Source organism: Bacteroides sp. AF25-38AC (genome assembly GCF_003602995.1).
GTDB classification, from domain to species: domain Bacteria; phylum Bacteroidota; class Bacteroidia; order Bacteroidales; family Bacteroidaceae; genus Bacteroides; species Bacteroides uniformis.
Genome location: NZ_QTMD01000014.1, coordinates 57,672 through 115,342 on the forward strand (window position 1 = coordinate 57,672; position 57,671 = coordinate 115,342).

General features: G+C 46.3%; 55 protein-coding genes and 2 riboswitches (2 of these 57 cut by a window edge). Of the genes, 39 read left to right on the top strand and 16 right to left on the bottom strand.

Annotated elements, in window-relative coordinates:
* Positions 1–1,016, bottom strand: partial view of a hypothetical protein gene (locus DWY55_RS11185; RefSeq protein WP_117599539.1) — the 5' portion only. It extends 289 nt beyond the left edge of the window; the window shows 1,016 of its 1,305 coding nt (coding positions 1–1,016); it begins with the start codon at positions 1,014–1,016; its stop codon lies beyond the left edge, outside the window.
* A 21-nt stretch (positions 1,017–1,037) separates the two neighbouring features.
* Complete coding sequence (locus DWY55_RS11190) at positions 1,038–3,398, bottom strand: TonB-dependent receptor (RefSeq protein WP_117887246.1); 2,361 nt, start codon at positions 3,396–3,398, stop codon at positions 1,038–1,040.
* Between the two features lie 123 nt (positions 3,399–3,521).
* Positions 3,522–3,730, bottom strand: a riboswitch (cobalamin riboswitch).
* A gap of 42 nt (positions 3,731–3,772) precedes the next feature.
* A riboswitch (cobalamin riboswitch) is annotated at positions 3,773–3,978 on the top strand.
* Positions 3,979–4,112: 134 nt separating this feature from the next.
* On the opposite strand from DWY55_RS11190, the gene accC reads away from it, so the two are divergent.
* The 4 genes from accC (at position 4,113) to DWY55_RS11210 (ending at position 9,571) form a co-directional block, all read left to right on the top strand.
* Entirely contained in the window at positions 4,113–5,624 is a 1,512-nt protein-coding gene (gene accC / locus DWY55_RS11195; RefSeq protein WP_120178089.1) for an acetyl-CoA carboxylase biotin carboxylase subunit, read from the top strand.
* A gap of 31 nt (positions 5,625–5,655) precedes the next feature.
* Complete coding sequence (locus DWY55_RS11200) at positions 5,656–6,171, top strand: acetyl-CoA carboxylase biotin carboxyl carrier protein subunit (protein ID WP_120178090.1); 516 nt, start codon at positions 5,656–5,658, stop codon at positions 6,169–6,171.
* Between the two features lie 54 nt (positions 6,172–6,225).
* Entirely contained in the window at positions 6,226–7,758 is a 1,533-nt protein-coding gene (locus tag DWY55_RS11205) for an acyl-CoA carboxylase subunit beta (protein WP_120178091.1), read from the top strand.
* Positions 7,759–7,885: 127 nt separating this feature from the next.
* Positions 7,886–9,571, top strand: coding sequence for a putative transporter (locus DWY55_RS11210; RefSeq protein ID WP_044467460.1), 1,686 nt, complete (start codon positions 7,886–7,888; stop codon positions 9,569–9,571).
* Positions 9,572–9,666: 95 nt separating this feature from the next.
* Here DWY55_RS11210 and DWY55_RS11215 read toward each other — a convergent pair whose 3' ends face one another.
* Together DWY55_RS11215 and DWY55_RS11220 are read right to left on the bottom strand one after the other, a co-directional pair.
* On the bottom strand, positions 9,667–10,407 hold the full coding sequence (locus tag DWY55_RS11215) for a nucleotidyltransferase family protein (protein WP_022401004.1): 741 nt from the start codon (positions 10,405–10,407) through the stop codon (positions 9,667–9,669).
* A 25-nt stretch (positions 10,408–10,432) separates the two neighbouring features.
* Complete coding sequence (locus DWY55_RS11220; protein WP_117599544.1) at positions 10,433–11,863, bottom strand: phosphotransferase; 1,431 nt, start codon at positions 11,861–11,863, stop codon at positions 10,433–10,435.
* Between the two features lie 185 nt (positions 11,864–12,048).
* On the opposite strand from DWY55_RS11220, the gene DWY55_RS11225 reads away from it, so the two are divergent.
* The 29 genes from DWY55_RS11225 to DWY55_RS11365 all read left to right on the top strand — a co-directional run bounded on the left by DWY55_RS11225 (position 12,049) and on the right by DWY55_RS11365 (position 39,516).
* Positions 12,049–13,437: a cobyrinate a,c-diamide synthase gene (locus DWY55_RS11225; RefSeq protein ID WP_005829348.1), complete on the top strand. Its 1,389-nt coding sequence runs from the start codon at positions 12,049–12,051 to the stop codon at positions 13,435–13,437.
* 168 nt (positions 13,438–13,605) lie between these two features.
* Positions 13,606–14,652, top strand: coding sequence for a tyrosine-type recombinase/integrase (locus DWY55_RS11230; protein WP_117878136.1), 1,047 nt, complete (start codon positions 13,606–13,608; stop codon positions 14,650–14,652).
* A gap of 268 nt (positions 14,653–14,920) precedes the next feature.
* Positions 14,921–16,051, top strand: a complete 1,131-nt coding sequence (locus DWY55_RS11235) for a site-specific integrase (protein ID WP_009292754.1) — start codon at positions 14,921–14,923, stop codon at positions 16,049–16,051.
* 137 nt (positions 16,052–16,188) lie between these two features.
* Positions 16,189–16,962: a hypothetical protein gene (locus DWY55_RS11240; RefSeq protein WP_117795304.1), complete on the top strand. Its 774-nt coding sequence runs from the start codon at positions 16,189–16,191 to the stop codon at positions 16,960–16,962.
* A gap of 177 nt (positions 16,963–17,139) precedes the next feature.
* The gene (locus DWY55_RS11245; RefSeq protein ID WP_004322056.1) at positions 17,140–17,538 is read left to right on the top strand and encodes a helix-turn-helix domain-containing protein; all 399 of its coding nucleotides are present in this window, start codon (positions 17,140–17,142) and stop codon (positions 17,536–17,538) included.
* Positions 17,516–18,622, top strand: coding sequence for an AAA family ATPase (locus DWY55_RS11250; RefSeq protein ID WP_007218162.1), 1,107 nt, complete (start codon positions 17,516–17,518; stop codon positions 18,620–18,622). The genes DWY55_RS11245 and DWY55_RS11250 overlap by 23 nt, the downstream gene beginning before the upstream one ends.
* 106 nt (positions 18,623–18,728) lie before the next feature.
* Positions 18,729–19,616, top strand: a complete 888-nt coding sequence (locus DWY55_RS11255) for a toprim domain-containing protein (protein ID WP_117795302.1) — start codon at positions 18,729–18,731, stop codon at positions 19,614–19,616.
* 232 nt (positions 19,617–19,848) lie between these two features.
* Positions 19,849–20,301, top strand: a complete 453-nt coding sequence (locus DWY55_RS11260) for a hypothetical protein (protein ID WP_117795300.1) — start codon at positions 19,849–19,851, stop codon at positions 20,299–20,301.
* 1 nt (position 20,302) lies between these two features.
* Positions 20,303–20,626, top strand: coding sequence for a DUF4134 domain-containing protein (locus tag DWY55_RS11265; RefSeq protein WP_005836917.1), 324 nt, complete (start codon positions 20,303–20,305; stop codon positions 20,624–20,626).
* A gap of 61 nt (positions 20,627–20,687) precedes the next feature.
* Positions 20,688–21,065 carry a DUF4134 domain-containing protein gene (locus DWY55_RS11270; protein WP_005836915.1) on the top strand — a complete coding sequence of 126 codons (378 nt, stop codon included), beginning with the start codon at positions 20,688–20,690 and terminating at the stop codon, positions 21,063–21,065.
* Positions 21,066–21,078: 13 nt separating this feature from the next.
* Positions 21,079–21,372, top strand: a complete 294-nt coding sequence (locus tag DWY55_RS11275) for a DUF4133 domain-containing protein (RefSeq protein ID WP_117795297.1) — start codon at positions 21,079–21,081, stop codon at positions 21,370–21,372.
* A gap of 110 nt (positions 21,373–21,482) precedes the next feature.
* On the top strand, positions 21,483–24,194 hold the full coding sequence (locus tag DWY55_RS11280; protein WP_008669193.1) for a helicase HerA domain-containing protein: 2,712 nt from the start codon (positions 21,483–21,485) through the stop codon (positions 24,192–24,194).
* On the top strand, positions 24,194–24,832 hold the full coding sequence (locus tag DWY55_RS11285) for a hypothetical protein (protein ID WP_007761274.1): 639 nt from the start codon (positions 24,194–24,196) through the stop codon (positions 24,830–24,832). The genes DWY55_RS11280 and DWY55_RS11285 overlap by 1 nt, the downstream gene beginning before the upstream one ends.
* Positions 24,833–24,836: 4 nt before the next feature.
* Positions 24,837–27,368 (top strand): hypothetical protein, encoded by a 2,532-nt coding sequence (locus tag DWY55_RS11290; protein ID WP_009292745.1) that lies wholly within the window; start codon positions 24,837–24,839, stop codon positions 27,366–27,368.
* A complete protein-coding gene (locus tag DWY55_RS11295) occupies positions 27,365–28,090 on the top strand; it encodes a hypothetical protein (RefSeq protein WP_005836908.1) in 726 nt (241 codons plus the stop codon). The genes DWY55_RS11290 and DWY55_RS11295 overlap by 4 nt, the downstream gene beginning before the upstream one ends.
* Before the next feature lie 210 nt (positions 28,091–28,300).
* On the top strand, positions 28,301–29,071 hold the full coding sequence (locus DWY55_RS11300; protein ID WP_007761280.1) for a DNA-methyltransferase: 771 nt from the start codon (positions 28,301–28,303) through the stop codon (positions 29,069–29,071).
* Positions 29,072–29,140: 69 nt separating this feature from the next.
* Complete coding sequence (locus tag DWY55_RS11305; RefSeq protein ID WP_117795295.1) at positions 29,141–29,911, top strand: DUF5045 domain-containing protein; 771 nt, start codon at positions 29,141–29,143, stop codon at positions 29,909–29,911.
* A 14-nt stretch (positions 29,912–29,925) separates the two neighbouring features.
* Entirely contained in the window at positions 29,926–31,059 is a 1,134-nt protein-coding gene (locus tag DWY55_RS11310) for a hypothetical protein (RefSeq protein WP_004310177.1), read from the top strand.
* A 29-nt stretch (positions 31,060–31,088) separates the two neighbouring features.
* A complete protein-coding gene (locus DWY55_RS11315; RefSeq protein ID WP_005836879.1) occupies positions 31,089–31,478 on the top strand; it encodes a hypothetical protein in 390 nt (129 codons plus the stop codon).
* A 6-nt stretch (positions 31,479–31,484) separates the two neighbouring features.
* Positions 31,485–32,099, top strand: a complete 615-nt coding sequence (traK, locus tag DWY55_RS11320) for a conjugative transposon protein TraK (RefSeq protein WP_007761289.1) — start codon at positions 31,485–31,487, stop codon at positions 32,097–32,099.
* Positions 32,100–32,111: 12 nt separating this feature from the next.
* A complete protein-coding gene (locus DWY55_RS11325) occupies positions 32,112–32,486 on the top strand; it encodes a hypothetical protein (protein WP_005836877.1) in 375 nt (124 codons plus the stop codon).
* A 10-nt stretch (positions 32,487–32,496) separates the two neighbouring features.
* Complete coding sequence (locus DWY55_RS11330) at positions 32,497–32,979, top strand: DNA N-6-adenine-methyltransferase (protein ID WP_005836876.1); 483 nt, start codon at positions 32,497–32,499, stop codon at positions 32,977–32,979.
* Between the two features lie 10 nt (positions 32,980–32,989).
* Positions 32,990–34,132: a conjugative transposon protein TraM gene (gene traM / locus DWY55_RS11335; protein ID WP_032558021.1), complete on the top strand. Its 1,143-nt coding sequence runs from the start codon at positions 32,990–32,992 to the stop codon at positions 34,130–34,132.
* Positions 34,133–34,144: 12 nt separating this feature from the next.
* Positions 34,145–34,489, top strand: a complete 345-nt coding sequence (locus DWY55_RS11340; RefSeq protein ID WP_009275914.1) for a hypothetical protein — start codon at positions 34,145–34,147, stop codon at positions 34,487–34,489.
* A gap of 67 nt (positions 34,490–34,556) precedes the next feature.
* On the top strand, positions 34,557–35,387 hold the full coding sequence (gene traN / locus DWY55_RS11345) for a conjugative transposon protein TraN (protein ID WP_369867642.1): 831 nt from the start codon (positions 34,557–34,559) through the stop codon (positions 35,385–35,387).
* Complete coding sequence (locus tag DWY55_RS11350; protein WP_007761299.1) at positions 35,384–35,896, top strand: hypothetical protein; 513 nt, start codon at positions 35,384–35,386, stop codon at positions 35,894–35,896. The genes traN and DWY55_RS11350 overlap by 4 nt, the downstream gene beginning before the upstream one ends.
* 22 nt (positions 35,897–35,918) lie before the next feature.
* Positions 35,919–36,575, top strand: coding sequence for a DUF1566 domain-containing protein (locus DWY55_RS11355; RefSeq protein WP_117795293.1), 657 nt, complete (start codon positions 35,919–35,921; stop codon positions 36,573–36,575).
* A gap of 13 nt (positions 36,576–36,588) precedes the next feature.
* Positions 36,589–37,326, top strand: a complete 738-nt coding sequence (locus DWY55_RS11360) for a DNA-directed RNA polymerase subunit alpha C-terminal domain-containing protein (RefSeq protein WP_117795291.1) — start codon at positions 36,589–36,591, stop codon at positions 37,324–37,326.
* Positions 37,327–37,329: 3 nt separating this feature from the next.
* Positions 37,330–39,516 carry a type IV secretory system conjugative DNA transfer family protein gene (locus DWY55_RS11365; RefSeq protein WP_007761305.1) on the top strand — a complete coding sequence of 729 codons (2,187 nt, stop codon included), beginning with the start codon at positions 37,330–37,332 and terminating at the stop codon, positions 39,514–39,516.
* 83 nt (positions 39,517–39,599) lie between these two features.
* On the opposite strand, the gene DWY55_RS11370 is transcribed toward DWY55_RS11365, so the two are convergent.
* The 4 genes from DWY55_RS11370 to DWY55_RS11395 all read right to left on the bottom strand — a co-directional run bounded on the left by DWY55_RS11370 (position 39,600) and on the right by DWY55_RS11395 (position 42,804).
* Positions 39,600–39,974, bottom strand: coding sequence for a hypothetical protein (locus DWY55_RS11370; RefSeq protein ID WP_007761306.1), 375 nt, complete (start codon positions 39,972–39,974; stop codon positions 39,600–39,602).
* A gap of 34 nt (positions 39,975–40,008) precedes the next feature.
* Positions 40,009–40,281 (bottom strand): hypothetical protein, encoded by a 273-nt coding sequence (locus DWY55_RS11375; RefSeq protein ID WP_005836862.1) that lies wholly within the window; start codon positions 40,279–40,281, stop codon positions 40,009–40,011.
* Between the two features lie 15 nt (positions 40,282–40,296).
* Entirely contained in the window at positions 40,297–40,572 is a 276-nt protein-coding gene (locus DWY55_RS11380; protein WP_048316583.1) for a hypothetical protein, read from the bottom strand.
* 492 nt (positions 40,573–41,064) lie between these two features.
* The gene (locus tag DWY55_RS11395) at positions 41,065–42,804 is read right to left on the bottom strand and encodes a ParB/RepB/Spo0J family partition protein (RefSeq protein ID WP_165859514.1); all 1,740 of its coding nucleotides are present in this window, start codon (positions 42,802–42,804) and stop codon (positions 41,065–41,067) included.
* Positions 42,805–43,356: 552 nt separating this feature from the next.
* On the opposite strand from DWY55_RS11395, the gene DWY55_RS11405 reads away from it, so the two are divergent.
* Positions 43,357–44,676: an ATP-binding protein gene (locus DWY55_RS11405; protein WP_055300613.1), complete on the top strand. Its 1,320-nt coding sequence runs from the start codon at positions 43,357–43,359 to the stop codon at positions 44,674–44,676.
* A 69-nt stretch (positions 44,677–44,745) separates the two neighbouring features.
* Here the strand turns inward: DWY55_RS11405 and DWY55_RS11410 are convergent, their stop codons facing one another.
* From DWY55_RS11410 to DWY55_RS11455, 8 genes are all read right to left on the bottom strand, one after another.
* Positions 44,746–45,000, bottom strand: a complete 255-nt coding sequence (locus tag DWY55_RS11410; RefSeq protein ID WP_008669217.1) for a hypothetical protein — start codon at positions 44,998–45,000, stop codon at positions 44,746–44,748.
* Positions 45,001–45,006: 6 nt separating this feature from the next.
* The gene (locus DWY55_RS11415; RefSeq protein WP_117795285.1) at positions 45,007–45,762 is read right to left on the bottom strand and encodes a ParA family protein; all 756 of its coding nucleotides are present in this window, start codon (positions 45,760–45,762) and stop codon (positions 45,007–45,009) included.
* A gap of 238 nt (positions 45,763–46,000) precedes the next feature.
* The gene (locus tag DWY55_RS11420; RefSeq protein ID WP_009293441.1) at positions 46,001–46,414 is read right to left on the bottom strand and encodes a single-stranded DNA-binding protein; all 414 of its coding nucleotides are present in this window, start codon (positions 46,412–46,414) and stop codon (positions 46,001–46,003) included.
* A 686-nt stretch (positions 46,415–47,100) separates the two neighbouring features.
* Complete coding sequence (locus DWY55_RS11430) at positions 47,101–47,841, bottom strand: TetR/AcrR family transcriptional regulator (protein WP_117795283.1); 741 nt, start codon at positions 47,839–47,841, stop codon at positions 47,101–47,103.
* A 443-nt stretch (positions 47,842–48,284) separates the two neighbouring features.
* Positions 48,285–48,743 (bottom strand): hypothetical protein, encoded by a 459-nt coding sequence (locus tag DWY55_RS11440; protein ID WP_005836846.1) that lies wholly within the window; start codon positions 48,741–48,743, stop codon positions 48,285–48,287.
* Positions 48,744–48,755: 12 nt separating this feature from the next.
* The gene (locus DWY55_RS11445) at positions 48,756–49,475 is read right to left on the bottom strand and encodes a hypothetical protein (RefSeq protein ID WP_005836844.1); all 720 of its coding nucleotides are present in this window, start codon (positions 49,473–49,475) and stop codon (positions 48,756–48,758) included.
* A gap of 400 nt (positions 49,476–49,875) precedes the next feature.
* Positions 49,876–51,255 (bottom strand): DUF5458 family protein, encoded by a 1,380-nt coding sequence (locus DWY55_RS11450; RefSeq protein ID WP_005836842.1) that lies wholly within the window; start codon positions 51,253–51,255, stop codon positions 49,876–49,878.
* Between the two features lie 12 nt (positions 51,256–51,267).
* Positions 51,268–51,735 (bottom strand): hypothetical protein, encoded by a 468-nt coding sequence (locus DWY55_RS11455; RefSeq protein WP_005836840.1) that lies wholly within the window; start codon positions 51,733–51,735, stop codon positions 51,268–51,270.
* 166 nt (positions 51,736–51,901) lie between these two features.
* On the opposite strand from DWY55_RS11455, the gene DWY55_RS11460 reads away from it, so the two are divergent.
* The 5 genes in view from DWY55_RS11460 to DWY55_RS11480 are tightly spaced (at most 13 nt apart) and all read left to right on the top strand, a layout consistent with a single transcriptional unit that may run on beyond the window.
* Positions 51,902–52,324, top strand: coding sequence for a GPW/gp25 family protein (locus DWY55_RS11460; RefSeq protein WP_005836838.1), 423 nt, complete (start codon positions 51,902–51,904; stop codon positions 52,322–52,324).
* A gap of 7 nt (positions 52,325–52,331) precedes the next feature.
* Positions 52,332–54,107 carry a type VI secretion system baseplate subunit TssF gene (locus DWY55_RS11465; RefSeq protein ID WP_117795279.1) on the top strand — a complete coding sequence of 592 codons (1,776 nt, stop codon included), beginning with the start codon at positions 52,332–52,334 and terminating at the stop codon, positions 54,105–54,107.
* On the top strand, positions 54,104–56,542 hold the full coding sequence (locus tag DWY55_RS11470) for an AAA family ATPase (protein WP_008669230.1): 2,439 nt from the start codon (positions 54,104–54,106) through the stop codon (positions 56,540–56,542). The genes DWY55_RS11465 and DWY55_RS11470 overlap by 4 nt, the downstream gene beginning before the upstream one ends.
* Positions 56,527–57,462 (top strand): hypothetical protein, encoded by a 936-nt coding sequence (locus DWY55_RS11475; RefSeq protein ID WP_005836832.1) that lies wholly within the window; start codon positions 56,527–56,529, stop codon positions 57,460–57,462. The genes DWY55_RS11470 and DWY55_RS11475 overlap by 16 nt, the downstream gene beginning before the upstream one ends.
* A 13-nt stretch (positions 57,463–57,475) precedes the next feature.
* On the top strand, positions 57,476–57,671 hold the start of the coding sequence (locus DWY55_RS11480) for a TssN family type VI secretion system protein (protein ID WP_117795277.1). The gene runs 683 nt beyond the window's last position; the window shows 196 of its 879 coding nt (coding positions 1–196); its start codon is at positions 57,476–57,478; its stop codon lies off the right edge, out of view.

A 57,671-nucleotide genomic window follows, 5' to 3' on the forward strand; every position in this document is an offset into this window, starting at 1 on the left:
TCTGCAGCGGGTCTATCGGCATTGTCATTACGTGCATACACTAAGGCTTTGTTCCCTTCCAGATATTGAACGGTCAGCAATTTGCCGTCGGCATTGGGATAGCCGTTGTAGGAAGCGTCGAATTCTGTTTCGCCTTTGTTGATACGTAGCAGGATGCCTTTGAAAAAAGCGTTATCTTCTTCGTGGAAACAAGCTAGGTAGAGATTGTCTGCTTCGTCGTACATTACGCAGTTTTGCATCAGTTCTCCGTAAGCGCTTCCTGCCATTTCGCATTCGATGGGAGAGAGCACATCTTTTTCTACTTCCATGGTAGAGGGGTTGATAATGGCTGTATGGAAGTTAGGCTCTTGCTGGTCTATATTCGTCAAACCGTCTGTCTCTTTCCAATAGTAGAAGTAGTACAATCTGTTGTCTGATTTGCGGTAGGTGAGGATACCGGAGCTTGTCAGTTTGAGCCAGTTGGTGGGGGCTGGTATGTTGAGTTCACCTTCAGCAAGGATAGTCAAGTCCTCTGCGTTCAGTTTCGTATAAAGAATCTTGTCCTTCTTACCATTGGTAGACATGATGACGAGTGTGTTGTCATCAATCCAGGCATGTGTGTAGGAACGTACCTTATAGCTGTTGGCCTTGAAAGGACGTTCTGCAATAACCTGAACTGCATTGTTCTTGATTTGATATTTTACGAAACGGTCGTTGGTTGCGGGTATTTGGTAGTAATATTTTCCTTTTGAGATAGTCTCCATGGAATAATCTCCCAGTTCCGAACCTTCTCTTTTCACAGTGATGACACCCTGCTCTGCGGCCAATGAGTTGACGCTATGGACAATAGTGGTATTCTTGCTACTCATCCCACCGTGTTTGTCTACGGTGACAAATAGGTCGAAGTGATAGTTATCCTCATTGACTTCCGGGTCGGGATTAGGATTAGGTTCCGGGTCATCATCGGAACACGCTGTGAATGACAGTGCCATCATGGCAGCCATAAAGGCAATCAGTGTAAATTTGAATTTTCTCATTTTGAATGAATTATTAAATGATTAGTTAATGAATAGTCTGAATTTAGCAAAAAAAGCACGTCCGGGCTTCTGCAGCTTGTAGTTGTCATAGGCTGTCTTGTCGAGGAAGTTGGTACACTCCAAAGCCAGATTATAGCGTCCGCGTCTCCATGAGTAAGTGATGTCGGCATTACAGATGTGCTGGGCGGGAATGCGTGCCTTGTTATCATATGCGCCGTAAGCTTCCCAGGTCAGGAAGTACCAGTGTACCCATTGATAGGTACAACCCAGGCGCAATCTGCTTTCGGGCAGGGCAATGTTGCGGAAGGTATAATAAGCCTCTACGCTACCGAATAGCCACGGGCGGTTGGGCACACGGTTGTTATAGGTGGCAGAGGGCTTTCCGTCACCCTTGTACTTCTGCTGGTCGCGAGTGTCCTGGTAGCTGACGTTTGTGGCGAGTTGCAGTCTGCCTTGCCAGTCGTAGCGCATTTCCCCTTCCGCACCTTTTACATGGACAGCCGGGACGTTGGTATATTGCATTGTACCCTCTTTCTCGGCAATGCTGGTCTGAATGTAGTTGTCTACCTTACGGAAAAATCCGCTCATCTCATAATAGAATGTATGTCCATTGCCCGGGTGCCATGTGCCGAACAGAGAGGCATTGAAGTTGTTGCTGTTTTCCGGTTTCAGTGCCACGTTGGCATAGATGGTGGTACCGTTTCCCAACAGCTCGCGGGCGATGGGCAGTCTTACGCTATGCTCGTAGGATACTTTGATGGATAAAGGTTCCACGATGATATACCGGAGTCCGGCACCGTAACCCAGGTAGTTCTTGGTGGTGGAGCCTTGCACATCCTTCGAGCCGGTCACGCTGGATTGGTCGGTCTGCCGGATATTGGGATGGTTGATGTAGTCTTTTATGAAGAATACGTTTTCCATCTTGCCATCCAACAGAGACTGGTTGTAGGAGAGTCCCAGGATATGTTTGGTAACCACATCTTTTGACGGCTCGAAGCTGGTATCAAGGTCATCGAAGCGGTCGTTTCCGGTACGGCTCAAATGGTAGTTCAGATTAAAGCTGTGATGGGTATTCAGCTGATAGTCCAGGTTGGTGCGCATGATGGTGAGCGGACGCTTGTAGTGGCGCATGGATGGTTCTTTGCCCATAATCTCGTTGCGCTGGCTCACGATGTATCCTCCGTCCCAATAGTACTTCCGATAGGCAGTGTCCACGGTCAAGGAATGGTCCCAGGTGTGGGAGAGGGAGGCATTCAGTTGCATGTTCTTCAGGATGAAGTTGTACTTCTGATAGCGGGCAGAGATGTTCCAGGAATCGGAATTCCTTTCTGCCATTCCGTATACTTTGTTTTGAACAGACCCCGTCTGCAGTTCCTTGTCTGTTTTTGAATAGGAGGCGGAAACAAAGAAAGCATCAGCCCAGGATTTGTTGACAAATCCGGCTTCCACCTGTGCCAGTAGCGAGAAGTAGCCGTCATGAAAACGCTTGGGATTGCCATATATGAAGTTGTCCCCGCTTTCGTCGCGCATCTGTACATTCTTCATTCTATAATCGTTTTTGGAGTAGTTGATGCCAACGGTGGGCCGGACTATTAGTCCGTTTTTCTTTTCTACGAACTGTGCATTCAAGTCTGCCTTGTGGGTATGGAAGGAGCCGATGCCGTAAGATACATCCAGATAATCCTTTTTTTCCTGCTTTGTAATGATATTGATGGCGCCGCCCAGTGCATCTGTTCCCAAGCTGGCAGGGACTACTCCTTTGTATATCTCAATCCGGTCTATGATGTTAATGGGTAAGTTGGCGAGGGAAACACCGCTTCCTTTGGTGTCCAGTGGCATTCCGTCCAAAAAGTAGCGGACTGAATTACCAGACATTCCATTGATGGAGAGGTCGAAGTCCGAGCCAACTCCGCCTTCCTCTCTCACCTTAATGCCCGTTGTACGGTTCACCAGGTCGTTGAGGTTATTCAGTGAGTTTACTATCGGCTTGATGTCGAGTGCATTGACGGCAAAGGCTCCTTCCTTCACTTTCTGCGTTTGGGTCTTTCCGTAGACCTCGACAGAACTCAGTGTTACGGCACTTTCCTGCAATGTAAAGTTCTGTTTTTTATCCTGCCGGATGTCGAGGGATTGTTTCACGGTTTGGTAGCCCAGGAAGGAGACGACGAAGGTATGTTTACCCGGGGCGACTTGCAGTGAATACTTCCCCCGGTCGTCCGTATAGGTGCCGGAGGTGGTGTTTTCCACAGCGATGGTGGCTTGGGCTATCGGTGTCCCGTGCTGGTCTATGACTTTTCCGGATAAGGTGACCTTATTCTGTGCCATACTACCTGCAGGAAGCAGGCAGATAAATGTAAATAGCAGTCCTGTGATGAATCTCATTTCAGTTCCTTATAAGCGTTCGTAACTTGCCCTCAAGGAAAAAAATGAACAAAGAGAAAGATTCCTTTATATGGATAAAGAATGCCTCGACTCAATGTTTTGTTGCTTTATTCCCCGAAAGCACTAAAACTATGTTGTCTTGGCAGGTCTTCTGACTTATCCCTCTTTGAATGCCTTCCCATCCGCCGGGCGGACAGTGGCTTGTAGAATATTCAAAGATTTTGGAAGGACTTACAGCAGCGGGTCTGTTCAGGATTTGCACCTGATTCCCTTTTTCATCACTCATCTCCAACAGAACCGGGAGAGGTGAAACCAAAACTGGGACAAAGATAACAAAAACTATTAGGTTTGCGAATACTCCTGATAATTTTTGTTATCTTTGCCCGCGAATTGGTTCCGGATGCATGTTTCCATCATCTGGATTAAAAGGGAATCGGGTGTAAATCCCGGACAGTCCCGCTGCTGTGAAGCTCCGTTTATATCATGAAAAACACCCTTGCCACTGATATGCATTGAAATATCGGGAAGGCTTCAGGATTAGGAGTCAGTCAGAAGACCTGCCATTCATTAAAGGCTGCCTTTGCTCGTGGGTTAGGAAGACAGTACGAAGATATTAGTTGAACATTTAAACAAGAAATGGAATGCCTTTGTTAAAGGTATGTCCGCATTGTGGTGTGACTATATATATCCTTTATATATTAAAGAAAAAGTAAAATGATTAAGAAAGTATTGATTGCCAACAGAGGTGAGATTGCCTTGCGCGTCATGCGTTCGTGCCGGGAGATGGGACTGCTTACGGTTGCGGTCTTCTCCGAGGCCGACCGCACCTCTCATCATGTGGCATATGCCGATGAGGCTTATCCGATAGGACCGGCCGTGGCAAAAGAGAGTTATCTGAATATTGAAAAAGTGATTGCCACGGCAAAGCGATGCGGTGCCGATGCCATCCATCCGGGTTACGGCTTTTTGTCGGAGAACTCGGAGTTTGCACGCCGTTGCAAGGAGGAAGGGATTATCTTTATCGGTCCCGCCGCCGAGACGATGGAGGCGATGGGCGACAAGATAGCTGCCCGCAAGCGAATGATTGCGGCAGGCGTACCCGTGGTTCCCGGAACGGAACAACCTTTGCAGAGTGCCGAAGAAGCCGTGCGCATCTGCAACGAGATAGGTTATCCCGTGATGCTGAAGGCGTCTATGGGTGGCGGTGGTAAAGGTATGCGCCTTATCCATAGCGAGAGCGAAGTGGTGGAAGCCTACAACACGGCACGCTCCGAGTCCATGTCCTCCTTTGGAGACGACACGGTCTATCTGGAAAAGTTCGTGGAAGAACCCCACCACATCGAGTTCCAGATATTGGGCGACAACCACGGCAACGTCATCCACCTCTTCGACCGCGAATGCTCCGTGCAGCGTCGCAATCAGAAGGTGGTAGAAGAAAGCCCGTCACCCTTCCTTACGCCGGAATTGCGCCGGGAGATGGGGGAGAAGGCGGTTGCCGCAGCCAAGGCAGTGAACTACTCCGGTGCAGGTACCATCGAGTTTTTGGTAGACAAGAACCGTCGGTTCTACTTCCTCGAAATGAATACGCGCTTGCAAGTGGAGCACCCCATCACGGAAGAAGTGGTAGGCGTGGACCTGGTGAAAGAGCAAATCCGCATTGCCAACGACGAGGTGCTGCACCTCAAGCAGGAGGAACTGTTCCAGCGCGGCCATGCTATAGAGTGCCGCATCTGTGCCGAAGATACGGAAAACAACTTCATGCCGTCTCCCGGTGTCATCAAGCAACTGACGGAACCGAACGGAATCGGTGTCCGCATTGACAGCTACGTGTACGACGGCTATGAGATTCCCATCTACTACGACCCCATGATAGGTAAGCTCATCGTATGGGCAACCACCCGCCAGTATGCCATCGAGCGTATGCGCCGTGTGCTCTACGAGTACAAGATTACGGGCGTAAAGACCAACCTTGCCTATCTGAAGCGCATCATGCACGTGCCCGACTTTGTGAAGGGAGAGTACAACACCCTCTTTATCGAGAAGAACGCCCGCATGCTGGTACGCACCAACACTGCCAACGAAGAGTTGGAGAACATAGCCATGATAGCTGCCTATATGGACTATCTGGTTAATCTGGAGGAGAATGTTTCGGCACAGCTACCCGATGCCCGCCCCATTAGCCGTTGGAGGGAATTTGGCTTGCAGAAGGGAGTGCTCAGGATTTAAGGAATGGAAAATTGATAATGGAGATTTAATAATGGAAATACATATAGGAGACCGTATAGCAGACATTACCCTGGTGGGTAAGGAAGGAAATAAGGTTCAGCTTACCATTGACGGAAAGCCTTACGAAGTGGACATTGTGATGGCGGAGAACGGAAGTTGCTCCATCCTGCACAACGGAAACTCGTTCAACGCAGGCCTTGTGCGCGGCGAGGGAGGAAAGAGCTATGACATCAGCATGCTCCAGCGTTCCTTCCACGTAGACATTGTAGACACGCAAGCCAAGTATCTGCACATGAAGAAAGGAGCCGACGAGAAGCAGGGCAACAAGATTTTGGCTCCGATGCCGGGCAAGGTGGTAAGCATCCCCGTCAAGGTGGGCGACCGACTGGCTGCCGGCGACATTGCCGTGGTGCTGGAAGCCATGAAGATGCAGAGTAACTATAAGGTAAATGCCGACTGCATCGTCCGCAACATCCTCGTGAGCGAGGGCGAACCGGTAAATGCCAACCAAGTATTGATTGAATTGGAGTTGATAAAGGGGGAATAATCCCGAGTCGCATTCAGTCCGTATATTATAAATCACTAAATTGTAAATGCAAATATGAACAGAGAAGAAATATACCGCCAGTTTGAGGAACTGGACAAACGTGCCTCGCTGGGTGGGGGCGTAGACAAGATAGAGAAACAACACGCCTCCGGCCGCATGACTGCCCGCGAACGTATTGACATGCTGCTGGACAAAGGCTCGTTCAATGAGCTGGACAAGTTCGTGAACCACCGTTGCACCAACTTCGGCATGGAGAAGAAACAGATTGCCGGAGACGGCATGGTGTCCGGTTACGGAAAGATAGACGGCCGCCTTGTATTTGTCTATGCCTACGACTTCACGGCGCATGGCGGTTCGCTCAGCGAGACGAATGCCGCAAAGATTGTAAAGGTGCAGCAGCTTGCCCTGAAGAACGGTGCTCCCGTCATTGCCCTCAACGATTCGGGCGGCGCACGCATCCAGGAAGGTGTGAACAGCTTGGCAGGCTATGCCTCCATCTTCTATCAGAACACCATTGCGTCGGGTGTCATTCCGCAGATATCCGCCATTCTGGGTCCGTGTGCCGGTGGGGCATGCTACTCTCCGGCGCTTACCGACTTTATCTTCATGGTAAAGGAGCAGAGCCACATGTTTATCACCGGTCCGGACGTGGTAAAGACCGTGACCCACGAGGAGGTGGACAAGGAGGAACTGGGCGGTGCCTATACGCATAGCAGCAAGAGCGGCGTTACCCACTTCATGTGCAATACGGAGGAGGAGACACTGATGAGCATCCGCGAGCTGCTGAGTTTCCTGCCGTCCAACAATATGGAGGATGCTCCCTTCACTCCCTGCTCCGACGATATCCATCGCCGGGTAGAGGCGCTTCAGACCGTCATCCCCGAAGACCCGAACATGCCTTATGACATCAAGGACATTATAGAACCGGTGCTGGACAACCAGTACTTCTTCGAAGTGATGCCTCACTTTGCCAAGAATGTCGTTATCGGTTTCGGCCGCCTGAACGGGCGTTCGATAGGTATCGTGGCAAACCAGCCAGCCTATCTGGCGGGTGTGCTCGACATTGATGCCAGCGACAAGGCTGCCCGTTTCATCCGTTTCTGCGACTGCTTCAACATCCCGCTGATAACCTTCGAAGATGTCCCCGGCTTCTTGCCCGGAACGATGCAGGAGCACAACGGCATCATCCGCCACGGCGCCAAGATTGTCTATGCCTATGCCGAGGCTACCGTGCCCAAGATAACGCTGATTACCCGCAAGGCATACGGCGGAGCCTACATCGTGATGTCCAGCAAACCGACGGGTGCCGACGTGAACCTGGCTTATCCGCAGGCGGAAATCGCCGTGATGGGTGCCGAGGGTGCGGTGAACATCCTCTACCGTAAGTCCTCTGCCGAAGAGAAGCAGGAGATTATCAAGGAGTACGAAAGCAAGTTCTCCAACCCTTACCGCGCTGCCGAGCGTGGCCTCATAGACGAGGTCATCATGCCGCGCGATACCCGCTACAAGCTAGTGCAGGCATTGGAGATGGCGCACAACAAGAATCAGAGCAATCCACCGAAAAAGCACGGCAACATGCCTTTATAATAGTAGTTATTTTTTATGTGTGAAATGCGTATCCCCGGAGAAGTGATTTCTGTGGGGATACACTTTTTAAATAGAGAATTAAGAATTAAACAATAAGGCTGAAAAGTAAAAACTAAAGATAGAAACTATGGAACTATTAAGAAACCTCTTTGAGGGTTATCCCAATCTTTGGGGCGGAGGAGTGGCACACTCTGTCCTGATTCTGTCCCTGGTCATCACCTTCGGTATCATGCTGGGCAAGTTGAAGGTGGCAGGCATCTCGCTGGGTGTCACCTGGATTTTGTTTGTGGGCATTGTCTTCGGACATTTCGACATGAACCTCGACGAACATCTGCTGCACTTCCTGAAGGAGTTCGGCTTGATACTGTTTGTCTATTCCATCGGTCTGCAAGTGGGACCGGGATTCTTCTCCGCTTTCAAGAAGGGCGGACTTACGCTGAACATGGTAGCAATGCTTTCCGTCTTCCTCAGCGTGGTTATCACCATTGTGTTGCACTTTGCCACCGGAATTCCCATTACTACGATGGTGGGTATCTTGTCCGGAGCCGTGACCAATACCCCCGGTCTGGGTGCTGCCCAGCAGGCAAACAGTGACCTCAACGGGGTGGATGCTCCGGAAATCGCACTCGGATATGCCGTTGCCTATCCGCTGGGTGTGGTGGGCTGCATCTTGGCGCTGCTTGCCTTGAAGTTCTTCATGCGGATTAACACCAAAAAAGAAGAGGAGGATGCCGAGCACGGGCTGGGCCATCTGCAGGAGCTGACCGTGCGTCCCATATCGGTAGAGATACGCAATGAGGCAATAGACGGCAAGCGGATCAGAGATGTGAAACCATTGTTGAACCGTGCGTTTGTCATCTCCCGCATCCGGCACACCGGCAGTCAGGAAACAGAACTGGCGAATGCCGATACAGTGCTGCACATGCAGGATGAAATTCTGTTCATTGCCAACCCGAAAGATGTGGAGGCCATTGTTGCCTTCTTCGGAAGAAAAATTTCGGTGGAGTGGGAACGGGAGGACAAGAACTTGATTTCACGCCGCATCCTCATCACCAAGCCGGAACTGAACGGCAAGTCTCTGTCTCAGCTCAAGATACGTAACAACTTCGGTGCCTGCATCACCCGTATCAACCGTTCGGGCGTGGATCTGGTGGCAACTCCCCACTTGCAGTTGCAGATGGGAGACCGTGTGACGATTGTAGGCAGTGAGCTTGCCGTGAGCCATGCGGAGAAGGTATTGGGAAACTCGCTGAAGCGTCTCAACCATCCAAACTTGATTCCTATCTTCCTGGGTATTGCCCTGGGATGTATCTTGGGCAGTCTGCCGTTCATGTTCCCCGGCATTCCCCAACCCGTGAAACTGGGACTGGCCGGTGGACCGTTGGTGGTTTCCATCCTCATCAGCCGTTTCGGGCCTCAATATAAGCTGATAACCTACACGACGATGAGTGCCAATCTGATGATACGCGAAATCGGTATCGCCTTGTTCCTGGCCTGCGTGGGGTTGGGTGCAGGAAAGGGATTCATCGATACCATTATCTACGAAGGCGGCTATGTGTGGATTGGCTATGGGGCCATCATCACGGTCGTTCCGTTGCTGGTGACAGGATTCATGGGGCGCTATTTCTGGAAGCTGAACTACTATACGCTGATAGGTGTGCTGTCCGGAGCTAACACCAATCCACCTGCATTGGCCTATTCCTCGGACTTGACATCCTGCGATGCCCCTGCGGTGGGATATGCCACGGTCTATCCGCTGGCTATGTTCCTGCGGGTGCTGACGGCTCAGTTGCTGATACTGGCACTGGCGTAGTTTCACCATAGATAATCTATGGTACATAGGTTGATTTGATAACAAGTAATGTAAAGAGAGCTAACAAGTAATGTTAGGCTGCTTTACATTACTTGTTATTTTTGTTTGTAGTATTCCTCCGCTTGTGCCAGTGTCTCCGGTTTGCCGATGTCGAACCAGCGGAATCCTTGCAGCGGATAGCCTTGTATGTGCACCTTTGTGCAGGCGGACAAGTAGAAAGGAATGATGGAGAACTTGCCGTCCCACTGCCCATCGTCCATCAGGCGGAAGAGGGAGGGGGAGATGACATGGATTCCTCCGAAGGCGAGTTCCCGGTACTTCGTTTCCCGGTAGTCGAAGCCTGCCGGTTTCACCTCTCCGGTGGACTTGTTTATCCAGCCGTGCAGGTGGTAGTCGTCGTCAAAAAGGAGATAGCGGGAAGTCTTGCGCTCGCTCACAAGCAGGGTAGACTCCGCATCGCTCTCCAGATGGTGGCGATAGAGACCTGCAAGGTCAATATCCGTCAGAATATCCGCGTTGTGCACCAGAAAAGGTTCTTGTCCGTCCAGAAAGGGGCGTGCCTTTTTGATGCCTCCTCCGGTGTCGAGCAGCATGCCGCGTTCGTCGCTGATGTGAATCTCCGTGCCGAAGTTGTCGTGGGCACGGAGGAAGTCGATAATCTGCTCCCCGAAGTGGTGGATATTGACCGTTATCTCGTTGAATCCTGCTTCCTTCAACCGCAGTATCACCCGTTCCAGCATGGGCTTTCCTGCTACGGGAACGAGGGCCTTGGGCATGTGGTCCGTCAAGGGGCGCAACCGGGTGCCCAGGCCGGCGGCGAAAATCATGGCTTTCATATTGGCATATTCTCACATTAGCACATTAAACTTTGGCCTTAAACGTCTGTTCAATATTCTGTTCTCTATGTATCAGGTTCACTTGCACGCCGAACTTCTTGTGCAGATGTTCCGCCAGGTGTTGTGCCGAGTACACGGAGCGGTGCTGTCCGCCGGTGCAGCCGAAGCAGACAGACAGATTGGTGAAGCCGCGTTCCATGTAGCGCTTCACGGAAGCGTCGACAAGGGCGTAGGCATGCTCCAGGAATACGGCTATCTCGCCGTCGTCTTCCAGGAAGCGGATAACGGGTTCGTCCAGTCCCGTGAAGGGTTTGTAACGCTCGTACTTGCCGGGGTTGTTCACAGCGCGGCAGTCAAAGACGAAACCTCCTCCGTTGCCCGTGGAATCTTCGGGGATACCTTTTTTGTAGGCAAAGCTGGTGACTTTCACCACGAGGCGACGCTTTTGCAGGTCGTCTGTAAACTGTTTCAGTTCGGTGAGCTCGCGCAGAATCCGGCAGAGGTAAGGATATTCGGGGTAAGGCTCCTGGAGCAGCTGGCGCAGGTTCTCGATGGCGAAGGGGACACTTTGTATGAAGTGGGGCTTCTTCTCGAAGTAACCGCGGAAACCGTAGGCACCCAGCACCTGCATGGTGCGGAACAATACGAAGTGGCGAAGCTGGGCATAGAAATAAGCCTCGTCCACGGGCTGGTACTTGCGCAGGGCGTCGATGTATTCCTTCAGCAACTCTTTGCGCAGGCTGTCGGGATAGTTTGCTTTGGCTTGCCACAAGAAGGAGGCAACGTCGTAGTAGACCGGACCTTTGCGTCCGCCCTGGAAGTCGATGAGCCACGGCTCGTCGTCCTTTATCATGACGTTACGGCTCTGGAAGTCGCGGTACATGAAGGTGGCGGAGCTGCTACGGAGCAACACGTCTGCCATCTTCTGGAAGTCGTCTTCCAGCCGGTCTTCCTGAAAGTCCATCCCCGTAGCCTTGAGGAAGCAGTATTTAAAGTAGTTCAGGTCCCACAGAATGCTGCGGCTGTTGAACTCTGCCTGCGGGTAGCAGTAGGAGAAGTCCATGCCGTCGGCTCCGGCAAACTGCACGGCGGGCAGCAGACGGATGGTCTTGCGCAGTAACTGCTTCTCATCCTCGCCGAATACGCTGGTCTTGCGGCCTTTCTCGATGGCATTGAATAGGAGCGAGTCGCCCAGGTCTTCTTGCAGATAATAGATATCATCTTCGGAGCGGATGAACACTTGCGGTACGGGCAGTCCTTTCTGGCGGAAATGTTCTGCCATGTAGAGGAAGGCGCGGTTCTCCTCCACAGACTCTCCGCTGACGCCGATAAGTGTAGGACTTCCGATGAGGCGGAAGTAACGGCGGTTGGAGCCGGAGGAGGGGAGTTCGTCAATCTGTTCCGGTTCGTGTCCGGTATGTGCGATGTAGAGTTTCTTAAGTTCTTCGGTTATCATGGTGGTATGTTTTATTTTGGCAGCTAAGATAAAACTTTTGTCGGAGATATGCTTATCTTTGCACGTTGAAAATGTGCTAATGTGCCAATATGCCAATGTGCCAATGACCTGCGGCATGGGGAAGTAGCGCAAGTATAGCGCAGCCGATTAGCACATTGGTACATTAAATCATTAGCACATTAATTATGCGTTCCATCCCTCAGTTTCTCATAGCCGCCCCTACATCGGGCAGTGGAAAGACCACCGTCAGTCGTGGACTGATGGCATTGTTTATGAAGAAAGGTCTGAAGGTGCAGCCTTTCAAGTGCGGTCCCGATTATATAGATACTAAGTATCACGAGGCGGTATGCGGCCGTCCTTCCGTCAATCTGGATACTTTCATGGCATCTCAGGAGCACGTAAGCAGTCTGTATGCACGCTATTCGGCGGATGCGGATGTTGCCGTGGTCGAGGGGATGATGGGGATGTACGACGGGTACGACCGCGACCGGGGCTCGTCGGCAGAAGTGGCTCGGCTCTTGGGTATTCCTGTGGTGCTGGTGGCCGATGCCAAGTCGGCTGCCTATTCCATGGCTCCTTTGTTGTCGGGGTTCATCAATTTCCGTCCGGATATACGTATTGCGGGGGTTATCTTCAATCGTGTCGGCTCGCCCCGCCACTACCGGATGCTGCAGGAGGTCTGTGAAGACTTGAACGTGACTTGTCTGGGCTATCTGCCCAAGCAGAAGGAACTGGAGCAGGAGTCGCGCCATCTGGGGCTGGATTTCAGCCGTTCTAAGGAGACGGAGGGACTGGATATGCTGGCAGGCTTGCTGGAGGAACATGTGGACTGGGAACTGCTGCTCTCGACAACCGGGCTTCCATTGCCTGCGGCGGCAGTGAAGGAGAAGCCGGTACTATCAGAGCCGGGGAAGCTGCATGTCTCGGTAGCGCGCAACGAAGAGTCCTTTTCCTTCCTCTATGCGGAGCATCTGGATATTCTGCGCCGTATGGGCACGGTCACTTTCTTCAATCCGGAGCATGACCGGCCTATTCCGCAAGAGACGGATTTGCTCTATCTGCCCGGCGGCTATCCCGAGAACCGTCTGGAGGAACTTGCCGGGGCAAGGCTTGCCAGGGAGTCTATCCGCAGCTATATAGAGGCCGGTGGCAGGACGCTGGCAGAATGCGGGGGGATGATATATCTTTCGCAGTCCGTTCTTTCTGATGGGGATACGGACGGGGGAAGCGCCGGGAGCTGTGTAGGCAATATTGGAAATGAGATGGTAGGAGTATTGCCTTTCAGCATTACGAACGAGCGTAAACGCAGGAAATTGACATTGGGATACCGCCGGTTCGACTATAACGGATGGCGGCTTAAAGGACACGAATTCCATTATACGCAGTTTGCCGTGCCCGAAACCGATGGAAAAGAAGGTGGTGCGTGCAGTCTTCCTCTTTCGATAGCGCAGGTCTACAATGCCAAAGGAGGGAAGGTAACCACTCCCGTCTTTCGCTATAAGAACCTGATAGCCAGTTATACGCATCTGTATTGGGGCGAGGTGGATGTGATGGCTTTGTTCGGTGAACTCTAATCTTGCAGAACCTCCTTTGAACCGGTTTGTTTTAGTGAACAAATTTATTTATCCTTATATATTCTTTATAATTTTCTTATATAATTTACTTTGTACTCATAAATTTTTCCCATCAACGTGGCCTTTTTAGGATATGCGTAGGGTGCGGATTTGAAAATCAGATTTATTATGAGTAAAAAAGAAAAGAATGTAGAAATGGGGAGCCCCATGAAGATGCCGGATTTGGCATCTTATATGCAGACGGTGATTGAGCAGTTGGAAGCGGATAAGAAGCGCTCGGCGGCACATACCTATACGTATGCGTTGAAATCTATCGCGGAGTTTTACGGTGGGGCAGGAATGCCGATGCCGGTGGATGAGGTCTTTACGCCAGGCAGGTTGAAGGAGTATGAAGAATGGATGAGACGGGAAGGAATGAGGAAGCGGAAAAGAGAGCCTAAAGGGTTGAGCTTGAATACCATTTCCACCTATATGCGGAACTTGAAGGCGGTATATCACCGGATGGTCGGCGAAAAGGTGCTGCCCTATAACCCGAAATTGTTTGATGACGTGTACACAAAAGTGGAATCACAGACTAAACGGGCGTTGGAACTGGAACAGATGAATACGTTGCTGTGTACAGACTTAAGAAAATTGCCTTCGGATCTGCGGTGTGTGCTGGCTTATTTTTTATTGATGTTCCTATTCCGAGGAATGCCGTTCATTGACCTCGCTTATTTGCGTAAACAAGATGTGAAAGGGAACCGCATTGTATATAGCCGCCACAAAACAGGACGGCAGATGACGGTGCGTATTCCCAAAGAAGCGATGGAACTGATGAAAGAGTTTAAAAGCAAGAATCCGGATTCCATCTATCTCTTTCCGATTCTACACAGACAAGAGAGCAAGAAGAAACGGGCCGGGAAGGTGAAAAAGGATAAAGAACTGTATATGGATTATCTTCGGGCTCTTCGTGGCTTCAATCTGAAACTGGAAAAAATAGCGTCTCTGTTGCTGCCAGGTGTGAAGCTCAGCTCATATGTGGCGCGCCATACATGGGCTACGTTGGCTTTTCATGCAGGAATGAGTATCGGCATCATCAGCAAGGCATTGGGCCATTTCTCTATCAAGGTGACGGAAACATACCTGAAACCTTTTGAGAATGAAAAGGTGGATGCGGCCAATGAAGAACTGATAATCTCGGTCGCAGGATACAATGAAAAGAAAGTTGCATGAAAAATGCCGTCTGACAATGGCTCTGGTAAGGGAAGTGTTACTTACCAATAATCATAAAGACATATATAAAATGAAAACAAGCTCCAAATAAATATAGATAAAATAGCTATATATCAATAATTTACATACAATTTTTTATTTTCAGTTGTTTTCTACGTTTTCAGTTGTTTTGCTCTTTTTAGGTGCATTTTTGTTTCTTATTTGTTTCTTGATTCCGCTTTTTATTTGTACCTTTGTGATAGAAAATAACAAATGAAAGGACACAAATATGCCAAGGACCAGAAAACCAATAAAAGTGAAAGAGCCGATTCGTCTTCGAACGAAGGAATTGGCCAATGGCAGCAAGAGTTTGTATCTGGATATATACCGTAATGGTAAGCGGACATACGAGTATCTGAAAATGTATCTTATTCCGGAAACGGATCGTAATGCCCGCCAACAGAATGAAACGACAATGGCTGCCGCAAATGCAATCAAATCGAAGCGTATCATAGAGTTGACAAGTGGTGAAGCCGGTATCATGAATCACAAGGATAAGGTTTATCTGCTGGACTGGATGCAGCTCTATAAGGAGGAACAGAAGAAACGTGGCAAGAAAAACACAGGTCAGATAAAATCTGTTACCGATATCTTGAAAGAGTATGCAGGAGAAAGGTTCACATTAAATCAGATTGACCTCACTTTTTGCCACGGCTATATCGACTATATGTTGACAAGCTACCGTCCCAAAGGAAAGCCCCTCTCGGCTTCTACGCGTAATACCTATTACCAGATATTCAACGGTGCGTTAAATGCCGCTGTCCGCGCGAAACGCATCTTAAAGAATCCATTCAACGAAATGGAAAAATCGGAGAAGCCCAAGATGCCGGAAAGTGTGCGTTCTTATATGACTATTGAAGAAGTGAGATTATTAATCGCTACACCAATGCAGAACGAGGGGGTAAAAAGTGCCTACCTGTTCTCCTGCTTCTGTGGACTACGTATCAGTGATATTATCGGATTGCAATGGAAGGACGTGTTTATTGACAACGGCCAATACCGCTTGGCAGTAGCCATGCAGAAGACAAAGGAGCCGATTTACCTTCCGCTCTCCAATGAAGCGTTGAAGTGGATGCCGGAACGTGGGGACAAGACAGCAGACGACCATGTGTTCGATTTGCCTTCAGGTATCAACCAGCTTATCAAACCATGGGCCAAAGCCGCCGGAATTTCCAAGCGATTCACCTTTCACACGGCCCGCCACACGTTCGCCACAATGATGCTGACATTGGGAGCAGATTTATACACTGTATCTAAATTGCTCGGTCATACATCTGTAAAGATGACCCAAGTGTATGCCAAAATCGTCAATAAGAAAAAAGACGATGCAGTAAATCTGACTAACGGTTTATTCGATTGACAATGCGATGAGCATCAGACCAGATATCTAAACACTTATTTAGGGTGTTGTTCCGGCAGGATTTTCTTTCGGGAGCAACACCCTTATAATATATTATAAATCCAATTTAAAGTATTTCATCATGAAAAGACCTAACAATGGCCCTCTCTCTTTTTGGAGGGAAGAAACATCTGCACCATTTTGTTGAAGAACAGGATGTAGCGAAAGAATTTTTCGCATTGCTCGTTGAAGCAAAAACAATGTATCTCCGTGATGTCGTGGCGGGTAGTAAGCAGTACCACCGTTACGTGGAGGATTTTGTAAACAGCCACCGGTATATCGACTGCAACCATGCGGTCTGCTGGAACTGCCATGAAATGAACATTCATATCGTCAAAGGATTATTAAACGATTGTTCCAATCTTATCCGATCACTTTTTACCGAAGCAGACTTCTCGTTCGAGAAGTGTATGGAACTGAAACGAATGTATGATATGTTTGTGCCACCATCACAGTCCATCACGTGCTGCAAAGACGGCCCGACAAGGATTTATCCTCTTTCTTTTGGATGCAATCTCACTCGTAAACAGATGATAGGTATTACGGCTTGTGCCAATGCTTATCATCTGTTTTGCGTTTCTACCCTACACGTGGAAGATATGGAAGCCCTGCTTTCCTGCAAGGAAGGATTCTGTATTCGTGTAAACAATATCCGTCATGTGGCCATCCTGTTCGATACACTCCTTGAGCACTCGTTCATCCAAGCCAAATGGCAGGCCGTTCTCAGTAATGGACGGTTCTTACAAACCAAGGACGGAAAAGGATTCGTTTCAGCTTCAAGCCTTTCATCCGCTCTGTCTGCTCTACGCAACAACATGACATCAGCAGGTTACGGTATCAGGCGAGCCATTGATGAACTGAGAGAGTGGTAAGAAGTGCCAATAAGCGAAGTATGTGAAAGGTAAAAGCGTGATAGTTGCCGTGATACGTGGTTACTATCACGGTGCAAACTCATGCTGACCTTTTGGGTTGCCCTATCTTTGCCCTCCGTTAGCGCGCTACATAACGGAGGGCATACTTCCATTGTCTAATTTTATAATAACTCATTTATGCAAAATAATAGATTGACATTCATGGAACGGCTGAGTGAACGGCTTACAAGCGTCGAAGCCATCCTAAAGAAATTAGATCCGATAGAGAGTCTGTTGGAACGCATCGCATTGCTGGAAAAAAATATATATACCACCAAACAGGTGTTTACCTTCCAAGAGGCTTGTATGTATATCGGAATATCCGAGAGTATGCTGTACAAGCTAACATCAGGCAAGGAGATTCCGCATTACAAGCCACGTGGCAAAATGATATATTTCGCCAAAGAAGATCTGGATGAATGGCTTTTGCAGAATTATGAACCAACCGTAGATGAAGCAGCACGTATGGCAAACGAGGCCGCTGCCACACAACCTTTCTTTAATCAAAGACGCCATGGAAAACGAAAGAAGAACTGAATATAATGTGGATATGAGGCCGGAGGAGGATTTCTTATCGGATATCCTCTCCGCCTCGCAGATTCGGGCGACGGACACCTATGAAACGCCGCCACAGATTATCTGGATAGACAACTCGACCATTGCTACGCTCGGCAACTTCAGCGCATCAACCGGCAAGGCGAAATCAAAAAAAACATTTAACGTTTCGGCCATTGTCGCTGCATCGCTGGCAGGAAAACAAGTGCTGAACTACCGGGCGCACCTCCCGGAAGGTAAACGTAAGATTCTGTACGTGGACACGGAACAGAGCCGCTTTCATTGTCATAATGTACTGGAACGCATCTTGCGGCTTGCCGGACTGCCCACTACAACCGACAGTGAAAACCTCGACTTTATTTGCTTGCGCGAATACTCTCCGGCAATACGCATTGGGGTCATCGACTACGCCTTACGTCAAAGAAAAGGATACGGACTTGTTATCATCGACGGTATCCGTGACCTGATGCTTGACATAAACAGTACCGGTGAGTCCGTGGAAGTCATTAACAAGATGATGGAGTGGTCATCAAAGTATGACCTGCATATCCATTGTGTGCTACACTTGAATAAAGGAGATAACAATGTGCGCGGGCATATCGGTACGGAAATGAGCAACAAGGCGGAGACTGTACTGGTCATCAGCAAAAACAACGATTGTCCCAACGTCAGCGAGGTTCATGCGTTACACATCCGTGAGAAAGAGTTTAAACCCTTTGCTTTCACTGTTAATGAGGGCGGGCTCCCGGTTCTCGCAGAAGGGCATTTGTTTGAGAATGCCCCACATCAGAAACCGAAACAGCGGACGGGGTTTATGGAACTAAGCGTCGAACAGCACCGTGAAGCCCTTTCCGCTGCGTTTGGAGACAAACCTATCCGTGGGTTTGAAAATATGCTGCAAGCCATGATGACAGCTTACGAGGCAATCGGATTTAAGCGTGGGAGAAACGTAATGGTCAAACTGCTGCAATATCTGACTGACACCTTAAAACTGGTTATCAAACGAGATAAACTTTTTTATTATGACATGACACAGGCAGAAACCATGCTTTTCGATGAAGAATGAGAGCGGGCGCGGGCCTATATAATTCAGTTTAATTTAGTATTTATATATATAGGGTCGCAAACTAAACTAAACCGCTTTTGCGCAAACAAGTGAAAAGAATTTGAATATGACCATAGATGAAGCAAAACGAGTGCGTATCGTGGACTTTTTGGCCCAGCTCGGCCACCGTGCGCAGTATATGAAATCAGAGCAATACTGGTATCTTTCGCCTCTCAGGAAAGAGGTGACGCCATCGTTCAAAGTCAATGACCGGCTGAATGAATGGTATGATTTTGGCGAGGCCACCGGAGGCGACCTTGTGGAACTGGGTAAGTACCTTTGCGAAACAAAAAGTGTGAGTGAAGCATTAGCATACATCGAACGGCATGTCAATGGTGTATCGCTACCGAAAACCCGGACATTGCCCACAACGTTCCGACCCGTGGAAGCCGACATGAAAAATCTGATTATCGTGCCGCTGCGACACCACGCACTGTTCTCATATCTCCATTCACGTATGATTGATTCGGATATCGGACGAATGTTCTGTAAGGAAGTGCATTACGAACTGCGCCAGCGACGTTACTTTGCACTGGCTTTTGGCAACATATCCGGTGGATACGAGGTGCGAAACCCTTATTATAAAGGATGTATCAAGAACAAGGACATTTCTTTGATACTCCAATCGCGTGGTGAGACACAGAGCCGTGTCTGCCTGTTTGAAGGGTTCATGGACTTTCTGTCCTATCTGACTCTCAAACAGACGGACGATAGTGCCATTTGCATTAATGCTCCCTGTGACCACCTTATTATGAACTCGATCAGTAATCTGAAAAAGACATTGACGTATCTGCAAAAATACACGTATATCCACTGTTACCTTGACAATGACCTTGCCGGACAAAAGACAGTGGAAACCGTAGCCGGGATGTATGATGGACGCGTCTATAACGAGTCCAACCGTTATGCCGGTTACAAAGACCTAAACGACTACCTACGCGGGAAGAAACAATGAACAACCCACTCCCTAAGCTCTCCTTCACGGAGGGCTTTTTTTATACCCCAACTTTTCCTGCTTTCTTATGTAAAATCGTATTTGAATATGATTTTGTAATATGATTTTTGTATTTTGAGAAAATATCATATTAAAATAATATGTTTTGTAGCCAATAATTTTATCTTTAAACTTATCCATTCTTATTTTGCAGCCACAATCAAATATAATAAATCATATTACATAAAAAGATATGAAATCATATTTTATTTTCACCATTGTCCTGACAGTTGCCTATCTCGTCTATTATGCGGTTATCATCGTGCAGGACCTTTATGGAAAAAAAGGAAATGGTAAGCCGGAAGAAGAGGTATTTGACCTCGGTGCGCCGGAAGATGAACAGAGTGTGTCCGTGACGGAGAGCGATACGGGATTCAATGTGGGTAATGAGAAGTATGAAACAGATGTTGCCCCTACCGCTTCACCTGCACCACAGGAGACGGAAACCGCAGAGAATAATGGCGAGATAGCCGTGGCGGAGAAGCTGAAACGGCTGAAAGCCCAAGCGGAGGAACAGATGGAAGAAACCGAGACCTACCTGTCGGACGCATACACGGCAGACGAACTGTACAAAGCGATGCTTGCCAAAGGAAAGACGGACAACCGTCCGGAACTGGTATGGAAACCTCTCAAAGACCGGTTGTAAAATGTCGAAAGCAAAAAAAATATTATGTGCACTGTGCTTTGTCCCTTATGCGGTATTCGCCAAAAGCGGCAGCGTAAACTACAGTTGGGGTGCAGACGCACTTGCAACGATGCACGACTTCGTGGTGACGATGATGCTGTACGTGCTGTACATCTGCTACGCTGTCGCCTCGGTTTTCGTAGTCGTTGCCGCGCTCCAAATCTATATCAAAATGAACACAGGCGAGGACGGTGTGGTGAAGTCTATCGTATCACTTGTCGGTGCGTGCCTCTTCATCATTGGAGCTTCAATCGTGTTCCCCGCTTTCTTCGGCTACCGCATATAGGTGGCTGACAGGAGTGTAAAACCAATTCAAAAATAGAAGTACCACAAAAAATGTAATAAATATGTTTCAGAAATTCAAAAGAATGTGCCGAAAGGCAAAGAAAACCATCATGCAAGTTTCCACCAAAGTAAAAATGTTAATCATTGCCCTGTTAGGAGGCATACCTGCTATGGCTCAAAGTACGGCAGGCGATTACTCAGCCGGTACGACAGCTCTATCAACCGTAGCCGAGGAAATCGTGAAATACGTTCCTGTGATGGTCAAACTCTGCTATGCCATTGCTGGTGTTGTGGCCATCATCGGAGCCATTTCGGTGTATATCGCCATGAACAACGAGGAACAGGATGTCAAGAAGAAGATTATGATGGTGGTTGGGGCGTGCCTTTTCCTGATTGCGGCAGCCCAAGCATTACCTCTATTCTTCGGAATTAACGCATAAACAGCCAGGAGGAATGACTAATAACGGACGTTATCCGGATTACCCGCTGTTCAAAGGACTGCAACGGCCTTTGGAACTGATGGGATTACAAGGTCGCTACATCTATTGGGCGGCAGGCGTAGCTGGTGGGGCCATTGTGGGCTTCATCGCCGCTTACTGTCTTATGGGCTTTGTGGCCGGACTGGTCGTATTGGCAACTGTCTTATCTGCGGGAATCGTGCTTATCATCCTCAAACAGCGAAAGGGGCTGCACAGTAAAAATATAAAACGTGGAGTGTATGTGTATGCCTATTCGCACAAAGTATGACTATAAGAAAAACCATCACGGCAATGTGTGTGGCTGATTGATTGTTGAACGCGGGCGGGTCCGTCTCCAGCCGAGGCAGACCTGCCCCTATTTAATGAACGAATATCGGAATGACCCTATATATCATTTTATTTTTCATCGCCCTATGTACGGGTATGGCCTTGTCAGTCTATACGTTCGGTACGGGCGGCAAGCGCAAGCATATCTTTCAGAATATCTATTTCTCTGTGGAAGATACAGACGGTGTGGGTGTGCTGTACACCAAGACGGGCGAATATTCCGCCGTCTTGAAAATCGAAAATCCGGTACAGAAGTATTCGGCGGACATTGACAGCTATTACGACTTCACGCATCTATTCTCTGCCCTTGCGCAGACACTGGGCGAAGGGTATGCCTTGCACAAACAGGACATCTTCGTAAGGAAACAGTTCGCGAACGAGCCGGAGCATAATCAAGAATTTCTCTCGGCATCGTACTTCCGTTATTTTAATGGGCGTCCGTACACGGACAGCCTTTGCTATCTGACTATCACACAGGAAGCCAAGAAGAGCCGTCTTTTCTCTTACGATAGCAAGAAATGGCGCGATTTCCTCGTGAAAATTTATAAGGTTCGAGACCTACTACGCGACAGCGGTGTACAAGTGAAATTCCTGAACAAAGCCGAGGCAAGCGAATATGTGGACCGTTACTTTGCGATGAACTTCGAAGACCGTATGGTCTCGATGACGAATGTCAAGGCTGACGACGAAACGGTATCTATGGGTGACAAACGCTGTAAGGTGTACAGCCTCGTGGACGTGGACTGCGCCGCGCTCCCCTCGCTGATACGTCCCTATACCAATATCGAGGTGAATAATACCGAGATGCCAGTGGATCTTGTCTCGGTGGTGGATAATATTCCGAACGCAGAAACGGTGGTGTACAACCAAATTATTTTCCTGCCCAGCCAGAAGCGGGAACTGGCATTACTCGATAAAAAGAAGAACCGGCACGCAAGCATCCCCAATCCGAGTAACCAAATGGCCGTAGAGGACATCAAACAGGTACAGGACGTAATAGCCCGTGAAAGCAAACTGCTCGTGTACACGCACTTCAACATGGTGGTGGGCGTGCCTGCGGACACCGACCTTCAAAAATGCACGAATCACTTGGAAAACGCTTTTGGGCGCATGGGCATACACATCAGTAAGCGTGCGTACAACCAACTGGAACTGTTCGTCAGTTCGTTTCCGGGCAACTGTTACAGCCTGAACGAGGAATATGACCGTTTTCTGACCCTCTCCGACGCTGCGGTATGCCTGATGTACAAAGAACGGGTGCAGCATAGTGAGGAAACACCGCTAAAAGTTTATTACACTGACCGCCAAGGTGTTCCGGTAGCTATCGACATCACGGGAAAAGAGGGAAAGAACAAGCTGACCGACAACTCGAATTTTTTCTGCCTGGGGCCTTCGGGCAGCGGAAAGAGTTTCCACATGAATTCCGTCGTGCGCCAGTTGCATGAACAGGGGACGGACGTGGTAATGGTCGATACGGGTAACTCATACGAGGGGCTATGCGAGTATTTCGGCGGCAAGTATATCAGCTATACCGAGGAACGGCCCATCACGATGAATCCGTTCCGCATCAATCGGGAAGAGATGAACGTAGAAAAAACGGGATTCCTGAAAAACCTCGTCTTGCTTATCTGGAAAGGTACGCAGGGAACGGTCACAAAGACGGAAGACCGTCTGATAGAGCACGTCATCACGGAATATTACGACGCCTACTTCAACGGTTTCGAGAGCTTCACACCCCAACAGCGTGAGGACTTGCGTAAGAGCCTCGTTATTGATGACCGCAACAGCAGTGAGAAGCGGCACGAAAGCGAACGGGAACGCGCGGCCCGCATCGAGGGTATCATTGACGAGATAGAGGGTCGGCGCAAGGAACTGAAAGTGGAGGAACTGTCATTCAACTCTTTCTATGAATATTCCGTGCAGCGCATCCCGGATATCTGTGAGGAGAACCGTATCACGGGCATCGACCTCTCGACATACCGCTATATGATGAAGGACTTTTATTTGGGCGGCAACCACGAAAAAACGCTGAACGAAAACATGGACAGTTCGCTGTTCGACGAGACGTTCGTGGTCTTCGAAATCGACAGTATAAAAGATGACCCGCTGCTTTTTCCTTTGGTCACGCTGATTATCATGGATGTTTTCTTACAGAAAATGCGCATCAAAAAGAACCGCAAAGTCCTTGTCATCGAGGAAGCGTGGAAAGCCATCGCCAGCCCGCTGATGGCGGAATACATCAAATTTATGTACAAAACGGCACGTAAATTCTGGGCCAGTGTAGGTGTGGTGACACAGGAGATACAGGACATCATCGGCAGCGAAATCGTGAAAGAGGCCATCATCAACAACTCGGATGTGGTGATGCTGCTTGACCAAAGCAAATTCAAGGAACGTTTCGACACCATCAAGGCGATTCTTGGCCTAACGGACGTGGACTGTAAGAAAATTTTCACCATCAACCGCCTCGAAAACAAGGAAGGACGCAGTTTCTTCCGCGAGGTATTTATCCGCCGGGGCACGACCAGCGGTGTTTATGGCGTGGAGGAACCGCACGAGTGCTACATGACCTACACGACTGAACGGGCAGAGAAAGAGGCTCTGAAACTTTACAAGCGCGAGCTACAATGCAGCCACCAAAAGGCTATCGAGGCATATTGCCGTGACTGGGATGCCAGCGGTATCGGCAAGGCATTGCCGTTTGCACAGAAAGTTAATGAAGCGGGACGTGTACTGAACTTAACCACTAAAATAACATCATAATGAAAACGAAAAGGATTTTAATCACCCTGTCACTGGACTACGGAATAAATATGATGGGGTTTGAAAGCAGCTTGACGCGCGAACAAATTTCTGTCAATAATCCGGAACTCACTGTTTTGTCCCTCCGGGAGTTTTGTATGCTATCCAAGGAGAACCTGCTCCGTATGGATGACATGACACCGGACAAGGTAGCTGCCATCGAACGGCTATTGGCGGAGTATTCCCTTCGGTTGGGTATGTCCGATGTAGAACTGGAAACGTACTTGAACCGATATTATGAAGAAAACCCCAAAGAAAAGGAGTTTTACGATATGTGCGACAGGCTGTGTAGCAGCAAACCTGCCTTCGATGAAAACAGATTTCGTGAAGAACTATTCCGGGAACTGAACAGCAGTCCGATGAGTGAAAAAAGACTGAGTGACTTGGGATGGCTACGCTATCAGACCGTGCGCGAAACTTATCTAAACCAGCCTTTCTTCTTGAGATGGTTCGGCTCCCAAGAAGCCCGGATCAAAAGGGCCATCAAGGATACTACCATCATACATGATATGTTCTGCCGACTTGTCACGGAGAATTGTATCGAATCTGAGCGGTGGTATTTCAATCACAAGGAACCGGAATACATAAAAGAGGTCTGAAACGATGAAACGGCTGTTTATCTTTTGGGTTATCCTATTGCCTGCCCTGACACAGCACGTTCACGCACAATATTACAGCGTGAACTATGACGCACGTACCGTGGCGGCCATGGCCGCCGCATTCGGCACGGAGGTAGTGGCTGAAAGCTACTACCGCGAGCAGGTGGATGATATTCTGAAACACTATACGGCGGCAGAGGTGGCAGCAGCAGGGATATTTTCTTCCAAATTTTTGGAACACAAGGCTCTGTCCGACCTTGGCATCTGGTGCAGCAGCACGGAAAATTACTACTATCGTCGAATTTATCATATGGTGGCGGAGAAAATCATGCCGAAAATATGGGTGGTAGCGAAACTGATGCTACGCTCACCACAAACAGCCATCCACTGGGGCAGTTACCTGATGAAAGTCTGCGATGATACGAAGAGCCTGTGTATGCAGTTCGAAAGTGTTGTGACCAACAGCACACTGACGTTCTCGGACATCGCTTTTCTGGAGATTGACCGCGACATCGCCAGTTTGCTGAACCTCGCAGAACTGGGCGGTACCGATTGGCAACGGATGTTGGACAACTTGGCCAAAGTGCCGGGCAATTTCACCATCGAGAACTTGAAAGGCGATATCGACAACCTTTATAACATGGGCGTAGGGCTGGCAACATCTGGTATGGAGAACCTCGGTGACGCTCTACTGCAAAGCAGTGCGTTCCATGACCTGTTGGGCGGCAAAGCCAATGAAATCGGCAACCTGTATGAACACTACGGTACTCTCTTCGAGCAGGCGGAACATGACATCGGTAGTCTGCTAATCGACATGGTGGGCGGTCAGGATAGCGTGGCCGCATTGTTCAATTTCAGCAACTACGACCTCACATCGTGGATGACCGACTACATGGACAATGCAGTCGGGAACTATTACACGCAACGGTGGTATATCGCACGGCGTGAGCAAGGAAGCATTTCTCTATGCGACTACTACCCACCGACAGACGACAACAGCATATTGAACGGGGGCGCATGGACACGCTTTAATACGAGCGATCCGGGATTTTACCCGAACGCTTCGCAACGGGAACAGGCCCTTGCCAACTCAGAACAGTATGCCGGATGGTCAAGAAGCCGAGTGCAACAGCTCAACAACAGCAACGACGGTTACACCTATACTATCAATACCCGACAACAGGCCTACATCATCAGCAAAGGCAACAAGCAGACCAAGAAGGCATACGCCTACGAGATACATGTGACACAGAGCTGGAATCGGACGGAGGTAGTCTATGAGGATGTCTTCGATTCCTATTCGATGGATCTGAACACGTTCAAAGCGCAGCTCAATGCCCGCCTCTCGGAGTTCAATGACAACGAGGAAGGCTATGTCTATTACATAGCATCCGATGCACGGAACTATTATCAGGCGACGGACGCCGCAAAATTGCAGGGATGTGAAAGCGTGACCATCAGTGTAACCTGTTCAGACGGGGCGACGCTGGGACAAGGCTCGACACAATACAAGTGCCGTAAGTGTGGCGGCTCACTGGATGCCCACTCCAAAGAGTGCGTCATGCAGACCTCGGTAACGGAGAACGAACTGGACCTTTCAGAACTGGACGCACTGATACGGGAAGCGGACAATCAGGTTGCCGTTCTTCAATCTCAGATTAGTGCCTTGGAAAAGGAAAACGCCGACCTTCTGAAAAAAATTGCCGAGGCGAGCGTGGAAGACGCAGCAGCTTACCGGCAACAATATAACTCCAACCGGACACGTATCGAGGAACTGAAAAGCGAACTTGCCGAGTGGCAACAAAAGCAGAAGGAGTACGCAGATGCGAAGCAGGAAGCGGAAGCTGAGAACGATGTGCCGACAGATGATTACTACCGCCTACCGGCCATCATGCAGGATTGCAAGACAGCCTACAGCCTCACTTGGCAGGACGGAGGTACATGGAGCGGCTATACGTTCGTCCGTAAGGCGACGATGCCGAACATCAATGGTATCATTACGTTCCGTGCGACTATTTCTATCGCACGGAAACCGAAATACTTTCTGGGTATCAAAATCCACCGTGCCATCATCCAAATCAGTTGGGAATTGACTTCGGCATACACAGACACGCACGTTGCCGATGTACTGACACTCGATCCGAACCTGCCGAACGAGGAAAAGACTAAAATCGTGAATAATCGCATATCGGAAATTGCACGGGAATATCCCAACTGTAAAATCACTACCGAGTATGCCCGTACAGAACCTATGGAAGAAGTACCGAACAGCGACGTGTACCACCTGCTTTGGTCAAGTGACCGCCTCGAAATCGCACGAGAAGTGGATTCACGTATCACGAAAATATACGCCGACCTCGTATCCTTGGAGAAGATGATGCACTACAAGCGGAACATCATCGACGTACTGAAGGATGTGCTACCGGAACTCGATACGGACGAGGGTCGTAGGCTGACGCTCGTGGAAGAGTGCCATGACCGCTGGGTAGAAAACGCACGGACATCCCGAAGTGGCAGAAAGGAGGTACGGCCATGAAACGCACTATGCTGATAGCCATCACGTTGCTTGCGCTACTACCCGATGTAGCCAAGGGTCAATGGACATTCGATATCATGTCGGTGGAAGCGTACATCAACGACCACAAGAAACAACGCAGCCTGTTATTGGCCCGAAGCACACTGGAATACAGCAACCAACTGCTGCACGAGTACAGCCGTGAGGAGACGGGCAAATACAAGGAAGTGAATATCGACCTTGACCGCTATACCCGTGCCTTTGATGTCATCGACGTGATGTACCAGTCCCTACGGACGGTGCTGAACGTGAAGGATACCTACAGTTCGGTAAGTGACCGTATCGGTGACTATAAGACCATGCTGGAGGCTTTCCATGAGAAAATCCTGAAACATGGGAACATCGAGCCGTCAGACGCACTGATACTGACTATCAATGAAAAGGCAATACGGGACATCGCCAACGAGGGAGAACACCTCTATAAGTCGGTGAGCGACCTCGTGCTGTATGCCACGGGCGCAGCGGCCTGCTCGACCAGCGACCTGCTGATGGTACTGGAGTCCGTGAACAAGTCGCTGGACAGTATTGAGCAACACTTGAACCGGGCATACATCGAGACATGGAGATACATACAGGTACGTATCGGCTACTGGAAATCGAAGATTTACCGGGAACGTACCAAACGGGAAATTATTGACGGTGCTTTCGGACGGTGGCGCAATGCGGGACGACTGGATTATTGACGGTAAAAGAGGAAGGAGGTAAATAATGCCACAAGTTAGATTATGACTTCTATACACCGAAATTGCTAAGGAATATCTTAAAACGCAGGAAAAGCGTTTCGTCCTGGATGTTCGGAGAAGTACAAACAGAGAAAGAAACTTTAAGTACAAACAAGTCTATCCGGCCTATAACCAAGAGGCAAATGGACATTTGGATTAATAAAAGATGTAATGAAAAAGATCGTTTTTGCAAAAGACATTACGCTATATAAAGCCGATTGCCTTGAAGTAATGCCTCTTCTCCCAGAATCAAGTATTGATTTAGTTCTATGCGACCCACCTTTTGGAATTACAGCTTCGCAATGGGATAAGATAATACCATTCTCGAAAATGTGGGAGGAGATTAGAAGGGTGAGAAAGGATAATGCACCTACGGCTTTATTTGGCAGCGAACCGTTCAGCAGCCTTTTACGCTGTGGCAATTTAGCCGAATTTAAATATGACTGGGTATGGGAAAAGTCAAAAGCAAGCAATTTCCTTCTTGCTAAAAAGCAACCTCTAAAAGCGCATGAGCTAATCAGTATCTTTTGTAACGGCAGAACTCCTTATTATCCAATCATGGAAGAAGGTGAGCCTTATGAAAATCGTACAAAGAGAGGGAGTAACTGGACAGGAGTAAACAAGGTACCAAATCCTACATTCAGAAATGAAAACAAAGGAACGAGATACCCACGAAGTGTGAAATATTTCAAAACTGCGGAATCAGAGGGCAAAACGATTCATGTTAATCAAAAGCCAGTCGCATTATTGAAATATCTGATAAAAACATACACGAAAGAGGGTGACACAGTCCTTGATTTTGCCTCTGGAAGCATGAGCACTGCAATCGCCTGTATTCATACGAATAGAAAATGTATTTGTATTGAAAAGGATGACATGCACTTCTCGCGGGGAGAGGAAAGGATTAGAAATGAATATAATATAAAAAGAAATGTGGAATAATCTCGGTGATTAACTGATTGAAGCACATTGAGTATTGAAAGATTAGTAACAATATAACCGAAAGTAAATATGGACAGAATACTCTTACTCGTGACGGTTACAATAATTGCAACCACGGCGGCAAAGGCACAATCCGTGACCTATAACCACGATTCGCCGAAACAAAACCAAGTAACAGTAATGGAAACCGGTACGGGAGCACTCTCGCCCGACCTCTATTATTCCATACTGCACAACAAGTACAAAAAGTCGGCAGCAGCCAAGAACAAACTGTCGTTCCGCACACTGGCGGGCGTCAACCTGTACAACCAAACGGACGAAGCTGAAGCCATCGACTCGGCATTGGTGAGCCGGGCAAAGATAGAGGCCTTGAACGTGGCTGACCGTCAAGCGGACATCGCATGGCTCGCCGAAGGCGATAAGGTCAACGGACAGATGGTACGGTTCAAACGAAATATAGACCGCATCTTGCCTGTCGGGGGGACACCGGAGGATAAAGACAGATGGACGGAATATTACCATATCTACCAGTGCGCCATTGATGCAACGAAAGATGCCTATATGCCCAACGCACAGCGGAAAAAAGAGTATCTGCGCATCTACGAGGATATAACCCGACAGAACGAAATCCTTGTCGGCTACCTTGCCAAGCGGCAGAATACTACGGTAACAAGTACGCTACTGAACGCTACCGCTGACCGTACTCTGGATAAAGAAAGTATTGTCCGCGATGCGGTGAACCGGTGGCACGAATCGCGCTTTGCAGTGCGCGGCCCGCAATCGGGCAATAACACGGGTGGCAGCGGCGACGGAGATGAAACAATAAACAAAGGGAACTGAAAAAACAAAAACGTATGGCAGACGGAAATATACTCTCGGATTTCGGTATCAATATCCTTGAAGAAGAGATAGACGATGTGATTTTTCAAACGAACGAGTTCCTGACTGATGCGACTTTTACCGGCTCGCAGGGACCGTTCTGGTGGATACTACAAATGTGCATGGCACTGGCTGCCCTGTTCGCTATTGTGATGGCAGCGGGAATGGCGTACAAGATGATGGTGAAACATGAGCCACTGGATGTACTGAAGCTGTTCCGTCCTTTAGCTGTTTCAATCATTCTCTGTTGGTGGTATCCGCCAGCAGATACGGGTATGGCTGGCAGTGGGAGCAGTTGGTGTTTTCTTGACTTCCTGTCTTACATCCCGAACTGCATCGGCTCGTACACGCATGACCTGTACGAGGCAGAAGCCACCCAAATAGCGGACAAATTCGAGGAAGTGCAGCAACTTATCCATGTACGTGACACGATGTACCAAAGTTTGCAAGCACAGGCAGATGTTGCTCACACGGGTACCTCAGACCCGAATCTGGTAGAAGCGACCATGGAACAAACCGGAGTGGACGAAGTGACGAAGATGGAGAAAGACGCAGCCGAACTGTGGTTTACTTCACTGACGGCAGGAGTCATCGTAGGTATCGACAAAATCATCATGCTTATCGCTCTGATTGTGTATCGTATCGGATGGTGGGCGACCATCTACTGCCAGCAAATCCTACTGGGCATGTTAACAATATTCGGACCTATACAATGGGCGTTCTCGCTGTTGCCCAAATGGGAAGGTGCATGGGCGAAGTGGCTTATAAGGTATCTGACAGTACATTTCTATGGTGCGATGCTCTACTTCGTCGGCTTCTATGTGCTACTGCTATTTGACATTGTATTGTGCATACAGGTAGAAAACCTGACGGCAATCACAGCAAGCGAACAGACGATGGCGGCCTACTTGCAAAACAGCTTCTTCTCCGCCGGCTACTTGATGGCGGCAAGTATCGTGGCACTGAAATGCCTAAACCTCGTGCCGGACTTGGCAGCATGGATGATACCTGAAGGTGACACGGCCTTCTCTACACGGAACTTTGGAGAAGGTGTGGCGCAGCAGGCCAAAATGACGGCTACGGGCGGTATCGGCTCGATGATGAGATAATGATAAACCTAATATTAAATATCCAAAAGATGAATGTACAACAGAAAATTGAAAAATGGTGCAGGAACGAGCGTTTCGTGCGCTATGCAAATGAACGCATAAGCGAAGAACTCGTTTATGCGCCTAACCACCGAATTGATCCGGAATATGAAGAACTGGACGAAGCCATTACATGGGACAACCGATATATTGTCCCTATGATGACTTACCTTACCTATCGTCTGCAACTGGTCAAATTGCAGAAAAATGCCAAGAATCGAAACCGCCGTATCTGGTGGATATTCGTGCATGTAATCATGCGGGAAGATTACACACAGCTCTTTGACGGGAAGTTCGAAAAATTTCTGACGGAGTTGCAGGATACAGTCATGACAATGTTACATGACGAATACACACGATTGTCTAACAAGAAAAAATAAAGGTATATGGTCATCAAGCATTTGGAGAATAAAATCCGACTGGTGGGCATCATCTGCACGGCTTTTCTTGTAGGGTGTATCATCATCAGTGTGTCAAGTATCTGGACTGCCCGGACAATGGTGACGGACGCACAGAAAAAGGTGTATGTGCTGGACGGAAATGTACCTATACTCGTAACCCGCACGACGATGGACGAAACGCTGGACGTGGAAGCCAAGAGCCATGTAGAAATGTTCCACCATTACTTTTTTACTCTCGCACCGGACGACAAATACATCCGCTATACGATGGAAAAAGCGATGTACCTGGTCGATGAGACGGGACTGGCACAATACAATACCCTCAAGGAAAAGGGATTTTACTCCAACATATTGGGTACGAGCGCGGTGTTCTCGATTTTCTGTGACAGTATCTCCTTTGACAAAAAGAATATGGAGTTCACCTACTATGGTCGGCAGCGAATCGAACGTCGGAGTAATATCCTGATGCGCGAACTGGTTACGGCAGGGCAACTTAAACGTGTGCCGAGAACAGACAACAATCCGCATGGACTGCTCATAGTAAACTGGCGTACATTGCTGAACAAAGATATCGAGCAAAAAACAAAGAGTAACTATTAAATCACCAAAGATATGAATATCAAAGGATTCAAACGAATGTTGTTCGGCGAGAAGATGCCGGACAAAGATGACCCGCAGTACAAGGAACGCTACGAGCGAGAGGTGCAGGCCGGGCACAAATTCGCCAAGGCGACACGCATCGACCAAGCGGCGGCCAAGGTGCAGGGCTTTGCCAACGCGCACCGGACGTTGTTTCTGGTCATCGTCTTTACATTCGTCATCGGAGCTTTCGCATGGAACGCCTACCGCTTGGTAACTGTGTACAGGCACAGTCCGGCAAGTCGCACGGCAACGGAAATGCAGGATTCTGTACTTCGGGAACGGCACAAATTGTTGCAGGAAGTCGAAATAAGGGAACATAAAAACAGAGGGGACAAACCACAGTAAAAGAATGCTTATGAATACACGGTTTGAAAAATCAGTCCGTTCGTCAGACGAATGGTACACGCCAAAGGAGATACTGGACGCATTGGGCAAATTCGACCTTGACCCTTGCGCTCCTATCCGTCCGTTGTGGCCGACTGCCGAGGTCATGTATGACCAGAACATAGACGGGTTGTCCCAGATATGGGAAGGACGTGTGTGGCTCAATCCTCCCTATTCGCGTCCTCTTATCGAGCTATTCGTCCGGAAACTGGCAGAACATGGCAACGGCATTGCATTATTATTCAACCGTTGTGATTCCAAAATGTTTCAGGACGTCATCTTCCCAAAAGCAACGGGAATGAAATTCCTACGCCACCGCATCCGATTCTACCGACCAGACGGAACGCGAGGTGAATCTCCCGGTTGCGGTAGCCTCCTGTTAGCTTTCGGAGAAGACAACGCAGAGATACTGAGAAATTGTGCCATTGAAGGCAAGTATGTACAACTCAATTAAAAGATGTATAATGAAGATATTGGAGAAAATCAATTTTCGCCAGCCGAAATATATGCTTCCCGCCATCCTTTATTTCCCCCTGCTCGGCGCGTCTTATTTCATCTTCGACCTGTTTCAGACAGAAACGATAGAAATACAAGACAAGGCATTGCAGACGACGGAGTTCCTGAACCCCGAATTGCCGGGGGCACAGATCAAGGACGATGGCATAGGCAGCAAATACGAGAATATGGCGAAATCATGGGGTAAGATACAGGACTACTCCGCAGTAGATAACATAGACCGGGAAGAACCCGATAAAAACAAGGAAGAGTATGAATCGAAATACACGCAGGACGACATCGACCTGCTCACGGAAGAACAACAGGAAAAAGCTGCGGCAGCGGAAATTGCCTCTGCCAAGACACGAGAACAAGAAGCACTTGCCGAACTGGAAAAAGCACTCGCAGAGGCGAGACTGAGAGGGCAAAACGCGACTGTACCCCCGGCAGAAACGGACACGGCCAACATTGCTCCACCACAAGGAGCAACAGCCTCCGGAACCATCAACGAAGAGAGCCGGGCTGTGAAAACGCCATCTGCGGACGAACCGCCCAGCGAAGTGGTACGCAAGGTGAAGACAACCTCGGACTACTTTAACACACTGTCGAAGAATGTCCGTGAACCGAAACTTATCCAAGCCATCATTGACGAGAACATCAAAGCGGTGGACGGCTCGCGCGTGAGGTTGCGCCTGCTTGACGATGTGGAGATTGGCGAGTGTGTGGTAGCAAGGGGAACGTACCTGTACGCTACAGTGAGCGGATTCTCATCCGGACGCGTGAAAGGTAATATCAGCAGCATCCTCGTGAATGACGAACTGGTGAAAGTGAGTCTGTCACTCTATGATACTGATGGCATGGAAGGGCTGTATGTACCCAACAGCCAATTCCGGGAAACGAGCAAGGATGTAGCAAGCGGGGCAATGTCGGGAAATATGAACATGAGTATGGGAAGTACAGGAAACAGCCTTGCACAATGGGGAATGCAGGCGGTGAACAATGCCTACCAGAAAACAAGCAATGCCATCAGCAAAGCTATCAAGAAAAACAAAGTCAAGCTGAAATACGGAACTTTCGTGTATTTGGTGAACGGACAGGAAAAAAGGAAATAAAACGATGATGACATGGAAACAGATTTATCAGAATATCACAAAGGTACGGATGGGCTTTATTATGCGGACTATATAGCCCCCAATAAAGCCGAGACATTTATCGGAAAACTTGTGAGTACCGAGTGGTGGCATCACAGAGGGCAGTTTGCCCTAATATGCAACTTTCGGACAGAAGACAGACGGAGGATTGCCTTATTCGCTTTTCAAAAACATACCGGTTTTTACGGACCAAGATACGGAAATGTGAATTTCAAAACAGTGGAGAAAGGCACTCTTTGGCAGTGTGAACTCCAAATGACCCGGACGGGGCGTTGTACATGGGTACGTGCCAAACAGGTAAAGAAAGAGGAGAAATAAGGGAAAAGAGGAAATAAACGGAATAAATATAATTAACAACATGGATATGAATTGGAAGAAAATCGCAATGTCATTTCTTCTGGCGGCAGGGCTGCCGCTGGCGCGGAACGCACAGGCGCAAACGACCTATGAGGAAATGGAACAACTGACGGTGAACGAACAGATAACAACCGTCATAACGGCATCGGAACCGGTGCGTTTCGTGGATATTTCCACTGACAAGGTGGCGGGTGATCAGCCCATTGACAACATCATCCGCCTAAAGCCCAAGGAAAGCGGACACGGGGATGGTGAAATACTCGCCATCGTCACCATTGTAACGGAACGGTACCGCACACAATACGCACTGATTTATACCACAAGGATGAAAGAGGCAGTAACGGATAAGGAGATACTGCTGCAAGAGCGTAATGCGTATAACAATCCGGCAGTCTCAATGTCCACTGCCGACATGACACATCATGCACGGCGCATCTGGAACTCACCTGCGAAAATCCGCAACGTAGCTACCAAAGCACACCGTATGGTGATGCGTCTGAACAATATCTACTCGGTGGGTAACTACTTCTTCATAGACTTTTCCATCGAGAACAAGACGAACATCCGTTTTGACATTGATGAGATACGGATAAAACTGACAGACAAGAAACTCGCCAAGGCAACCAACGCACAGACTATCGAACTGACACCTGCCTTGGTTCTGGAACCGGGCAAGACGTTCAGACACGGCTATCGGAATGTGATTGTCGTGAAAAAGATGACCTTTCCCAATGACAAGCTGCTGACCATCGAAATGACGGAGAAACAGATTAGTGGCCGTAACATCAGCCTGAACATCGACTATGAGGATATACTGGCGGCAGATTCGTTCCATGCAGATTTATTGGAGGAGGAATGACTATGAAAAAGACAATCATCCTGATAATTACCTGCGTGTGTGTCGCTGCAAGTGCAAATGCACAACAAGGTAGCGGACGCCTCTCACTTGGCACAGGGCTACTCTACAAGAACGGCATGGATATAACGCTCGCCTACGAACATGAAATGAACTACCGCCATGCGTGGGAGTTTTTCGTCAACGGCTACCTACAATGGGCAGAGTGCGGTTCGTGCGGTCATATCTGTCCGGAATCATTTTGGCGAAACTACCGCAGCTACGGTTTTGGCGTGGCCTACAAGCCGTGCATGACGCGGGGACGCAACCACTATGGCAGTCTGCGTATCGGAGCTTCAGCCGGAAGCGACACGAATAAATTCCTCGGCGGCCTGCACCTCGGTTATGAACACAACTATGTGCTACGGGCCGGATGGACACTGTATTGGCAAGTGAAAAGCGATGTGATGATAAAAGGTGCGGACGTGCTGCGTGCAGGTGTCGTGCTGGGTGTGAAACTACCTATGAAATAGGGAAACAAAAAAAGAAAGCAATATGATACGAAAGATACATTTGGTGGCAGCGGCAACGGCTGCCGTGCTGTGCGCTGCCTGTGACACGCACATAGACGTACCCGATACAGCGGTCCGTCCAGGACATATCCTCTGCGAGGACGGAACGGCCTTGCCTTATGCACAATATGAACAATCGGGGAAAAAAGCGATAGCGGTTGTCTTCGATACCGAAAAACGCGGAGATACGGAGGGGGGCGGTTATGCAGTTTACCTGTGGGACATTGCTCCACAGGCATTTGCCGACAGCCTCGGCATCGCACAAGGCACATCGTCCGACATCATGGCTTATGATGGCAACGAGAATACATTCGCACTGTACGATACACGAGAAACGGCTTCGCCAATGGCAGAAGCGGTTTTCGACCTATGGCGGTACGGACAAAGTGCCTATGTACCGTCCGTGGCAGAGATGCGGCTGCTCTACACCATGAGAGAGATAGTCAACCCTGTCATCGAACAATGTGGCGGCGAGCCGTTACCGCTGGATGAAAACGACTGTTGGTACTGGACATCCACAGAGGTCGAAAAGCAACAGACAGCCAAGGCATGGCTCTATTCCATGGGGAGCGGCGCAATGCAAGAAACACCTAAAGTACAGGCGCACAGAGTACGCCCTATAATTACCATAAACGAATAAAGGATAGAAAGATATGAAAGATACGGATATACTTTTCAGCATAGCGTTGATGATATTGGGAATTGTCCTCATGTATAAGTCCATGAAAGGTAATTCATGCCGGCAAAGACTGGCAAAACTCGCAGATTCCATAGCATCGGATAAAGAAAATATTAATTTTCAAATTAAAAGGTTCGGCTACCTTTTGGACGAAATGGCTGCCGATAATGAAAAAAATTCAATACTGAAGTGTCATGCCGACAGACTGGAGGAACTTGTCACGCAATTGGACCGCACACGAAACGAACTTGAAATAAGCAATCTGTCAATGGCGGATATTAATGAAGAATTGAAAAGAAGTAATGCCGAACTTGTAAAGAGAGCAACCCAGTTACGCAATGAGATACAGCAAGACGAGCTTGCCATCCAAAAGATACAAGAACGCCTTGATTCTCTCAAAAGAATCAAAGTGGGACTTGAAATAGCCTTGAATAACATTCAAGCAGAAGAAGTACACTATCTCTCGGAACCGGTATTCAGTTTGGGCATTACCCCATCCATCAAAAGCCATCTTGAATCTCATGGAATATTATATATCGGAGACCTGATTCATCTTAACGAGCAATATCTCATGGAAATATGGGGTGTCGGTCCGGTAACACTCGAAAAGATAAAAACAAAACTGAATGAGAATGGTGCATGGTTCGGTATGGATGTAATCAGAGTAGGCAATCATTGGTATCGTATAAAACAAGGATCAATAACAGACTGACTTATGGAAGAAAGTAAGGAATTGCAAGGGTTCTATAAGATATTCCGCACAGTGGTATATGTGTCCGTACTGCTGGAGTTCTTTGAATATGCCATTGACCCTGCAATGCTCGACCACTGGGGCGGCATACTGACCGACATTCACGGACGCATCAAACAATGGATGATTTACCACGACGGCAATCTTGTGTACAGCAAAATTGCGACGGTACTGCTTATCTGCATCACTTGTGTCGGAACGCGGAACAAGAAGCATCTGGAGTTCAACGCACGCCGGCAGGTGGTGTATCCATTGACGAGCGGGTTGTTGCTGCTCGTAATCTCCGTATGGATGTTCGGCCATACGATGGGAACAAGGCTTTATACCTTACCTTTGAATATCATTCTCTATATGATTGCCTCCATTGCTGGCGTAGTACTGGTACATATTGCATTAGACAACATTTCGAAGTTCATCAAGGAGGGACTGATGAAAGACCGTTTCAACTTCGAGAATGAAAGTTTTGAACAATGTGAGGAAAAAGTCGAGAATGAATACAGCGTAAATATCCCCATGCGGTACTACTATAAGGGTAAATTCCGCAAGGGATGGATTTCTGTAAGTAACTGCTTTAGAGGAACATGGGTAGTTGGAACACCGGGGTCGGGCAAGACCTTCAGTATCATAGAGCCGTTTATCCGACAGCATTCGGCCAAAGGTTTCGCCATGGTGGTGTATGACTACAAGTTTCCGACATTGGCGACCAAGCTCTACTACCATTACAAGAGGAACGAGAAACTGGGCAGAGTACCCAAAGGGTGTAAGTTCAACATGATTAATTTTGTGGATGTGGAGTACAGCCGTCGGGTGAATCCAATTCAGGCAAAGTACATCAACAACCTCGCGGCGGCCAGCGAAACGGCGGAAACATTATTGGAAAGCCTACAAAAGGGTAAGAAAGAGGGCGGCGGCGGAAGCGACCAGTTCTTCCAAACCTCGGCGGTAAACTTCCTTGCCGCCTGTATCTACTTCTTCGTGAATTATGAGCGTGAACCCTACGATGCCAACGGCAAGCCTCTATATGCGGAAAGACAGCAAGATCCGCAGACCAAATTCTGGAAACCGACAGGTATCGTGCGTGACCGTGAAGGCGGCAATATCGTGGAACCTGCCTACTGGCTGGGAAAGTATTCGGACATGCCACATATTCTGTCATTCTTGAATGAAAGTTATCAAACGATTTTCGAGGTACTGGAAACTGACAATGAGGTTGCTCCGCTACTTGGCCCGTTCCAGACAGCTTTCAAAAATAAGGCAATGGAGCAACTGGAGGGTATGATTGGCACGTTACGTGTTTATACCTCGCGTCTGGCAACCAAAGAGAGCTACTGGATATTCCACCGGGATGGCGATGACTTCGACCTGAAGGTAAGTGACCCGAAGAATCCGAGTTACCTGCTGATTGCAAATGACCCGGAAATGGAGTCCATCATCGGCGCATTGAACGCTCTTATCCTAAACCGCCTCGTTACCCGTGTGAATACCGGGCAGGGGAAAAATATTCCCGTGAGTATTATAGTGGACGAGTTACCGACACTCTACTTTCACAAAATAGACCGTCTGATAGGTACGGCGCGAAGCAATAAGGTGAGTGTAACGCTCGGCTTTCAGGAACTACCGCAACTGGAAGCCGATTATGGTAAGGTAGGTATGCAAAAGATCATTACGACGGTAGGCAATGTGGTAAGCGGCTCGGCACGTGCCAAAGAAACGCTGGAATGGTTGTCCAATGACATCTTCGGCAAGGTGGTCCAGGTCAAAAAAGGCGTGACCATTGACCGGGACAAAACAAGTATTAATCTCAATGAAAATATGGATAACCTTGTGCCTGCCTCGAAAATCTCGGATATGGCAACCGGATGGATATGCGGTCAGACGGCACGGGATTTTGTGAAGACGAAAACAGGTATGGGCGGTTCAATGAATATTCAAGAATCGGAAGAGTTCAAGACTACAAAGTTCTTCTGCAAAACAGATTTTGATATGGCAGAAATCAAGAAAGAGGAAGCGGCGTATGTGCCGCTGCCGAAGTTCTACACCTTCAAGTCGAGAGAGGAACGGGAACGCATCCTATACAAAAACTTCGTACAAGTAGGACAAGATGTGAAAGAGATGATAAAGGACGTTCAGAACAAACGTAACGCGAAATAAAAATCCGGCTGTCTGATATAAGAAGAACAAAAACCGCCAGTACAATCGTACTGACGGTTTACTACTAATCTTCTTCCGGTTTATCAGGAGAACTGCCCGCTTAATAATTTGGTGAGTTGCTGATGGCAAATTTTTTCGTATTCCTCTTTGTCAGTACCGCATTCAATTGCCCTGTCAATGACATCCCCTAACTCGTTGAAACAAACTTCTTCATTGACACACTCTACATCTTTGTCTTTCAACAGATATACCTCATAATAATCTGACCCATTAAGTGCAATAATAACGTATCCGGCGTGTAACAGTCCGTTTACTTTGATACGAAGTGCAGGCAGATCTTTGAAGATGGTGGCTGCAAACTCAGAGATACCCCATGACATGAGGACGGGCATAGGGGTAAGTCCTATTAACTGCTCTTTAATGGTCTGTGCTATTTGCATTACATACTCTTTTTCCATAACTGTGCTATTTTTAAGATGATTATTGTTTTTTTTATTCGAACCATTCCGGGTTGTCCTTTTTCAGTTCGGCAACCAGTTCTACGTCTGTAAGTCGTAAGTTTGCCATATCGGTAAAGAAGAAAACCTCGTTATAGATTCTTTCGGCTTCCTTGCTTGCGAAGCCTTCATTTTCATCGTTGAAACTACCGGGCTGAAGGGCATCGAGCAAGGTAGTCGAGCCGATAAGGAGTTCTTCACCCTCGTTGGATTCCACCACACGGCAAGGATAGTTATTGCCGCCAAATTGTACTTCTTGTGTTTTCATACGCTTGTTATTTTATTATTTTAATGGGATATGCTTTCCGTTTATCTTGAGGTATTCCATAAGACACTTTGCTTCTTCATGTGATGCACGATTGCGGTCATCATAGAGACGTGTCTCGTCCGCCATCACAATGATGCACTCCTTAAACAACCTATAGAGGCTCTGTTGCAGTGTGGGGTGCATATCAGGTATAGCTGCTGCAAAACGCTTGGGATTGAAACTAAAACTATTCACTGCCATTTCCCATTCTTTGGCAAGTTTGTACTCTTTGCTTTCTTTGATGTTGTCCATTGTCGTGAAATTTTAATGATTTATTTTTCTTCCCTCTGTTCGGTTCTATATTCTGTCTGAACCGCTTGGGATTTACAGATGCTTTACAGGACTGACGAACAAGCTACTTCCAACGCTTTTTTTGGAAAATTACTCTTTCGCAGAAAGGAAGAATTTTATAAAAATGCACTTCAAAGCGATGGAATCAAGCGCGGCAGTCCACCTTCGCGTCTGGAAAACCAACCGGCGAGGACAGGAATGGACCGGATAAGGAATAAGATAAAAAGGAGGAAACTGATAGGTATAAATGGAGACGGGTGGCGGCGGGGTATCGGGAGGTAGCTATAAATGGAATAGAAAAGGCATAATCGCGCGGATGGCGGGTTTGCCCGACAGACGCGCCGCCCGACAACAGCTTGGAGCAGTTGTCCGTGAACATCTTCACTTTCATTGAATTAGGAACGAATAGAGGACAGATTACTCTACCCCCTATTCGTTGGTTAGTGATTATGGTTAAGCTGCAATATCTTCCTCTTGTGGCTGTTCTTCGGTCTGCATCCCTGCTTCGGATTGCTGTTTGTCAGATTGCTCCGCTTCCTGCTTTGCTTGTTCCTGCACCAAAAGAACGGCTTTTTTCTCTTCGATACGTTGGTGACGCTTCTCATACACTTCATTATGTCCGTTCTTGATGTCTGCCAACAGATCGGGCATATGTTTTTGTGCGAAGTCAAGCAAGAGGGATGCAATGGCATTGCTGCCGTATGCGTTCTTGAAATTAGCAATTAGAAAATCCCTACGGATAATCGCTTTCTGCTTGCTCGTGAGGTTGGCGATGATGTTTATCTTTTCTTCATCCGTAAGGTGGCAATAAGGTTTTTTTTCTCCGATACCTACTGCTTCAAAATGCTCCTTGCGGAGGGATGATAACAAGAAGAAATAAATCATCTTATCCTCGTCTTGCCCAAACTTGCACTCGGACATATCAACTTCCAAAATCTGTTTTTTGGTGTCCTCTACAGTCTTTTCAAGAACAATTTCCTTGTTACGCTTGTCTTGTTTTTCCAATTTCTCCATTGGAGAAAGTGTCTGCTCTTGATTTGTACTATTAGAGGCATAGGTAACTTTGGTCATATAACAAAGTACAATATCCTTGCTCTCAACACGGAAATAGAGGGTAATTTCACCTGCTTCACATCGGGTACGGATTTCCTCGCATTTCTCCGTGTAATCGTTCAACTCCTGCTCGTACTCGCTCTGTGCCTGTCCGTATTCTTCGGCAGTATCGTAATCCTCTTTTAAGGGTGCTTCGGGCTGTTCGGGATATGCTTTCGCATAACAATTAAGACGTTCCACTTCGTACCCCATAGCAGTAAGGCGTTCTACTACGATTTCGTTGTAGTTAGTATTTTCACGACAGAGGGGAACATCGGGACGTTCTTCCATAAGGCGCACGGCTTTCTCTGTGAGGTATGCCGCATTCATTTCAGCAAGGCAAGTACGATTGGCGCAATTTCCACAACCACCTTCGCAGAACAGCACCATATTATTTGTATTGTGGGGACAGGACAGACAGAGGGTCTTGTCAAATGCGTACCGCTCCAAATCGGTGGTATATTGCCGTTCGATGTTCCGTGCGACTTCGGTAGCTTTCATCCCTCGCCAACTATGATGCAGTGCATCTTCTTTGAGGTGTTTGTCGTACACATCTTTCTGAACATCTTCACCGTAACGACAGATTTCGCTCGCTACGCTGATTGTGATTTCGTCCTGCTCTAAAAGCTGTGCGATTTCGGGAATTAGGGAAACGAATTTAAGGCGTGTACGGATATAGTTCTCGTTCTTGCCGAACTGCACTGCCAAAGACTGCACATCATGGCGACCACTATCTATGAGCTTTTGGTAGGCATTGGCTTCCTCAATCGGGGTGACATCCTTACGTTGGAGGTTTTCAGTGACAGCCATTTCTTCGGCTACCTCGTCTGAAATTTCCATAACGATAGCTGGAATTTCTTCCAATTCTGCCATTAGGGAGGCTCGGTATCGACGTTCTCCAAAAACAATCTCAAAACGGTTGTCTTCTATCGGGCGTACTCCAATTGGCTGTAACACACCCTGCTGACGAATGCTTTCGGAAAGTTCCACAAGGCTTGCTTCGTCAAAATTCTTGCGTGGATTGTAATTACTCGGTTGCACATTTGCCAATGCTACCATTGTGATGTTTTTCTCTACTGATTGAATTGCTGTTGCTTCCATAATCATAAAAATTTAATTGGTTTAATATTGATTTTTTATTTTCCCTTTGTTCGGTTCTTTTTTCTGCCTGAACCGCTTGGGATTTACAGATGCTTTACAAGGACTGACGAATAAGCGATTTCCGACGCTTTTTCCGGAAAATTACTCTTTCGCAGAAAGGAAGAATTTTATAGGAAATGCACTTCAAAGCGACGGAATCAAGCGCGGCAGTCCACCTTTGCGTCTGGAAAACCAACCGGCGATGGCAGGAATGGACCGGATGAGTGGCATTAAAAGAATATAGAAAAGGAAGAATACGCTGAAAGGCGGATGGTAAAACCGATGGGGCTATAAAGGGATGATAAACGATACAACGGGACAAGCGGAAGGGCGTAAGACCAGACGGTGTAAAACAGGAATGGAGCTTACCAGACAAAAATCCTTTGAGCCATTTTACTAAATAAATCTGTATCAATTGCCTGTTTTACCGGAAATTTGCATTACTTTTGCAGTAGCGAAACAGCTGTTTCGGAAACGGCCATTTCGGAAACGACAATAAGAAAGGATAAGAATATGAGATTTTTTGACAGAACAGAAGAAATAGCCTCTCTTCGCAAGATTCGCGAAATGGCCCAAGACAATGCTCAGTTTACAGTGGTAACGGGACGTCGCCGTATCGGTAAGACATCACTCGTGTGGAAGGCATACGAGGACGAACCGATTCTCTATTTCTTTGTTGCCCGGAAAGCTGAAGGCGATTTGTGTGAGGACTACCGGCTTGAGATAGAGAACAAGTTGGGTGTCCCAACCATGGGACGGGCCGAACATTTCACCGATGTGTTCGAGTTCCTGATGAAACTTTCGGCAGAACGTCCCATCACGCTCTTTATCGACGAGTTCCAGGAGTTTTTCCGTGTGAACAAATCGGTGTTCAGCGATATGCAGCGCATCTGGGACCTATACAGCCCGAAGTCCCACATCAATCTGATTGTCTGTGGTTCGATTTATTCTATGATGACAAAGATATTCAAGGATAAGAAAGAGCCGTTGTATAACCGGCAGTCGCGCTTTATGACCGTGCGTCCGTTTACTCCAACTGTTCTGAAAGATATTCTTTCGGAATACAATCCCGGCTACACGGCGGAAGATCTGCTGGCCTTGTACGCTTTCACGGGTGGCGTGGCGAAGTACGTGCAACTACTCGTGGATGCAGGAGCAACAACTAAAACGGCTATGCTCGACCAGATAATAAAGGCCGACTCCATATTTCTGGGGGAGGGTAAAGCGATTCTTATCGAAGAGTTCGGCAAGGATTACGGAATCTATTTTTCCATACTGTCGGCCATTGCACGAGGAAAAACATCCCGTTCGGAAATTGAGAACGTGGTAGGCAAGGAAATCGGCGGCTATCTTACCAAGCTGGAGAAAGAATACGAAATCATATCGAAGAAACAACCGTTGTTCGAGAAGAGTTCCGCCAAGAATGTCCGGTATATCATCGAGGACAATTTCTTCACGTTCTGGTTCCGCTTTATCTACAAGTACAGCTATATGCTGGAGATAGAGAACTATGGGAGTGTGAAGATGATTATAGGCCGGGATTATGAAACTTTCAGCGGTCTGATGCTTGAACGTTACTTTAAGCGTGTGCTGATAGAACAGCAAGCCTATACGCGCATCGGTGGCTGGTGGGACCGAAAGGGTGAGAACGAAATAGACATAGTAGCTGAAAACGAACTGGACGATACAGCGACATTTTTCGAAGTCAAACGCAAGGCCGAAAATATCGACATGGAAAAACTGGAAGCGAAAGCAGCCGCTTTCATGCGTGCAACGGGAGAGTTCAAAGGTTATACCCTGTCATACAAAGGGCTGTCAATGAATGATATGTAGCAACACATATCAGTATAACATACTAACAAAGGCCACAGACTTAAAAGAACGGGAAGCGAGGAACATACCTCACTTCTCGTTTTTTTCCAAATACTCCTTCATCGCCTCATTTACAATATCTCTCAATGACATATTCTTCTCAATAGCAAGGAATTTCATACGCGTATGAACACTCTTGTCAATAACAAAATTGCAATGTACAGCAGGCTCTTTTTCTGTCTTAACCGGTGTAGTTTCCTTCTTTTGCGGAGATTTCTTCGTGGATGACAGCAATCCGTCCAGTCCGCTTTTCATGCTGTCTTTCAATAAATCACTCTTGCCCATATTGCCTTATTTAAATTTCAAAACCTCTTGTGCCAAAGCCATATAATCTTTGGCTCCGTTGCAGTTCTTATTGTATTCAAAGACATTCTTTCCCTTTATAGGAGCTTCGGCCAGTGCCACATTGTCCCGCACAATCGTTTTGAACACTTTGTCACAGAAAGAGTCATTGATAATTTCAGCTACACTCTTGTTGAGTGTCTTGCGCTTGTCGAACTGAGTAATAACAATGCCGCCAATACTCAGGTTCGGGTTCAGGCGTTCCTTAACAATCTCAATCACGCTTGTAATCTTCGCCATTCCGCGCATAGCGAGGAATTGTGCCTGTACCGGAATAATCAGAAAGTCCGCTGTGGTAAGGGCGTTGAGTGTCAGCAAACCCAGTGAGGGCGGACAATCAATCAGGATGTAGTCAAACTTCCGACTGTCAAGCAACTTTGCAATCAAACCTTTCAGTATCAACTCACGTCCCGGCTCGTTTATCAGTTCGGATTCTGCCGCCGACAGGTCGAGACAGGACGGCACAACAGCAAGTCCGTTCTCCAATTCGATAACTGGCAAGGGATATTCACCCCTCATTGCCCCATACACCGTCTGCTCCTCCTCAATAGAGAGACCACACGATTCTGTGAGATTTGCCTGACCGTCCATGTCGATAGCCAGTACACGCTTTTTCTTCTGCCGCAAAGCAGCCGCAAGGTTGATGGTGGTAGTCGTTTTGCCAACCCCACCCTTGTGATTCAAAACAGCTATAATTTTTGCCATAACTTGATGTCTTTATATGCAATACAAAGATAATACTATTTTTAGTAAATACTATAATTAGTATATACTATTTTGCCAAAAAGAGTATTTTAGTATTATAGCATTTACTACTATACTAAAATACTAATAAACTAAATGTAGTAAATACTACTTTCACTAATAGGTAATTCACTACTTTACTATAATTAGTAACTACTACATTTAGTATATATTGTTTATCAACACTATATGCACATCATCAGAACGGTAAGTCTTCCTTGTTCTCTTGTGGCATAGCTACCGATGGTACAGGTACATCGCTTGTGGTATCCGTCTGACTACCTGCTTCTGAAGTTGCTTCCTCCCGCTTTCCGGTATTGATGAACTCCAATGTGTCTGCCGTAATGGATAGTTGAATCTGACAGTTTTCATCCTTATCCTTCCACTGTGAAGCTGACAGTGTCCCCTCAATGAGCAGTAACCGTCCTTTGGTCAGGTATTCGGATAGTCGAATGTGGTTCTCTTTCTTACTCCGTACCCTTACCCAAGTAGTGACGCTGTTTCCATGTGAATAGTCATCTACCGCCATATCAAATGCGATGAATGAACCGTGTGTTCCAGTAATAACCTGGCAATCCTTGCCAATGCGACCAATTGTGTGAACGTATAACATAATAAATTCTTTTTGTGGCAGGTGGTTAGTCCTACCGTTACCTTAGTTTATAATATTTTTTATTTTCCCTCTATTCGGCCTGTTTGCGACCTCCGGGATGATTTTTTCTGCATCCAAAGGTGGCAGGAACAATCTGGCAAGGCTGAAGAGGAAAAATACGCTCACCAGCGGAGAGGAAGATTTTTGCACTTCACTCGCAGCAGAATGCCGGCATTGACACGACTGGGACTGGCGATTACCTTTGCGGAAAAATTCAATCCACGGCAGGTTGCACGGCAGCAGAAAGCGATAAATGGAAGTATATAAAAAGGGAATAGAAAAACGCTAAAGCAGGGAATAATAAAAAAGGAGAACGGACAGCCGGACTAAGATACAAAGACTACCTTGAAACTGTGAATAGTGATATACTTATATCATTATCCACAATTTCAAGTCTGTTCGTGTTTGTCCTTTGAAGAAACAACTTGACGCACTTTATGTAACACGCTACACAAAGTGTGTCAGATTTTTCTTGTAGCAAGCTGTCGGTCCTTATACAAAGGGATATATAGAAAAAAATTATAAAAGAGCCTACAACAGCTAACGTCAAATATCCCTTGCTCCAATGATTTGATTAAACTATTAAGTCCATAATCACTTATATGTACTTTTTAGACTCTTTTGAAAGCTCTCGTGAATTTCTATGGTTATTTTGAAAGCAGTATTCTCAAGTCATTTTTATTGATACCCATGTATTTACATATTTTAAACTCACTTATGCCGTCAGATAGCATTTCTTGAGCTGCTTTTCTATTCCTTTCATACGCTTCCAGTTTGTCAAAAATGGCATCTGTCAGAAAGTCTATCCATTCAAAAAAGACCTTTTCCCCTTCCTGAGTATTAAAATCTATTGTACAGGTTTTCGCACACCTCCTATGAAGTATCAGATAATAAATTCCTCCAATCAGATTTGCCATAATAGCTTTAATATTGATTTTCGCCGGTCTAAACAGATTGTCATAAAACGCAATCAAATTTAGATTCATAATATCCCGTGTTTCTGCTGTTCTCTTTGTCGTTTTATTGATAACCGACATTTCATAAAGCAACAACTTTTGCATTACAGTGTTATCAGACAAGCTCCTATAAAGGGTCTTGAATGTTTCCGCAAAAAACTTTTTAGGTCCCAATATGTTCAGGCTGGAAACGTCAATAGCATCATTGATCCAGAAATCATACTGCTTAGCAAGCCTGTCGTAAAGGTTTTCCATTGAGCCGTATCTTCTATAAAACACATTGGCTTCTATGTTTGCAGTTTTCATCAATGCACTCAAATTGACATTGCCAAAACCATATTCAGCTACAAGCTTTTCAAGTTCAGATATTACATCCTTGTCTATTTGTTCATTTGTCCTCCTATTTCGAGCTTTCTTTTCTTTCTGTTTCACTATTATATAGTATGTTATAAAAATAAATCTGTAAAAATCAGTAAAAGGAAATATTTTTATTTTAGCTTTCGATAAACTTCTTCTTTTCTGAATTGACGATAATACCCCAAGGTAGGCTGTATGTATTTATACAGCTATTCCATTCTCTTTTAATTTGTTTTGAAATAGAGCAATTGGGACTGTTGCAAATATACATTTTTATGCTTTACAAACAATAGACAGAATATAAAAACTACGTTGCCAATAAATTTGTATTTCAATAATAGACGTATGAATTTGCTTATTTATTGCTATATTATGGGAAAAATCTCCAATTTGAAAAAAGAACACTTACTACACGAAGAAGACTTGCTGCACATCTACATCAAATCCCTGATAGTTTCCGGTTGCGATAAGAGAAGTCAATTCAAATGAGACCCTAATGATTTCATATAAAGAAAACTTCATGTTAGATTATTCATATGAGAATTATAAGAATAAAGAAGCATTATATCAACTAATATAACTAATATGGTAGTCAACAAGAAAATAAAAAAAATATTTTTATATTTTTTTCTTTGTGGAACAGACATCAGTCTAAAGCCATGTTCCAATTTTTGATATTTTTTCTCATCATATATTTTTAAATTGATAAAAGATAATATTATCAACAATATAAGCATGGGAATAGCTATAGGTTCTGGTTTGTCATATATGCAAAGTTGAACTTGCTCATCAAATAGAGTCAACAAAATAGAAACAAAAAGCAACACATAAGAAAATTGACATACCGTAACAACTACAAAAGAACGGTCAGGAAATCCCTTTGACGGTACAGTAGTCCAAATCCAATAAAATATATTATCGAAAAATGAAACTCCATTTTTTTCTTTGAAAGAGGATGTATTACGTTTTATATTCATTGTGTTATGGCATCATTTTCCTTGTCTTAATATATGTTTTTTATGATTGGGCCTGACTCTCATTGGTTCACAATAATAAGGACGGTCAACTCTTGTTGCATCTGCGGGAGTAATAGTACCATGTATTTCTTCATAACTTGGCGGGGAAATATATGGACGTTTTGAGACACTGGTTATGAACCATAAAATACCAAGAGCAATTCCAACTGGAGGGAAATAAGAACCGATAATATAAATGCCCGTGTTCACTCCCATATTTAATGCCGCCTCGGAAAAAGTCTGTTTACCAGAAATCCATAACGCTGTATCAATAACAAGCCCTGCAATATAGATTTTCCTACCTACACCTTTCGCAACTTCACCTTTTGTTGTATATACTCTATTGGGATTACGAACCAAAGTACCTTGTCTGTTTATCTGAATATACTTTTCTCCAATGACAATAGGTTTTTGGGATAATTGCTCAAAAGAATTTGCAATACCATATAAAGACAAAGCAGTAGTTCCCTTGTCTATCAGCCCCTCTAATGGTTGCAATCCACTTTCGATATTTTTCTCATCCTTTATCACTACCAATTCATAGAAAGGTGTGGAAAATGATTCAGTAGATGTTGTATCAGATGATATGACATAGCGAGACCGCCAAAATACACACCCTAAACCTTCAACATAACCATTATGTAATTGTCGATTTTGGCACATTGCCTCAAATTGCTGCAAAGTAATTTCCATTTCAGACCTTTTTATTATATGAACGAGAAATATTTGTCTAAAGTGGCAAATATACAACTCGTTAATGTTTTACTTATTCTTGATGATATTTACCGTCCAGTATTGTACCTTCAGAGCAACCAATCCTTATGACTGGCAAGCTGCATAATAATGCTTTTTCTGTGAATATACGGTATAGCATGAGGCTAAAAGAGTATGGCTCCTTTGGCTTACCCCTCGTTCACTTGTACATAAGTGTGCAAGAGATTGTCCGATTTCGCCACGCTATTGAGGATACTCATCTGATTACGGACACCTATTCTTATCCAAATACTCTTTCTTTTCTTTATTCATATAAGTGAATAAATGATTTACAGATGGACATACATTATGCCCATCTGTAAATTCAAAATTATCCAATTTATTCTTGGCGATATTCACTTTCCCAAATAGCATCTTCCGGATTATCGCCTTTATGACCGGCAAGCTGTATCACGAAGCTCTTTGCCGGGAAATACGGTGTGATGTGGATATCAAGAAGCACATGGTCTTTCTGATTCGGGTCTTGTTCAATCTTCATAACCTTGAAGCGTTCGATGAGCTTGTTCGGTCCCATTACACTATCGAGGAATTTCACAACCTGACCACGTAAATCAGCTTCCGTGCGAGTAGTCCAATTCTCAAATGCCCGACGGTTCAGGAAGTCAATCAATACTTTCGTTATATAGTCGAATACACGAACTACGGAGTAGGTCTGCAAGCCAAGGTTATCTCCATTGAATAATGTCTTGGCAGAGAAAGCCATAACCTTGCTGTACTCATTCACCATCGGCACAAGACCCATACGTTCAAGTTCGGAAATCTCACTCTTGCGAAGGTCGAAGCGTACACTTTCTACTTCATTAAGTCCACCAAATTTCTTACCAGCCACTACCTGAGACATTAAAGTTTTGTATATTTTCCCGGCAAGTGAAGAAGATGGCGGAATATAAAGGTTTTCTTCTTCTCCAACGCTTTCCTCTCTTTGACGACCAAGCAACCAGTTACAGGTCATTATAGTATTCGATTTGAATACATCTCCACCCGTATGATTGGCATTGAAGAATATATCTACTACATCGTCCGGAGTTTCAAGATCTTGAAAGTCTGTAACAAGAAAAACCTTGTTCTCGTATGCAATCTTGGACCACTTGTCCAAAATGGCATTTGAACCTATATATCCGGGAACGACAAGCAACGAGTAGTTGCGACGCAGGTCAAGACGGTCAAAATTCTGTTTGAGTTCATTGCTAATGTGGTCAGCAAAAATGGTATTGTCCAAATCCTGAAGCTGCTCCATAGTCGCATTGACAATGGTGATATTCTTCACCTTATCACTTTCCGTGTTCTTGTAGAAGAACGCAATAGTACGGTATGCGCTTTCGAGTTCACGTGTTCTGGCAAGAGCATTCTTCAAGTTATGATTAAGAAGGTTCTCGGCATTTTCTGCGGTTTCCTTGGCCTTGTCCCGCATTTGTTCGGCAGTGTCATTCTCACGCAGGAGTTTGAGCCATACGCTTAAGCGATTCACCAAGGCCTTACGTTCATTTTCCCACTGTTCATCCGTGAGGAAGATGTTGCGACGGGCCTTTCGTGCCGGATTAAGATTGGAATATCCATCTATGATATTTTCAAGAAAAGCGAAGCCACCAAATTCTTTGAGCTTGTCTATTGCCGATGCAGATGACTTTTGCGCCTGTTGTGATACGACTTTCTGTGAGGTTGTCGTACTGGCTGTCTGTTGTTGAGTTTCCTGCTTCATCTTAGTAAAAGATTAAAGTTCTACTTTCTTTTGATTTGCCAGAATCTCCTCGATTGATGATTCAATCACGTCCATAATGGCATTTTTGACTTCCGGGTTTTCAAGTGCTTTCTGTAAAGCGCGGTTGGAAGTAAGCTGGCGAGTTATTCGGACACCCTGCTCTTTCTCAATGTCAAGTTTACTCAAGAAATCACTTTTCTCTTTAATCTTCTTGGCCCCGAAGTCTCCGAGTCCGGTGAATGTCATGATTTCCTTGACTTCATTACCTTCCGCATCCACGTGGCGTAAGTCAACTGTTGGTTCAAAACGTTGGAACACATCTTCAATGGTTTCCAAACCATACACACTTTCCGGAGCCGCAGGAGCTTCATCTGTCAGTTTTTGAACTATCAAAGTTCGGTTGGAGGGGATTTCCGCGATGGATTCGTTCGCATCGACTTTTACTTCGTTGCCTCCAATTCCATAATTGTAGATTGCCATAGCATTTACTTTTTAATATCATACTTTTTTTATAGCTCTCTCTTGGTTTTATGACCGTGCGCAATATATGAATTATTTCTGAAACCGTCAAATTTTTAGGGGTATTTTATTGGCATCTAATGAGGAAAATAGTATATTTGCGAAATAGAATAAAGAGAAGAATAGTATGACTTACCTGAAAATGCCATTACAATTGCAATCGGCTGTCGCCAAGAAATTGCAAAGGTGTTCCTATCAGGAATCGATAGCCCAACACATCATGCTACTGATTCTTTCTCATCATGGGGAAGTTATCGGGCGAGAAGATTTTGGTTCCATGATATGGGACCTTGAGTTCAACCAACTTGTGAAAATCAGCGATTGGGAGGAAGGGGTAAAGAACTCCTTAATAAAAACGATAGAGAAATATGAAAAGAGGCTACGGAATGTAGATGTGAACGTCACCCTTTTGGAAATAGAAGAAGAAAATATAGATAAGGTATCTCATATCCGAAGAAAGGCACAAATAACCGTGACCGGAACAATGGATAGAACCAACGAGAAATTCAGTTTCAATACCTCATTATATATAAGCCCTTTATCACAATAATCGAACTATGGCAGACAAGAAACAAATTGCAATAAAGGAACGAATATTAAAGCAGGCTATGGAGTTCTGGGGTGTATCCGATATACGCGATATGGACCCCGTGATAGATTTGCTGCTTGAAGTTTTTGCCCATGAGTCCAACAAACTGCATCAAGAAATAGAGCAGTCCGACTCACGGATACTTCACCGTCTGTCCAGAATACTCATAGGAAACAAATGGTCGCTGCCAAAGCCGGCCCATGCGCTTATGACTATTACCCCCAATCATGGGGAATGTTGCGAGCTTGATGCCGAAGATCATTTTTATGCAGAGAAGAACATATTTGGCAAAGGTGATATTCAAGTCTTTATAACCCCTTTGTTTTCCTATAAACTGGTTGACGCAAAAGTCAGAGCAATCGCATATAACGATAGCATAAGGCATTCAACCGATGGCTTTAGCACTCCAACACGCTTCCTTGACCCTAAAAACCGGATAGCGGATTATTGCGTCTGGGTCGGGATGGATGTGTCTAAAGAAGTCCTACAAAAAATGGACTCTGTGATGTTTTGCATCAAGCCTTCCGACATGGAGCTGCTTCCGTTTATGAATATGGCTTTCTTCTATGACTGCACTGGAAACCTGCTGAATGCAAAAACAGGCCTTCATGTTGAAGATCCATATAGTAATGCACACTACTTTGATGAAATCCGCGATTTTTATAGTGACCTATATTTTAATGTGAGTATAAGAGACGCTTCCAAAGAGAAACAGACCTACCGAGAAATGTTTCCCGGTTATGTGTCCGACTGTGAGATCCCGGATGACTCTGAGAGTCTCTTTTGGGTCAAGATAGCCTTTCCGGAAATATTCACGAAAGAAAGTCTTGAAAATCTGGAAGTATATTTGAACACATTTCCGGTTGTAAACAGACAAATCGTTTACAAACAGCATAATTTCCGTTCCACCGGACGGATTATCCCCCTGAAATGTCCGAGCCGTACACAATTCTTGAACATACGCTCGTTCCAAGATAACAAAGGCCGGGAATATGTAAACCGGCTGAACCAGTATGAAGAAAATCCGACAGGTATATTCAGCTTGTATTTTGGCGACCTTGAACGATTTGATTCGGACAGTGCCCGCTCATTAATTTCAAAAGTATTACAATTAATGAAAGAAGACGGGAGTGCTTTCGCTTCAATGAATCCGGATGCACTTTCGACGCAGCTCAAAGAGTTGTTCAACAAGATAAATGATATAGAGAAAGGATTGGAGGCCACACTAAAAGGAGATAACAAAATAAAAGCCTTTGTTTTAAGTGTCCCCCAAAAAGATGCGACCAATGCCGAGATAAAATATTGGGTAACTTCCGGATCTCTGGCGAACGGTTTCAACGAACGCACACTGATACAACAATTCAACATAGAAAAATATGACGCTTCGGGCATCATGTTGCGCACTTGTATGCAAGGAGGAACAACGCATGATGGCGAACAGGAACTTATAAATAGTTTAAGGTACGGTCTGTTGTCCCGGGAACGGATTATATCTAAAGAAGACATCAAAAGCTACCTGTTGCACAAGCTGGGAAAATATGTTGAATCAGTCGAAGTCGGTAATGGCGTGGCTATATCTCCTGACAGCAAAAAAGGATTAATCAGAGTGACAGAGGTCAAGATAAAACTTGGACAATTTGATAAAGATGAAATTCCCAATCTGGAAGAATTGGCTCATTATCTTGAAAAAGATTTGACTGAACGCTCTGTATGTAATTCAAACTATAAAATCAAATTCGTATGAATGATAGCAATTATAGTCCAAGTTTGGTGTCTGCCCTTAAGATAGCAAGAGGAATGGCACTTCAAGACAAGCATAACACGTTCGGCGTGTCACATCTTGTCATGGCCATGTTTGCAGAAAACACGGGCCTAAAAGAAATCTTATCCTCGATGCAGAAGGATGTCGGCTACATAATGGAATGGTTTGACACCCACCGCGAAATGTATAGGTCCAGTGGCACTTCCACAGAAGAAGTGGAACCTGACGAAGAACTGTCGAAAGTCTTGGATGAGTCCGAACGGTCTAAAATTAAATTAGGAGCGGATTCCATAGACTCCATCTGTGTGTTTACCGCCATATTACGTGAAGGTGTCGTGTATTCGCATCAGCAGATAGAGATGCTGGATATTTCGGAAAATGACATATTGTCCCACTACAATGCCCTTACCCCGTTGTATTCTTACCAGGGAGAGGAAATGCAGATAACAGCAAGCGTTCCTTATGCCGACAACCTGAAAAACCAAGAAACCATCAATGCCGGCGGTTTCGTCGTAGGTAGGGAGAAAGAGGTCCGTACTATTTTAGAATGCCTCGAACGCTCAGAGAACAAGGGCATACTGATTGTCGGTGAATCCGGTATCGGAAAGAGTTCCATCATCAACGCCTTTGTCAAAGATATTTGTGAGAATGAAGACGAGATGTTAAAGCAAATATCTATTGTCGGACTCAATACGGCAAAATTGCTCGCATCAACCTCGTCTGAAACGGAGATAGCGCAAAAAGTTGTCAATCTAATGCACAAACTCAACCAACTGGAACAAGCTGTGCTGGTGATTGATGATTTACAGGTCCTTTTGGAGAACAGCGCATCAGGCAAGGCATCCACACTCGTCAACATATTAAGTGCGCAAATCAGCGAGGGGGCCGCAAATCTTGTTCTCACACTCACGAACGACTCTTACCGGAAGAATATCGAAAAGCATCCGATAGAAGGGCGTCTTGACATCATAAAGATTGAAGAACTGGATACGACTACACTGGAAAGTGCCATACAATTACATAAAAAAAGGATTGAAAACTATTACGAACTGAGAATCTCAGATGCGTGTATTAAAGACTCAATCGCACTCTCCAAACGATATTTTAAGGAACGAAGCCTGCCATCTGCCGCCATCGACCTGCTTGACCGAACCGCCGCTGCCGTCCGGCTATGCAATAAGAACGCACGAGCCAGTATATCTGATTTAGAAACGGATTTTGAGAAAATAAGGAGTCTCGACGAAAAAATATCTGAAGGACCACTGTACTTGCTGTACCGCTCTGTGTTCAGCAAAATCAGTGTCGTGTTGACTACCAAACTGTCAGACAACTATGTGTGGGACAAAGAAGATGACATTACGATAAAAGCAGGACGTTTGTCAGGCATCATCAAAGAGCTAAAGATGCTATCCGACCAGTCCATTGAAGAGATACGCTCTTCGGAAATAGAAGCGATTGTAGCGGAATGCACCAATATACCTATCGGAAAGATACAAGCCCGCGAGAAGGACCGACTTTTGAGCATCGAGAGTAAATTGCAAGAACGGGTCAAAGGACAGGACCGGGCTATTACGACTTTATCAGATGCCATTATAGAATCACGCAGCGGACTGAGCGACCCCAAGAAACCTATAGGTTCATTCTTCTTCCTTGGTCCTACCGGAACGGGAAAAACAGAACTCACAAAATCACTGGCCGAGTTACTGTTTGATGACGAATCAGCCATGATCAGATTTGACATGTCTGAGTTCAAGGAAGAACATTCGGCTGCATTGCTGTATGGTGCACCTCCGGGATATGTAGGATATGAGGAAGGTGGTCTGCTGGTCACTCAAATCAGGCAGAAACCTTATTCGGTAGTATTGTTCGATGAGATTGAGAAAGCCCATAGCAGTGTCTATGATGTTTTCCTGCAAATGATGGATGAAGGCAAAATACATGATAAACTGGGCCGGGAAGGAGATTTCTCTAATTCTATAATCATTTTCACTTCCAATATCGGAAGCCAGTGGATTGTGGAACAAATACAATCCGGGCATACTCCTGATTCCGGAAAGCTCATCGAGGTTATGGCACAGTATTTCCGACCTGAGTTTTTGGGACGTCTCACCGAGGTGGTTCCGTTTGCGCCAATAGATGAAAATGTCGCCAAACAGATATTCAACCTCCATTTTGGAAGATTGCAAGAACAACTGATGAAACAGAAAAACATCCAGTTGAATTTGTCGGATGAAGCATTGCAACATCTGGCAAACAAAGGATATTCTCCAAAATACGGCGCACGTCCGATTGCAGGAGTCATAAGAACTTATATCAAGAAGTCCGTATCTCGCCTGATTGTCTCTGAGCAAATCAGGCCGGGTGACAACATCGTCATAAACTATCGAAACGGAGAACTGATATGGGAACAATGTTAGCGCAAAAGAAACCCTTGGAAAGCATCCAACGAAGTCAGGCAATAAATTTCGTCGCAGAAATCTTTTATGATGAACTCCAATTTATTCTTGACCGGCGGCTGTTGGACCATACTATGGTTAATTGCCATGGTATGAACAGTCGTGTGAAATCCAGAGATGTATTAAGCGTTTCGGAACAGCATGTCGCAACGACAAATGCCGGCAAAGAATATATATTGCTGAATCTGGCCAGAAACAGCATCTACCATCAATTGCCGGAATTACTATTTCATCCCTTGGTACTTAGCACACCGGGCATGAGCAATAAGGAGATTGTTGAAGCCATCCGAGCCAATGAAAAACAGGATAAAGAGCTGATTCAATTCTTTGCACCCTTTGATACTGAATTTTTCAAAGAAAAGGTCCGTATCAATAACCGCCATCTGAATTTCTTTTCCGACCCGGACTCCAAGAAGAACTTCATCAAGATGATTGAAGTAATGGAAAATGTCGAGCTATCCATTACTCCCCATCAGAAATATAAGCTGTTCCTATTCCTTTGCAATGCAGAACGGTATAAAGAAAACCTGCCCGCTATCGAGCAACTGTTCCTTATCGTTTTGGGATTGAAGGTGAAACTGCGACTGGAAGTCCATGAGATTGATGAAACGGTTTACCTTTCAGTCGGTTCTGGATGTATCGGACAGACATTAGGCCTTAATGGTCTAATGATAAGTGAAACCGATGATTTGACGGCCACAATCATCCTTGATACTCCGACAGATGACTATGAGGAGGTAAAAACGCATCTATCCAATGTCCGCCGGATACTTGAATTTTTCATCCTTTCAACAAGAAATATCGAAGTTGATTATCTGGTATGTGGAGAAACGGATTTTATACTCGGAGAAAACCGATTAGGATATAATATGAACTTATGAAAAATCTAATAATATGAAGATATTGCTATATTTCTTTGCACGTTATTTATTGGCTCCATTATTTGTAGCCGTGATGATATTTATCTTGACCGGAATAAAAACGATCAAGAGCAAACTTAGCCTGAAGAAATTAATCATATTCATTCTTCTGGCTTCCATTGCCGTCGCTTTACCCAGCCTGTTCGGTTTCCTAAAAAATGAATACGTCT

Bases quoted from the DNA above. Each gene is read 5' to 3' on its own strand.
- DWY55_RS11225 (WP_005829348.1), top strand. From the start codon at position 12,049: ATGCGTTCCATCCCTCAGTTTCTCATAGCCGCCCCTACATCGGGCAGT.
- DWY55_RS11290 (WP_009292745.1), top strand. From the start codon at position 24,837: ATGAAACGGCTGTTTATCTTTTGGGTTATCCTATTGCCTGCCCTGACA.
- DWY55_RS11215 (WP_022401004.1), bottom strand. From the start codon at position 10,407: ATGAAAGCCATGATTTTCGCCGCCGGCCTGGGCACCCGGTTGCGCCCC.
- DWY55_RS11205 (WP_120178091.1), top strand. From the start codon at position 6,226: ATGAACAGAGAAGAAATATACCGCCAGTTTGAGGAACTGGACAAACGT.
- DWY55_RS11245 (WP_004322056.1), top strand. From the start codon at position 17,140: ATGCAAAATAATAGATTGACATTCATGGAACGGCTGAGTGAACGGCTT.
- DWY55_RS11280 (WP_008669193.1), top strand. From the start codon at position 21,483: ATGACCCTATATATCATTTTATTTTTCATCGCCCTATGTACGGGTATG.
- DWY55_RS11305 (WP_117795295.1), top strand. From the start codon at position 29,141: ATGGACAGAATACTCTTACTCGTGACGGTTACAATAATTGCAACCACG.
- DWY55_RS11375 (WP_005836862.1), bottom strand. From the start codon at position 40,281: ATGAAAACACAAGAAGTACAATTTGGCGGCAATAACTATCCTTGCCGT.
- DWY55_RS11460 (WP_005836838.1), top strand. From the start codon at position 51,902: ATGACTTACCTGAAAATGCCATTACAATTGCAATCGGCTGTCGCCAAG.
- DWY55_RS11365 (WP_007761305.1), top strand. From the start codon at position 37,330: ATGGAAGAAAGTAAGGAATTGCAAGGGTTCTATAAGATATTCCGCACA.
- DWY55_RS11300 (WP_007761280.1), top strand. From the start codon at position 28,301: ATGAAAAAGATCGTTTTTGCAAAAGACATTACGCTATATAAAGCCGAT.
- DWY55_RS11355 (WP_117795293.1), top strand. From the start codon at position 35,919: ATGATACGAAAGATACATTTGGTGGCAGCGGCAACGGCTGCCGTGCTG.
- DWY55_RS11315 (WP_005836879.1), top strand. From the start codon at position 31,089: ATGAATGTACAACAGAAAATTGAAAAATGGTGCAGGAACGAGCGTTTC.
- DWY55_RS11250 (WP_007218162.1), top strand. From the start codon at position 17,516: ATGGAAAACGAAAGAAGAACTGAATATAATGTGGATATGAGGCCGGAG.
- DWY55_RS11295 (WP_005836908.1), top strand. From the start codon at position 27,365: ATGAAACGCACTATGCTGATAGCCATCACGTTGCTTGCGCTACTACCC.
- DWY55_RS11200 (WP_120178090.1), top strand. From the start codon at position 5,656: ATGGAAATACATATAGGAGACCGTATAGCAGACATTACCCTGGTGGGT.
- DWY55_RS11415 (WP_117795285.1), bottom strand. From the start codon at position 45,762: ATGGCAAAAATTATAGCTGTTTTGAATCACAAGGGTGGGGTTGGCAAA.
- DWY55_RS11475 (WP_005836832.1), top strand. From the start codon at position 56,527: ATGGGAACAATGTTAGCGCAAAAGAAACCCTTGGAAAGCATCCAACGA.
- DWY55_RS11455 (WP_005836840.1), bottom strand. From the start codon at position 51,735: ATGGCAATCTACAATTATGGAATTGGAGGCAACGAAGTAAAAGTCGAT.
- DWY55_RS11265 (WP_005836917.1), top strand. From the start codon at position 20,303: ATGTCGAAAGCAAAAAAAATATTATGTGCACTGTGCTTTGTCCCTTAT.
- DWY55_RS11370 (WP_007761306.1), bottom strand. From the start codon at position 39,974: ATGGAAAAAGAGTATGTAATGCAAATAGCACAGACCATTAAAGAGCAG.
- DWY55_RS11340 (WP_009275914.1), top strand. From the start codon at position 34,145: ATGGAAACAGATTTATCAGAATATCACAAAGGTACGGATGGGCTTTAT.
- DWY55_RS11450 (WP_005836842.1), bottom strand. From the start codon at position 51,255: ATGAAGCAGGAAACTCAACAACAGACAGCCAGTACGACAACCTCACAG.
- DWY55_RS11410 (WP_008669217.1), bottom strand. From the start codon at position 45,000: ATGGGCAAGAGTGATTTATTGAAAGACAGCATGAAAAGCGGACTGGAC.
- DWY55_RS11350 (WP_007761299.1), top strand. From the start codon at position 35,384: ATGACTATGAAAAAGACAATCATCCTGATAATTACCTGCGTGTGTGTC.
- traK (WP_007761289.1), top strand. From the start codon at position 31,485: ATGGTCATCAAGCATTTGGAGAATAAAATCCGACTGGTGGGCATCATC.
- traN (WP_369867642.1), top strand. From the start codon at position 34,557: ATGTCATTTCTTCTGGCGGCAGGGCTGCCGCTGGCGCGGAACGCACAG.
- traM (WP_032558021.1), top strand. From the start codon at position 32,990: ATGAAGATATTGGAGAAAATCAATTTTCGCCAGCCGAAATATATGCTT.
- DWY55_RS11220 (WP_117599544.1), bottom strand. From the start codon at position 11,863: ATGATAACCGAAGAACTTAAGAAACTCTACATCGCACATACCGGACAC.
- DWY55_RS11395 (WP_165859514.1), bottom strand. From the start codon at position 42,804: ATGGAAGCAACAGCAATTCAATCAGTAGAGAAAAACATCACAATGGTA.
- DWY55_RS11260 (WP_117795300.1), top strand. From the start codon at position 19,849: ATGAAATCATATTTTATTTTCACCATTGTCCTGACAGTTGCCTATCTC.
- DWY55_RS11310 (WP_004310177.1), top strand. From the start codon at position 29,926: ATGGCAGACGGAAATATACTCTCGGATTTCGGTATCAATATCCTTGAA.
- DWY55_RS11330 (WP_005836876.1), top strand. From the start codon at position 32,497: ATGAATACACGGTTTGAAAAATCAGTCCGTTCGTCAGACGAATGGTAC.
- DWY55_RS11405 (WP_055300613.1), top strand. From the start codon at position 43,357: ATGAGATTTTTTGACAGAACAGAAGAAATAGCCTCTCTTCGCAAGATT.
- DWY55_RS11230 (WP_117878136.1), top strand. From the start codon at position 13,606: ATGAGTAAAAAAGAAAAGAATGTAGAAATGGGGAGCCCCATGAAGATG.
- accC (WP_120178089.1), top strand. From the start codon at position 4,113: ATGATTAAGAAAGTATTGATTGCCAACAGAGGTGAGATTGCCTTGCGC.
- DWY55_RS11465 (WP_117795279.1), top strand. From the start codon at position 52,332: ATGGCAGACAAGAAACAAATTGCAATAAAGGAACGAATATTAAAGCAG.
- DWY55_RS11210 (WP_044467460.1), top strand. From the start codon at position 7,886: ATGGAACTATTAAGAAACCTCTTTGAGGGTTATCCCAATCTTTGGGGC.
- DWY55_RS11255 (WP_117795302.1), top strand. From the start codon at position 18,729: ATGACCATAGATGAAGCAAAACGAGTGCGTATCGTGGACTTTTTGGCC.
- DWY55_RS11235 (WP_009292754.1), top strand. From the start codon at position 14,921: ATGCCAAGGACCAGAAAACCAATAAAAGTGAAAGAGCCGATTCGTCTT.
- DWY55_RS11190 (WP_117887246.1), bottom strand. From the start codon at position 3,398: ATGAGATTCATCACAGGACTGCTATTTACATTTATCTGCCTGCTTCCT.
- DWY55_RS11445 (WP_005836844.1), bottom strand. From the start codon at position 49,475: ATGGAAATTACTTTGCAGCAATTTGAGGCAATGTGCCAAAATCGACAA.
- DWY55_RS11325 (WP_005836877.1), top strand. From the start codon at position 32,112: ATGAATATCAAAGGATTCAAACGAATGTTGTTCGGCGAGAAGATGCCG.
- DWY55_RS11470 (WP_008669230.1), top strand. From the start codon at position 54,104: ATGAATGATAGCAATTATAGTCCAAGTTTGGTGTCTGCCCTTAAGATA.
- DWY55_RS11360 (WP_117795291.1), top strand. From the start codon at position 36,589: ATGAAAGATACGGATATACTTTTCAGCATAGCGTTGATGATATTGGGA.
- DWY55_RS11380 (WP_048316583.1), bottom strand. From the start codon at position 40,572: ATGGACAACATCAAAGAAAGCAAAGAGTACAAACTTGCCAAAGAATGG.
- DWY55_RS11440 (WP_005836846.1), bottom strand. From the start codon at position 48,743: ATGAATATAAAACGTAATACATCCTCTTTCAAAGAAAAAAATGGAGTT.
- DWY55_RS11285 (WP_007761274.1), top strand. From the start codon at position 24,194: ATGAAAACGAAAAGGATTTTAATCACCCTGTCACTGGACTACGGAATA.
- DWY55_RS11420 (WP_009293441.1), bottom strand. From the start codon at position 46,414: ATGTTATACGTTCACACAATTGGTCGCATTGGCAAGGATTGCCAGGTT.
- DWY55_RS11270 (WP_005836915.1), top strand. From the start codon at position 20,688: ATGTTTCAGAAATTCAAAAGAATGTGCCGAAAGGCAAAGAAAACCATC.
- DWY55_RS11275 (WP_117795297.1), top strand. From the start codon at position 21,079: ATGACTAATAACGGACGTTATCCGGATTACCCGCTGTTCAAAGGACTG.
- DWY55_RS11240 (WP_117795304.1), top strand. From the start codon at position 16,189: ATGGCCCTCTCTCTTTTTGGAGGGAAGAAACATCTGCACCATTTTGTT.